The sequence below is a fragment of the Geobacillus thermodenitrificans subsp. thermodenitrificans DSM 465 genome, from assembly GCF_000496575.1.
Lineage (GTDB): Bacteria > Bacillota > Bacilli > Bacillales > Anoxybacillaceae > Geobacillus > Geobacillus thermodenitrificans.
On the sequence record NZ_AYKT01000011.1, the window covers coordinates 1 to 57671 of the forward strand.

At 50.1% G+C, this 57671-nt stretch carries 49 protein-coding genes, 1 pseudogene and 1 riboswitch (1 of these 51 running past the window's edge); of the genes and pseudogenes, 16 read left to right on the forward strand and 34 right to left on the reverse strand.

What is annotated here, in order from left to right:
• Both DSM465_RS0111545 and DSM465_RS0111550 read right to left on the reverse strand, forming a co-directional pair.
• Positions 1–300 (reverse strand): annotated as a pseudogene (locus DSM465_RS0111545) (ABC transporter permease); the annotation flags it as partial.
• A complete protein-coding gene (locus tag DSM465_RS0111550) occupies positions 270–1361 on the reverse strand; it encodes an ABC transporter ATP-binding protein (protein WP_051358533.1) in 1092 nt (363 codons plus the stop codon). The pseudogene DSM465_RS0111545 and the gene DSM465_RS0111550, both read right to left, overlap by 31 nt.
• Positions 1362–1980: 619 nt before the next feature.
• A riboswitch (SAM riboswitch) is annotated at positions 1981–2082 on the forward strand.
• A gap of 72 nt (positions 2083–2154) precedes the next feature.
• On the opposite strand from DSM465_RS0111550, the gene DSM465_RS0111560 reads away from it, so the two are divergent.
• From DSM465_RS0111560 to DSM465_RS0111575, 3 genes are all read left to right on the forward strand, one after another.
• Positions 2155–4005, forward strand: a complete 1851-nt coding sequence (locus tag DSM465_RS0111560; protein ID WP_029761418.1) for a bifunctional homocysteine S-methyltransferase/methylenetetrahydrofolate reductase — start codon at positions 2155–2157, stop codon at positions 4003–4005.
• A complete protein-coding gene (gene metH / locus DSM465_RS0111565) occupies positions 3998–7408 on the forward strand; it encodes a methionine synthase (RefSeq protein ID WP_029761419.1) in 3411 nt (1136 codons plus the stop codon). Before DSM465_RS0111560 ends, metH begins: the two co-directional genes overlap by 8 nt.
• Positions 7409–7751: 343 nt before the next feature.
• On the forward strand, positions 7752–8615 hold the full coding sequence (locus DSM465_RS0111575; RefSeq protein WP_029761420.1) for an SDR family oxidoreductase: 864 nt from the start codon (positions 7752–7754) through the stop codon (positions 8613–8615).
• 535 nt (positions 8616–9150) lie between these two features.
• Here DSM465_RS0111575 and DSM465_RS0111580 read toward each other — a convergent pair.
• The 8 genes from DSM465_RS0111580 to DSM465_RS0111615 form a co-directional block, all read right to left on the reverse strand.
• Positions 9151–9501: an antibiotic biosynthesis monooxygenase family protein gene (locus DSM465_RS0111580; protein ID WP_029761421.1), complete on the reverse strand. Its 351-nt coding sequence runs from the start codon at positions 9499–9501 to the stop codon at positions 9151–9153.
• 40 nt (positions 9502–9541) lie between these two features.
• Positions 9542–9826 carry a hypothetical protein gene (locus DSM465_RS0111585; RefSeq protein WP_230459261.1) on the reverse strand — a complete coding sequence of 95 codons (285 nt, stop codon included), beginning with the start codon at positions 9824–9826 and terminating at the stop codon, positions 9542–9544.
• Between the two features lie 103 nt (positions 9827–9929).
• Entirely contained in the window at positions 9930–10610 is a 681-nt protein-coding gene (locus DSM465_RS0111590; protein ID WP_051358534.1) for an O-methyltransferase, read from the reverse strand.
• 176 nt (positions 10611–10786) lie between these two features.
• Positions 10787–11806 (reverse strand): LacI family DNA-binding transcriptional regulator, encoded by a 1020-nt coding sequence (locus DSM465_RS0111595; RefSeq protein ID WP_008879063.1) that lies wholly within the window; start codon positions 11804–11806, stop codon positions 10787–10789.
• A 16-nt stretch (positions 11807–11822) separates the two neighbouring features.
• Positions 11823–13358: an alpha-amylase family glycosyl hydrolase gene (locus DSM465_RS0111600; RefSeq protein WP_008879064.1), complete on the reverse strand. Its 1536-nt coding sequence runs from the start codon at positions 13356–13358 to the stop codon at positions 11823–11825.
• A gap of 74 nt (positions 13359–13432) precedes the next feature.
• A complete protein-coding gene (locus DSM465_RS0111605) occupies positions 13433–14275 on the reverse strand; it encodes a sugar ABC transporter permease (RefSeq protein ID WP_008879065.1) in 843 nt (280 codons plus the stop codon).
• The gene (locus tag DSM465_RS0111610; RefSeq protein ID WP_008879066.1) at positions 14275–15555 is read right to left on the reverse strand and encodes a sugar ABC transporter permease; all 1281 of its coding nucleotides are present in this window, start codon (positions 15553–15555) and stop codon (positions 14275–14277) included. The genes DSM465_RS0111605 and DSM465_RS0111610 overlap by 1 nt, the downstream gene beginning before the upstream one ends.
• Before the next feature lie 69 nt (positions 15556–15624).
• A complete protein-coding gene (locus DSM465_RS0111615) occupies positions 15625–16899 on the reverse strand; it encodes a sugar ABC transporter substrate-binding protein (protein WP_029761424.1) in 1275 nt (424 codons plus the stop codon).
• Positions 16900–17145: 246 nt separating this feature from the next.
• On the opposite strand from DSM465_RS0111615, the gene DSM465_RS0111620 reads away from it, so the two are divergent.
• Positions 17146–18912, forward strand: a complete 1767-nt coding sequence (locus DSM465_RS0111620; protein ID WP_011886898.1) for an alpha-glycosidase — start codon at positions 17146–17148, stop codon at positions 18910–18912.
• A gap of 66 nt (positions 18913–18978) precedes the next feature.
• Here the strand turns inward: DSM465_RS0111620 and DSM465_RS0111625 are convergent, their stop codons facing one another.
• Positions 18979–19839, reverse strand: coding sequence for a helix-turn-helix transcriptional regulator (locus DSM465_RS0111625; protein ID WP_011886897.1), 861 nt, complete (start codon positions 19837–19839; stop codon positions 18979–18981).
• Positions 19840–19965: 126 nt separating this feature from the next.
• On the opposite strand from DSM465_RS0111625, the gene DSM465_RS0111630 reads away from it, so the two are divergent.
• Entirely contained in the window at positions 19966–21318 is a 1353-nt protein-coding gene (locus DSM465_RS0111630) for an MATE family efflux transporter (protein WP_029761425.1), read from the forward strand.
• A 52-nt stretch (positions 21319–21370) separates the two neighbouring features.
• On the opposite strand, the gene asnB is transcribed toward DSM465_RS0111630, so the two are convergent.
• Complete coding sequence (asnB, locus tag DSM465_RS0111635; protein ID WP_011886896.1) at positions 21371–23218, reverse strand: asparagine synthase (glutamine-hydrolyzing); 1848 nt, start codon at positions 23216–23218, stop codon at positions 21371–21373.
• A 269-nt stretch (positions 23219–23487) separates the two neighbouring features.
• Between asnB and DSM465_RS0111640 the strand changes: the two genes are divergently transcribed.
• Positions 23488–24036 (forward strand): DUF2777 domain-containing protein, encoded by a 549-nt coding sequence (locus DSM465_RS0111640; protein ID WP_029761426.1) that lies wholly within the window; start codon positions 23488–23490, stop codon positions 24034–24036.
• Between the two features lie 130 nt (positions 24037–24166).
• On the opposite strand, the gene DSM465_RS0111645 is transcribed toward DSM465_RS0111640, so the two are convergent.
• The 3 genes from DSM465_RS0111645 to DSM465_RS0111655 all read right to left on the reverse strand — a co-directional run bounded on the left by DSM465_RS0111645 (position 24167) and on the right by DSM465_RS0111655 (position 28532).
• A complete protein-coding gene (locus DSM465_RS0111645; protein WP_029761427.1) occupies positions 24167–27007 on the reverse strand; it encodes an EAL domain-containing protein in 2841 nt (946 codons plus the stop codon).
• Between the two features lie 122 nt (positions 27008–27129).
• Positions 27130–27483, reverse strand: coding sequence for a YisL family protein (locus tag DSM465_RS0111650; RefSeq protein ID WP_008879076.1), 354 nt, complete (start codon positions 27481–27483; stop codon positions 27130–27132).
• Between the two features lie 140 nt (positions 27484–27623).
• Positions 27624–28532, reverse strand: a complete 909-nt coding sequence (locus tag DSM465_RS0111655) for a fumarylacetoacetate hydrolase family protein (RefSeq protein ID WP_029761428.1) — start codon at positions 28530–28532, stop codon at positions 27624–27626.
• A gap of 321 nt (positions 28533–28853) precedes the next feature.
• On the opposite strand from DSM465_RS0111655, the gene DSM465_RS0111660 reads away from it, so the two are divergent.
• Positions 28854–29024, forward strand: a complete 171-nt coding sequence (locus DSM465_RS0111660) for an aspartyl-phosphate phosphatase Spo0E family protein (protein ID WP_011886893.1) — start codon at positions 28854–28856, stop codon at positions 29022–29024.
• Between the two features lie 12 nt (positions 29025–29036).
• On the opposite strand, the gene DSM465_RS0111665 is transcribed toward DSM465_RS0111660, so the two are convergent.
• The 3 genes from DSM465_RS0111665 to DSM465_RS0111675 all read right to left on the reverse strand — a co-directional run bounded on the left by DSM465_RS0111665 (position 29037) and on the right by DSM465_RS0111675 (position 31314).
• Positions 29037–30206 (reverse strand): DUF418 domain-containing protein, encoded by a 1170-nt coding sequence (locus tag DSM465_RS0111665; RefSeq protein ID WP_029761429.1) that lies wholly within the window; start codon positions 30204–30206, stop codon positions 29037–29039.
• A 422-nt stretch (positions 30207–30628) separates the two neighbouring features.
• Positions 30629–30775, reverse strand: coding sequence for a hypothetical protein (locus tag DSM465_RS19930; protein WP_230459243.1), 147 nt, complete (start codon positions 30773–30775; stop codon positions 30629–30631).
• 314 nt (positions 30776–31089) lie between these two features.
• A complete protein-coding gene (locus DSM465_RS0111675; RefSeq protein WP_008879079.1) occupies positions 31090–31314 on the reverse strand; it encodes a spore germination protein in 225 nt (74 codons plus the stop codon).
• Between the two features lie 146 nt (positions 31315–31460).
• On the opposite strand from DSM465_RS0111675, the gene DSM465_RS0111680 reads away from it, so the two are divergent.
• From DSM465_RS0111680 to DSM465_RS0111710, 7 genes are all read left to right on the forward strand, one after another.
• A complete protein-coding gene (locus DSM465_RS0111680) occupies positions 31461–31685 on the forward strand; it encodes a spore germination protein (protein WP_029761430.1) in 225 nt (74 codons plus the stop codon).
• A 68-nt stretch (positions 31686–31753) separates the two neighbouring features.
• The gene (locus tag DSM465_RS0111685) at positions 31754–31975 is read left to right on the forward strand and encodes a spore germination protein (protein ID WP_008879081.1); all 222 of its coding nucleotides are present in this window, start codon (positions 31754–31756) and stop codon (positions 31973–31975) included.
• Positions 31976–31990: 15 nt separating this feature from the next.
• Positions 31991–32215, forward strand: a complete 225-nt coding sequence (locus DSM465_RS0111690) for a spore germination protein GerPB (RefSeq protein WP_008879082.1) — start codon at positions 31991–31993, stop codon at positions 32213–32215.
• A gap of 83 nt (positions 32216–32298) precedes the next feature.
• Positions 32299–32895, forward strand: a complete 597-nt coding sequence (gene gerPC / locus DSM465_RS0111695; RefSeq protein ID WP_011886889.1) for a spore germination protein GerPC — start codon at positions 32299–32301, stop codon at positions 32893–32895.
• 2 nt (positions 32896–32897) lie between these two features.
• Positions 32898–33089, forward strand: a complete 192-nt coding sequence (locus DSM465_RS0111700) for a hypothetical protein (RefSeq protein WP_008879084.1) — start codon at positions 32898–32900, stop codon at positions 33087–33089.
• The gene (locus tag DSM465_RS0111705; RefSeq protein ID WP_029761431.1) at positions 33086–33475 is read left to right on the forward strand and encodes a spore germination protein GerPE; all 390 of its coding nucleotides are present in this window, start codon (positions 33086–33088) and stop codon (positions 33473–33475) included. The genes DSM465_RS0111700 and DSM465_RS0111705 overlap by 4 nt, the downstream gene beginning before the upstream one ends.
• Positions 33475–33696 (forward strand): spore germination protein, encoded by a 222-nt coding sequence (locus DSM465_RS0111710; RefSeq protein ID WP_008879086.1) that lies wholly within the window; start codon positions 33475–33477, stop codon positions 33694–33696. Before DSM465_RS0111705 ends, DSM465_RS0111710 begins: the two co-directional genes overlap by 1 nt.
• 89 nt (positions 33697–33785) lie before the next feature.
• On the opposite strand, the gene DSM465_RS0111715 is transcribed toward DSM465_RS0111710, so the two are convergent.
• From DSM465_RS0111715 to aceA, 9 genes are all read right to left on the reverse strand, one after another.
• Complete coding sequence (locus tag DSM465_RS0111715; protein WP_029761432.1) at positions 33786–37130, reverse strand: AAA family ATPase; 3345 nt, start codon at positions 37128–37130, stop codon at positions 33786–33788.
• Positions 37127–38305, reverse strand: coding sequence for an exonuclease SbcCD subunit D (locus DSM465_RS0111720; protein ID WP_011886887.1), 1179 nt, complete (start codon positions 38303–38305; stop codon positions 37127–37129). Before DSM465_RS0111720 ends, DSM465_RS0111715 begins: the two co-directional genes overlap by 4 nt.
• 17 nt (positions 38306–38322) lie before the next feature.
• Positions 38323–42051, reverse strand: a complete 3729-nt coding sequence (gene addA / locus DSM465_RS0111725; protein WP_029761433.1) for a helicase-exonuclease AddAB subunit AddA — start codon at positions 42049–42051, stop codon at positions 38323–38325.
• Positions 42048–45551 carry a helicase-exonuclease AddAB subunit AddB gene (gene addB / locus DSM465_RS0111730; RefSeq protein WP_301336406.1) on the reverse strand — a complete coding sequence of 1168 codons (3504 nt, stop codon included), beginning with the start codon at positions 45549–45551 and terminating at the stop codon, positions 42048–42050. The genes addA and addB overlap by 4 nt, the downstream gene beginning before the upstream one ends.
• Positions 45552–45813: 262 nt before the next feature.
• Positions 45814–46368 (reverse strand): signal peptidase I, encoded by a 555-nt coding sequence (lepB, locus tag DSM465_RS0111735; protein WP_011886885.1) that lies wholly within the window; start codon positions 46366–46368, stop codon positions 45814–45816.
• On the reverse strand, positions 46365–46988 hold the full coding sequence (locus tag DSM465_RS0111740) for a TVP38/TMEM64 family protein (RefSeq protein WP_008879092.1): 624 nt from the start codon (positions 46986–46988) through the stop codon (positions 46365–46367). The genes lepB and DSM465_RS0111740 overlap by 4 nt, the downstream gene beginning before the upstream one ends.
• Before the next feature lie 93 nt (positions 46989–47081).
• Positions 47082–47630, reverse strand: a complete 549-nt coding sequence (locus tag DSM465_RS0111745; RefSeq protein WP_008879093.1) for a competence protein ComK — start codon at positions 47628–47630, stop codon at positions 47082–47084.
• Positions 47631–47762: 132 nt separating this feature from the next.
• Positions 47763–47957, reverse strand: a complete 195-nt coding sequence (locus DSM465_RS0111750; RefSeq protein WP_008879094.1) for a hypothetical protein — start codon at positions 47955–47957, stop codon at positions 47763–47765.
• Positions 47958–48062: 105 nt separating this feature from the next.
• Positions 48063–49349 carry an isocitrate lyase gene (aceA, locus tag DSM465_RS0111755; protein ID WP_011886883.1) on the reverse strand — a complete coding sequence of 429 codons (1287 nt, stop codon included), beginning with the start codon at positions 49347–49349 and terminating at the stop codon, positions 48063–48065.
• Positions 49350–49542: 193 nt separating this feature from the next.
• Here aceA and DSM465_RS0111760 point away from each other — a divergent pair, with 193 nt between their 5' ends.
• Positions 49543–50133 carry an SCO family protein gene (locus tag DSM465_RS0111760; RefSeq protein WP_029761434.1) on the forward strand — a complete coding sequence of 197 codons (591 nt, stop codon included), beginning with the start codon at positions 49543–49545 and terminating at the stop codon, positions 50131–50133.
• 91 nt (positions 50134–50224) lie between these two features.
• On the opposite strand, the gene DSM465_RS0111765 is transcribed toward DSM465_RS0111760, so the two are convergent.
• Positions 50225–50530 carry an AzlD domain-containing protein gene (locus DSM465_RS0111765; RefSeq protein ID WP_008879099.1) on the reverse strand — a complete coding sequence of 102 codons (306 nt, stop codon included), beginning with the start codon at positions 50528–50530 and terminating at the stop codon, positions 50225–50227.
• Entirely contained in the window at positions 50523–51239 is a 717-nt protein-coding gene (locus DSM465_RS0111770; protein ID WP_008879100.1) for an AzlC family ABC transporter permease, read from the reverse strand. Before DSM465_RS0111770 ends, DSM465_RS0111765 begins: the two co-directional genes overlap by 8 nt.
• Positions 51240–51443: 204 nt before the next feature.
• Between DSM465_RS0111770 and dat the strand changes: the two genes are divergently transcribed.
• Complete coding sequence (dat, locus tag DSM465_RS0111775) at positions 51444–52307, forward strand: D-amino-acid transaminase (RefSeq protein ID WP_011886881.1); 864 nt, start codon at positions 51444–51446, stop codon at positions 52305–52307.
• Positions 52308–52366: 59 nt separating this feature from the next.
• Here the strand turns inward: dat and DSM465_RS0111780 are convergent, their stop codons facing one another.
• The 5 genes from DSM465_RS0111780 to DSM465_RS0111800 all read right to left on the reverse strand — a co-directional run.
• Complete coding sequence (locus tag DSM465_RS0111780) at positions 52367–53164, reverse strand: ABC transporter ATP-binding protein (protein ID WP_011886880.1); 798 nt, start codon at positions 53162–53164, stop codon at positions 52367–52369.
• The gene (locus tag DSM465_RS0111785; protein WP_035498507.1) at positions 53130–54122 is read right to left on the reverse strand and encodes an ABC transporter permease; all 993 of its coding nucleotides are present in this window, start codon (positions 54120–54122) and stop codon (positions 53130–53132) included. Before DSM465_RS0111785 ends, DSM465_RS0111780 begins: the two co-directional genes overlap by 35 nt.
• A gap of 69 nt (positions 54123–54191) precedes the next feature.
• Positions 54192–55202, reverse strand: coding sequence for an ABC transporter substrate-binding protein (locus DSM465_RS0111790; RefSeq protein WP_011886878.1), 1011 nt, complete (start codon positions 55200–55202; stop codon positions 54192–54194).
• A 136-nt stretch (positions 55203–55338) separates the two neighbouring features.
• The gene (locus tag DSM465_RS0111795; RefSeq protein ID WP_029761436.1) at positions 55339–56883 is read right to left on the reverse strand and encodes a fatty acid--CoA ligase family protein; all 1545 of its coding nucleotides are present in this window, start codon (positions 56881–56883) and stop codon (positions 55339–55341) included.
• A 132-nt stretch (positions 56884–57015) separates the two neighbouring features.
• Positions 57016–57671 carry the 3' portion of an MBL fold metallo-hydrolase gene (locus DSM465_RS0111800; protein ID WP_011886876.1) on the reverse strand. Its footprint extends 79 nt past the window's final position, so the window shows 656 of its 735 coding nt (coding positions 80–735); its start codon lies off the right edge, out of view — the gene reads right to left on this strand; its stop codon occupies positions 57016–57018.

Genomic DNA, 57671 nt, shown 5'->3' on the forward strand with positions numbered 1-57671 from the left:
CCACATCGGCAAAATGAGCAACAACAGCCATAGCTGTTTATGCTTTGTTTTTGTCAACCAATAGGCAGTTGGATAACCGATCAATAATGATACAATGGTAATTAAAAATGCGTACCAGAATGAATAAGCCATCATTTTCAAATAAATGGGCGTCAGCACTTTTTCATAATTGGCTATCGTCCACTGCCCATCAATATCCAAAAACGATTCATACACTAAAAACACGATCGGTGCGATAACAAACAAAACAAGCCATACGACGTAGGGGATCAAATACCAGTTCCGCCATGCCCGTTCCATTCTACGTCTCCTTTCTCCCTCTCGACTTGCATGACATGAATCGCCTCTGGTTCAAACCGGAGACCGACCGTTTCCCCCACTTCTGCTCTTCTTGTCGAATGAACAAGCCATTCGTTGCCGTTTTCATCGTAGCCGCAAATTTCATAATGAACACCGCGAAAGAGCAGCGAATCGACACGAATGACGATCTGACCATCTTTCGGCGCCACAAGTTCCAAATCTTCCGGTCGGATGACAACGTCGACCGGTTCATTAGGCGCAAAACCATGATCAACACAAACGAAACGCTGTCCGGCAAACTCGACAAGAAAATCTTCGATCATGCGCCCCGATAAAATGTTCGATTCCCCAATAAAATCGGCGACAAACCGATTGACTGGTTCATCGTAAATCTCTTTTGGTGTACCGAACTGCTGGATTTTCCCTTTATTCAAAACGAATATATAATCCGACATAGCCAACGCTTCCTCTTGGTCATGCGTGACGAACACGAACGTGATTCCCAATCGGCGCTGCAGCTCCCGCAACTCGTACTGCATTTCCGTGCGCAGCTTCAAATCCAAGGCCGATAGCGGCTCATCCAAAAGCAGCACTTCCGGCTCATTCACGATCGCCCGCGCAATCGCAACGCGCTGACGTTGGCCGCCGGACATTTCTTGAATGCGCCGGCGCTCATACCCTTCCAAGTTGACAAACCGGAGCGCTTCACTCACCTTTTGGCGAATGTCGGCTTCTTTCATCTTTTTTATGCGCAAGCCAAAGGCGACATTTTCAAATACGTCCAAATGCGGAAACAAAGCATAATCTTGAAACACTGTATTGACTTGCCGCTTGTTTGGTGGGACGTCATTCATCGGCTTCCCATGGAAATAAACGGTGCCATCAGTTGGCTCAATAAACCCGGCAATCAGCCGCAAAATCGTCGTCTTCCCGCATCCCGACGGCCCAAGTAATGTATAAAACTTTCCTCTCTCCATCTCAAAACTAACATCATCCAATACCGCTGTCCCATCATATTCTTTTGTCACATGGTCAAAGCGGATGATTTCTTGTCTGCTCACCTTTGCACCCCCTACCCTTTCCATTTCCATCATTCCTAATTAGAACATATGAATGACAAAAGGGCAATGGAAAAATCATGACGGGCATTAGTAAAAATCAATAAGGGAGAACAAAAGCAACAGAACCCCCCCTCAACTTGGAATGACGGGCTTCCCATGGTTCATATCGCCTTGAAAGCTTTGCGATTTCAACTAGCAAACTCCTCATCCCACTCTTCACCGATATTCCCGCCTTGCCAAGCAGAAAGAAGATTGATTCCGATGCCTGCACATCAATAAAGTCAAACATGATACCCCTCAACGCTAAGGCGACTGCGACAGCGAGCAACAGAAAATGAACAACCACTCCTAAGTGCTTTCGCCGAAGGAAGACAACTGTCAAAATAGCATTCAACATGACGAGCGAAAAAACAAAGATTCAGCGATCCTGCACTTCTTCCATAGACAGATGTTCATACATGTTAGCAACACCTTTCATTACGATGATCCTCCTCCAAACTCCCCTTCCCTTCGCCTCATTTTTTTCAATTTTCCCTCTTTACTGTATTGAACAATTTCAGAAAATGCGCTAAATTATAGAGTAATAGTCAGAACATTGCCCAACAACTGCATACAAACATTCTTATCAAGAGAGGGGGAGGGACTGGCCCGGTGAACCCTCAGCAACCTGGCCGCGGCCAAGGTGCTAAATCCAGACAGGCGGAAGCCTGGAAGATAAGAAGAAGCGAATGACAAGTCTTCTTCTTAGAAGGCTTTTTTCTTTTTATTTACGGAGAAACGGGGGGATCGGAACGTGGGATTGCTTGATGAGTTAAAACAACGCGTGTTGATCGCTGACGGGGCGATGGGGACGCTTCTATATTCCCATGGTATTGACCGTTGTTTTGAAGAATTGAATCTATCAAAACCAGAAGAAATCGTCCATATTCACGAGGCATATATCGCGGCGGGCGCTGATGTCATCCAGACGAATACATACGGCGCCAACTATGTAAAACTCGCCCGCTACGGCCTTGAGGACGAGGTGCCGTCCATCAACCGGGCGGCGGTGCGGCTCGCCAAGCAAGCGGCGAACGGGCGGACGCACGTACTCGGAACAATCGGCGGACTGCGCACATTGAACAAAAGCGCTGTGCCGCTTGAGGAAGTGAAGCGGACGTTCCGCGAGCAGCTGTTTGTCTTGCTTGCTGAGGGAGTGGACGGCGTGCTGCTTGAGACGTATTACGATTTAGAAGAGTTAGAGACGGTGCTCACCATCGCCCGCAAAGAGACAACCTTACCGATCATCGCCCACGTATCGCTTCATGAAGTTGGCGTCTTGCAAGACGGCACGCCGCTCGCTGATGCCCTCGCACGCTTAGAAGCGCTTGGCGCCGATGTTGTCGGGCTGAACTGTCGGCTCGGGCCTTACCATATGCTTCAGTCGCTGGAAGAAGTACCGCTGCCAACGCGCGCCTTTTTATCGGCGTACCCGAACGCGAGCCTCCCCGACTACCGCGACGGTCGGCTCGTCTATGAGACAAATGCCGAATATTTCGAGGAAACGGCTAAAGCGTTTCGTGACCAAGGGGTGCGCTTAATCGGCGGGTGCTGCGGCACGACGCCAAAACATATTGAAGCGATGGCTCGGGCGCTTCAAGATCGGAAACCCGTGACGAAAAAAACGGTAAAACGGCGTGCCGTGTCAGTATCAGTGCAAGCCGACAACCCGTCGGCAGTAACGCCGCTTCCAGAATTAGCCCGCACGCGCCGCTCGGTGATCGTTGAGCTCGACCCGCCAAAACAATTAGGTATTGACAAGTTTCTCGTCGGAGCCAAAGCGCTCCATGATGCCGGCATTGATGCACTAACGCTCGCTGACAACTCGCTCGCCACGCCGCGCATCAGCAACGTCGCGGTCGGCTCAATCGTGAAAGAACAACTCGGCGTCCGTCCACTCATCCATATTACGTGCCGTGACCGCAACTTGATCGGCTTGCAGTCGCATTTAATGGGGTTGCATACGCTCGGCATTACCGATGTGCTCGCTATTACCGGCGACCCATCGAAAATCGGTGACTTTCCTGGAGCAACATCGGTGTATGATTTATCATCGTTCGACTTAATCCGCTTAATCAGCCAGTTTAACGAAGGACTGTCGTACTCCGGCAAACCGCTCGGGCAAAAAACGAACTTCTCAATCGGCGCAGCGTTCAATCCGAACGTCCGCCATTTAGATAAAGCCGTTGAACGCATGGAGAAAAAAATTCAATACGGCGCTCATTATTTCTTGACCCAACCTGTTTATTCAGAAGAGAAAATCGTTGAGGTGTACGAAGCGACGAAGCATCTTCACACACCGATCTACATCGGCATTATGCCGCTTGTGAGCGCGCGCAACGCCGACTTTTTGCATCATGAAGTGCCGGGCATTACGCTTTCCGATGAGATTCGCGCCCGCATGGCGGCGTGCGGCAACGACCCAGTCGAGGCAACGCGCGAAGGAATTGCCATCGCCAAAGCGCTTATTGACGCTGCATTCGACTTGTTTAACGGCATTTATTTAATTACGCCGTTTTTGCGTTATGACATGACGGTTGAGCTCATCCGCTACATTCACGAAAAAGAAGCGGCCGCCAAAGAAAGGAAGGTTGTTCATGGCTAACATCACCTTAGAACAGCAACTACAGCGAAAAATTCTTGTCATCGACGGCGCCATGGGGACGATGATCCAAAGCGCCAACCTATCAGCATCTGATTTTGGCGGCGAGGCGTACGAAGGGTGCAACGAATATTTGACCCTCACCGCCCCGCATGTCATCCGCCATATTCATGAAGCGTACTTGGAAGCTGGCGCCGACATAATCGAAACGAACACGTTCGGGGCGACACGCATCGTGCTTGACGAATACGGCCTTGGGCATTTAGCGCTCGAACTGAACATCGAGGCCGCGAAACTGGCGAAACAAGCGGCCGAATTGTTCTCGACGCCGGACTGGCCGCGTTTTGTCGCCGGCTCGATGGGACCGACGACAAAGACGTTATCAGTGACGGGCGGAGCGACGTTTGACGAACTTGTTACCGCCTATGAAGAACAGGCACGCGGACTATTGTTAGGCGGTGTCGACCTTCTACTTTTGGAAACGTGCCAAGATACACTGAACGTCAAAGCGGGATTCATCGGCATTTCCAAAGCGTTTGAAGCCGTCGGCCGCCGCGTACCGCTTATGATTTCTGGAACGATTGAACCGATGGGCACGACGCTTGCCGGGCAGGCGATCGATTCGTTTTTCATCTCCATCCGCCATATGAATCCGATCGCTGTCGGCTTAAACTGCGCGACCGGTCCGGAATTTATGACCGACCATTTGCGCACGCTCGCCACGCTCGCCGACACAGCGGTCAGCTGCTATCCAAATGCTGGTCTGCCGGACGAAGAAGGGCATTACCATGAAACGCCGGACATGTTGGCAGAGAAAATTCGCCGTTTTGCTGAAAAAGGCTGGATCAACATTGTCGGCGGTTGTTGCGGCACGACACCGGACCATATTCGCGCCATTGCCGAAGCGGTGCGCGATCTTCCGCCGCGAGTCATCCCGTCTTCGTTTGACATACACGCTGTCTCCGGCATCGAGGCGCTCATGTACGATGAAACGATGCGCCCGCTCTTTGTCGGCGAACGGACGAACGTCATCGGCTCGCGCAAATTTAAGCGTCTCATCGCCGAAGGCAAGTACGAAGAGGCGGCAGAAATCGCCCGCGCCCAAGTAAAAAACGGTGCTCATGTCATCGACATTTGCCTTGCCGACCCAGACCGCGACGAACGGTACGATATGGAACAATTCGTCCGCCACGTGATCAAAAAAGTGAAAGTGCCGCTTGTCATCGACTCGACCGATGAGCGCGTCATCGAGTGCGCTCTCACCTATTCGCAAGGGAAAGCGATCATCAACTCGATCAACCTCGAAGACGGCGAAGAGCGGTTTGCGAAAATCGCACCGCTGCTTCACCAATACGGCGCTGCCGTTGTCGTCGGGACGATCGATGAACAAGGGATGGCCATCACCGCCGAACGAAAGCTTGAGATCGCCTTGCGCTCGTATGACTTGCTCGTGAACCGCTACGGCGTTCCGGCGCAAGACATCATTTTCGACCCGCTTGTTTTTCCAGTCGGCACCGGTGATGAGCAGTACATCGGTGCAGCAAAAGAAACGATCGAAGGCATCCGTCTCATTAAAGAGCGGCTGCCTGACTGTTTAACGATGCTCGGCATCAGCAACGTCTCGTTCGGCTTGCCGCCAGCCGGGCGCGAAGTGCTAAACTCTGTCTTTTTATACCATTGCACACAAGCTGGTTTGGATTATGCCATCGTCAACACCGAGAAGCTTGAGCGATTCGCCTCGATTCCAGAAAACGAAGTGCGGATGGCCGAGGCGCTCCTGTTTGACACAAGTGACGAAACGTTAAATGCATTTATCGAATTTTACCGAAGCAAAATCACAACCGCCAAACCGGTAGAGACGAACTTGAGCTTGGAAGAGCGACTCGCCCGCTACGTCATCGAGGGATCGAAAGACGGGCTTATTCCTGATTTGGAACAAGCACTTGAAACGTACTCCGACCCGCTGTCGATCATCAACGGCCCGCTCATGGCCGGCATGGACGAAGTCGGACGGTTGTTCAACAACAACCAGCTCATCGTCGCCGAAGTCCTACAAAGTGCGGAAGTGATGAAAGCGGCTGTCGCCTTTTTAGAACCATATATGGAAAAGAAAGAAGGAAGCACAAAAGGAAAAGTGCTGCTTGCCACTGTCAAAGGTGATGTGCATGACATCGGTAAAAACTTAGTCGACATTATTTTAAGCAACAATGGCTACGAGGTGGTCGATCTTGGCATTAAAGTCGCCCCGCAGCAACTGATCGAGGCGGCGCGCCAACACGAGCCAGACATTATCGGGCTATCAGGCTTGCTTGTCAAATCCGCCCAACAGATGGTCGTTACCGCCCAAGATTTGCGTCAAGCCGGCATTTCGACCCCGATTTTAGTCGGCGGCGCCGCTTTGACACGCAAGTTTACAGAAAACAAAATCGCGCCGGAATATGATGGAATCGTCTTGTACGCGAAAGACGCCATGGACGGGCTTGCCCTTGCCAACCAAATCCAACAAGGTACGATCGATTATATGAAAAAAGAAAGGGTAGAGAACGAACCGGCACGGGCGGTTGGTGCCGCCACAGCTGTCAAATCCAACGTCTCGACCGATGTCCCGGTCTATATCCCAGCCGACCTCGACCGCCACGTGCTGCGTGATGTACCGCTTGGGCACGTGTTGCCGTACGTCAACTGGCAAATGGTGCTCGGCCATCATCTCGGTTTGAAAGGAAAAGTGAAGCGGCTGTTAGAAGAAAAAGACGAAAAAGCGCTCGCCTTAAAAGCAGTTGTCGATGAATTGCTCGCTGAAGTGCAGGAGCGCGGCTGGATTCAGCCCGCAGGCGTCTATCGCTTTTTCCCGGCACAAAGCGACGGTAACCGCGTTTATATTTACGATCCTGTCGACCGGCAAACCGTGCTTGAGACGTTTGACTTCCCGCGCCAGCCGCGGGCGCCGTTCCTTTGTCTTGCCGATTATTTGAAATCAAAAGAAAGTGGGGAAATCGACTATGTCGGCTTCTTTGCTGTCACCGCCGGGGGCGGCATCCGTGAACTCGCCCAGCGCTGGAAAGACGAAGGCGAATTTTTGAAAAGCCATGCTATCCAAGCATTGGCGCTCGAGATCGCCGAAGGGTTCGCTGAACGCATCCACCAAATTATGCGCGACCGTTGGGGCTTCCCGGATGACCCGGACTTCACGATGGAAGAGCGCTTCGCCGCCAAATACCAAGGCCAGCGCTACTCGTTCGGCTATCCGGCCTGCCCGAACTTGGAAGATCAAGAAAAACTGTTCCGTCTCCTTCACCCGGAAGATATCGGTATCCGTCTAACTGACGGCTATATGATGGAGCCGGAAGCATCTGTCTCAGCAATTGTCTTCGCCCATCCGGAAGCAAGGTATTTCAATGTGTTATAAACAGAAAACGAGCTGGCTGAATCGGCCGGCTCGTTTTCCTATTTTTACGACAAACAGATCATCGGACAATGGGCTTAATCATCTTTATAATTGTTATAATCATGAATAAGTGTTTTGTCTATCACCAACTGCCATTCATCTCCCCCTGATTTCTGGCCTACGCCCTGTACGAAATTGAAGAGGGAGTCTTCTGTCGGAAAATGATAAACCATCGATTGAGGAAATCGCGATATGAAGTGAAACGTGGGTGGAAAACTACCGGCTCCTTCATCGTCTCTGTGCACATATTTCCCCTCCTCCGTTCCATACTAACGATGACAATACATGCCAAGGAGGAGAACATATGGTCACAAAGCAACAAACGACGCTGCCTCCGCAGCACCAGACACGCCAACCGGGTCTGCAAAGTGAAATGAACCCGCAGCCAGTCACCATCAAAGACACTTATCGAGGAAGCGGCAGGCTCGAAAATAAAGTCGCTATCATCAGTGGCGGTGACAGCGGCATCGGTCGGGCGGTCGCGGTTCATTTCGCTAAAGAAGGTGCCGATGTGGCGATCGTTTATTTAAACGAACATAAGGACGCCGAGGAAACGAAACGGCTCGTCGAACAGGAAGGAAGACGGTGTCTAGCCATTGCGGGAGACATCGGGGACGAAGCCTTTTGCAAAGAAGCGGTGAAACAGACCGTCGAGACATTCGGCAAGCTTGACATCGTCGTCAACAACGCGGCCGAACAGCACCCGCAGCCGAACTTGCTTAACATCACCGCCGCACAGTTAGAGAAAACGTTCCGCACGAACGTGTTCGGCTACTTTTTCTTAACGAAAGCGGCGCTCCCGCACTTGAAAAACGGGAGCACCATTATTAACACTGCTTCAGTTACCGCTTATGAAGGAAACGAGCAACTCATCGACTACTCGGCAACGAAAGGGGCAATCGTTGCTTTTACCCGTTCGCTCGCCAAAGCGCTCGTCGGCCAAGGCATCCGTGTCAACGGTGTCGCCCCAGGCCCCATTTGGACGCCGCTCATCCCATCGACATTCAAAAGCGAACAAGTCGCCACGTTCGGCGCCAACACCCCGATGAAACGGCCAGGCCAGCCGAGTGAAGTCGCCCCGTGCTACGTCTTTTTGGCGAGCGATGAATCGTCGTACATGATTGGGCAAATCCTTCACGTTGACGGAGGCAAATTCATTAGCGGCTGATGACAACGGCTTCCGTGAAATTGGCGGCCACTGTTCCAACACCTTTTCATAAAATTACGTTATCTTTTCTTACAAAAAAGTGGAATGATATGTAAAGAACCATTACGATAACATTATGATGTTCCTCTCCTTCGTTTCGAAGGTGCCCCTCTTCTCTTTGCCCGTCTCCATCACCAAAGAGACGGGCCGCTTTGTTTTCATATGGCTCAAAAAAATGATGTGGTCATTTGTTTTTAGGTAGGTATACAAAAAACATAAGAATGTCTTGAACATGATAAAGGAAGCGCTCTTGATGAATCGAGAAGACTGATGAAATGATTATTTTGTTCCTATTGATCGTTCTTGCATAAAGAAAAACAAGGTATCTGTTAGGTTTTTCGAATAGAAAAACTGCTTGATGGCGCTTTCTGACTTACTAAATCGACATATGGGCTGACAATGCTTTTTAGCATCAGTCCCACTTCTGTCAAATGGGTGTTAAAAAACCATCGGCCTATTGTTATGGGTTCAAAATTTATGAATGCATCAATTTAATTTAAAAAGCCCGCTCATCTCCTCGAACTGATGACGCCACAGCGCTTTTCACCGCTTTGACTTCATAATGACTCACTTCGACATTGAGAATGAACTCTGGCTTTGACTCATTACGTCTCGCTTTATGACTAGCGATATGGGCATCGCTTTTCTCCCATTTTTTCCAATGCTCTTCCGATTCCCATGTGACCAAAAGGATGACTTCGTCGTCACCACGGCGTCTTTTTTTGACTAAAATTTTCATATCGACAAATCCGTCTTGCTGTTCGACGATTCCCGGCTGGCTGAACCGTTCGACTACTTGATCTGCGTATCCTTCCGCTACCGTGATTTTGCGCATTTGAATAAACATCGGCATCTTCTCCCTTTCATTTTATGTGTAAATGTTCCGCTTACTTTTCCTCATTTTGGTCCTCTTTGCCTTGAGCTTCATCTGTGTTGCTAGACATCGGCATCATCTTTAATTCCTCTTCATGAATGTCAAACAGTTGAATGAACTCATTCATCACCATTTCAATCGCTTTCAGCTCTCCGGTCAACACCGGATGGATCGATTGCAGTTCCGGTGTTTGCAACTGCTGCTTCAACGTTGCACGCTTGACGTACAGACGTTCTAAAAATTCGAGCGCCCGCCTGCGACGGAACGTTTTAGCGCCGCGATGAGACCCTTGGCCCATTCGTTCTCGTTTCCACGAAGGACATCCATCAAGCGGCTTACCATGTTCGGGCCAAAAATGTCCCTCTCTTCCACGCATCATCGTTTTCTCCTTTCCACCCACTTTACTCTTTCACTCGCGCTACAGTCACACCATCGCCGATCGGGATGAACATAGCGTCAAGCTGAGGGTGAAGCGCTGCAGTTTCATTGAATTGCTTCATGATTTCTCCACGTCGTTCGAGGGCGCGCGGTGAACCGATGCCGCTGCCAGCCAATGTGTTGTCAGCAACGATGATCGCTCCCGGCTCCGCTAATTGGATGCAATAGTCGAGGTAATTAACGTAGTTATCTTTATCCGCATCAATAAAGAAAAAGTCAAAATGTTGGCGGTCCATAACGAGCGTCTTAAGACTCTCCAAAGCAGGACCGATGATGTACGTGACTTGACTGCCAAAACCGGCTTTTTCGAGATGGTGCTGCGCCAAACGCGCATAGTCTTCGACCAATTCAAGCGACGTTAACGTACCTTCAGGACCCATTCCTCGCGCTAAGCAAACACCGCTGTAGCCACCTAGCGCACCAATTTCAAGCACTCTTTTGGCGCCAGAGATGGCCACAAGCATCGTGAGCAACTTCCCGGTGGCCGGTGAGACGGAAATCGGCGGCAAACCACGGACCTCAATCGAACGAAGAATATTTGTCAGCACCTCATCTTGCGATCCAAACAGTTCATTCATGTAACGGTTCAGACGGCGAAAAACATCCAATCCATCTTGCGGATCAAACCGATGTTCCGGATGCATACAAGAGCTCCTCTCTTTTCAATACTCGTATACAATCGTATACAAACATTTCTTAATTGTCAAATTTTTTGTTTGCAACTATATTTATTTACAGAGAACGAGTCACTTTTCCTTCTTTATACAGGGGAAGAAAAAAGACGCCCATCCTTATGATGGACGTCTTTCCTTCAGTCATATCACCGCCTCGTACACGATCCCCGCTCAACGAGCCGGTGTGGGATGATGATGCGCTTGATCGGTTCATTTGGATTTTCGACTTTTTCGATTAAACTTTTCGCCGCTTCATAGCCGAGTTGGAAGATGCCAATATCGACGGAAGTCAACGGCGGGCGCGACATTTCGGCGAGCAAGGTGTTGTTGAAGCTGACGATCGACACATCTTCCGGAACGCGAAGACCAATTTCATCGAGCGTTTTGACCATCCCGAGCGCCATGAGGTCATCAGCAACGACAAGCCCGGTCGGCGGCTCGGCTAGAGAAAGCAGCTCCTTCATTGCCTCGCGGCCGCCTTCTTGCAAAAACTCTTCATGAACGACGTATTCCGGTCGGTACAACAGTCCAGCTTCACGCAGCGCCTCTTCATAGCCTTCTTGACGGTCGGCGGTCACAAAATATTGTGGATTGCCACCGACAAAAGCGATGCGCTCATGGCCATGGTCGATTAAATAGTTGGTGGCATCTTTTCCAGCTTGGACGTTGTCGTTATCGACATGGGTCACTTGTTCCGCTTTTTGGTGCGGTTTTCCAATGACAACGAACGGGAAGCCATGTTTTTGCAAGTATTTCATTAACTTGTCGTTCTGCCGCGAATAAAGCAAAATCACTCCGTCAACACGCCGCCCTTGCAACATCTCGATCACCCGTTCGTAAATGTCGCTTTCTTTTTCCCCGGTTGACATTTGCAAGGCGTACCGTTTTTCATGGGCAGCTTTGCTGATGCCGCGGATCACTTCCGGGAAAAACGGGTTTTGCAGCGCCTGATCAGCTGAGCTTGGCATGACGATGCCGATCACTTGCGTCGCTTGGCTTGCGAGGCTGCGGGCAATAAAATTTGGATGGTAGCCAAGCTCTTTCATTGCCTCGCGCACCCGTTGCTTTGTTTTCTCACTGATGCGCGGGCTATCGGCAATCACGCGCGAGACGGTCGACGGCGCGACATTGGCTCGTTTGGCGACGTCTTTAATCGTAACGGTCATATACTACCTCCTTTCTTTATTCATTTGTCCGTTTTGTTCGTTTTTTCACCATGTATAAAAACAAGATAAATAGTGCGTAAACCGCAACCATTGCAACGATAAACGGCACGTTAACTCCCGTTTTGTTCCGTAATTTGTACACTTCTGCTGTTTCACGATCCAAGACAATATCGTAGCCATCCTCATCGCCACGGACGAGGTCATCGAGCAAAAAGCCACGCAATTCCTTGTTTTTCGGCAGCTGTTCGTTCGTCAGATGAACGTGCTTCGTTTCACTCGTGTTGTTAATGGCAATGACCGTCGTTTCGTCTTTGTATTGGCGTTTAAACACCGCCATGCCGTCTTGTTCATACAACAACGTAAAATCGCCGCGCCGCAATGATGGCAACTGTTGGCGGAGCGGGCCCACTTTCTTTAAATAATCGATGATTTCTGGATCGGCACGGAAGTCCATCAGGCGGCGATTGTCCGGATCAGGACCTCCAGTCATCGCAATTTCTGTTCCGTAGTACATAATCGGAATGCCCGGCGCAGTGAACAAATACGTCATCGCTACTTTCATGCGTGAAATCGGATTGTTCCGATGATCAATGACGAGTTTCGTAAATCGGACGTTATCATGGTTGTCCAAAAATGATCCAAGCAAATACGGGCGGTCGTAAAATGTCTTGTTATACTCCCATACATCATAGAGCGGCCGAAGCGATGCATCACGTTTGGCAAGAGACTGCTTCACCGCACCGTACAGCGGGTAATCGACAAACCCGTCGATGCCATACTTTCCGTAATCAGCGATATAGCGCGGATCATCACTCCACACTTCGCCGAGGAGAAAAAAGTCTTTTTTTACCGCTTTCACTTCTTTCGCAAACTCTTGCCAGAACGATTTCGGCACATGGCGTACCGTGTCGAGTCGGTAACCGTCAATGTCGGTTTCTTTAATCCACCATTTGGCTGCGTCAATTAAATAGTTTTTTACTTCCGGATTTTCCTGCGCCAAATCGGGAAGTCCATACACCCAACCGTTTTCCACCTGCTCTTGGCTGTTCCAGTCGAAAATCTCTTTCTTCGGATGGAACCAATCTTTTTTCGCCGGGTCATGAAGCCACGGATGGTCGTAGCCGACATGGTTAGCCACGAAATCCAAAATCACTTTCATATCGCGCTTATGCGCCTCTTTGACGAGCGTCTTGAGGTCATCAAGCGTGCCAAAATGCGGGTCGACTTCGTAAAAGTCCTCGATCCAATAGCCATGATAGCCGCCCGGCCTGTTTTTAAAAATGGGAGTCAGCCAAATGGCAGTGAAGCCCATTTCTTTAATATAATCGAGCTTCGCTGTCACCCCTTTTAAGTCACCGCCAAAATACCCTTTTGGATCATTGACATTGACGTCTTGGTCGTTCGTTGAATCCATGTTGTTAAAACGATCGACCATAATAAAATAAATCGCTTCGTCTTGCCACGTCCGTTCTTCTTTTTCCGCCGCCGCAACCGGCATGGCATAAAAAAGAAGGAACGGAAGGATGAACAGCATAAAAAGCCGGTTCCCCATTTCCGTTTCCCTCCTTTACTGTCTGTTTTTTTCTGTTTGGAAACGGGTAAGCCCACTATTTATGATAGCGGTTCTTACCCTTTTGTGCCACCCGCTGTTAAGCCGGAAATCAAATACCGTTGCAGGAATAAAAAGACGATGGCAATCGGAGCGGCAATCAAAATGGAACCGGCAGCAAAGCGGGTAAAGTTGTTGGCAAATCGGTCACTGATAAAGTTAAACAACCCGACTGCCAACGTAAATTTCTCCGGATCGCGCAAGACAATGGACGGCAGTAAAAAGTCAGTAAACGGCGCCATGAAGTTAAATAAAGCGACAACGGCTAAAATCGGCTTAGCAAGCGGCAGCATAATGCGGAAAAAGACACCGAAATGGCCGGCTCCGTCTATGCGTGCTGCCTCGTCAAGCTCGCGCGGAATCGTGTCAAAATAACCTTTTACAAGCCAGGCGTTAAACGGGATTTGCCCGCCGACATAAATAAGAATGAGTCCCCAAAGTGAATCGAGCAAATGGAGCATATTAAGCAAAATATACAGTGCTACCATCGCCATGAGTGACGGAAACATTTGTAACACTAAAAACAAATACAGCCCCGTTTTTCTCCCGATAAACTTATAGCGTGAAAACGCATAGGCGATGAGCGCCGTAAACAAAACGGACAACGCCGCGTTGGCCGCCGCGACAAACAGGCTGTTTTTATACCAAAGTAAATAATTGCTATCCGGACTCGTAAACAGCCATTTGTAATGCTCAAGCGTCCATTTTTCCGGGATGATCGATGCTGAGTACAAACTTGTGCCCGGATTGAGTGACATGCTGATCGTCCACAGGAGCGGATAGGCGATGACGACAAACATAAACGCGATAAACAAGTAAATGAGCGCTACTTCTATGTGTGATTTCCATTTGCGGTTCATTAAATGTTCCCCTCCTCTTTAAAGGAACGGGTGCGCCGGAATTGATAGATGGCAAATCCGCTGACAATCAAACCGATGATGAGCGAGATCGCGGCCGCCATATTGTAGTTGTTCGTCGTAAACGTCAAATCGTACACCCACGAAATGAGAATGTCCGTCCCGCCAGCATTTTGCCCACGCACCGCCGGGCCGCCATCATTAAATAAATAGATGATATTAAAGTTATTAAAATTCCCAGCGTATTGCATGATTAATAGCGGTGCGGTCGCATACAGCACATGTGGCAAGGTAATCGATTTGAACTTTTGCCAGCGCGTCGCCCCGTCGATGTCGGCCGCTTCATACCAATCGCGGGAAATACTTTGCAAAACACCGGTAAATAACGCAAATACAAACGGGAACCCAAGCCACGTTTGAATTAAAATGAGCGCCACTTTCGTCCAAAACGGGTCGGTCATCCATGGGATGGACAATCCGAACAAGCTCAGCACTTCACGGTTAATCGCCCCGAATTTATCGTTAAACATCGCCGCAAACACTAAAATCGTGACAAACGCTGGCACGGCCCATGGCAAAATGAGCACCGTACGGATGAACCGTTTAAACTTAATGCGCGGATCGTTGACCAATAGGGCCAAGAACAACCCAAGAGCAATTTGCATCGTCGTCGCCACGACCGTCCACACAATCGTCCACGAGAGAACGCTGAAAAATGTGCTCTTCCAAATTGGGATCGACACTAAGTTTTTAAAGTTTTCAAATCCGACCCAATTCAACAAATGCCGCGGCGGCGAGTGGTACAAATTGTAGTCGGTGAACGCAAGCGACACCATAAACAACAGCGGCAGCACGACGATAAACAAAAGCATCACAAGTCCAGGCGTCACAAAGATGTACGGAAACCCTCGGTCCCACGCATTGCGGCATGATTCAATAAGCGAGGGGGCGGGCTCGCCACGCTGCCGCCGACGGGCGTCGTTGCGCGCATCAATGATGTTCGCAATGTGCAGCGCGACTGCAAAAGCGATGATGATGACCGAAACCAATCCTTGAATCAACAGAAAAATTGAGTGATCGAGCATCGGGATTTCCCCAAGCGTAACGAGTCCCCACAACCCGATGTTCAAAAAGTTATAAAATGTGATTAAAAAGGCTGCTTCAATGACAATAAATACAATCCCTTTGATATATCGACGGTTGTACAATTGACCAAGGCCAGCAAACAGCAATGACAACACCATCGCCACCGCCGGCCGATGACGAGCGCTTGCTTCCGACATCCGAACTCCCCCCTATTGATGGATAAGAATGGTGGATAGACATGAGCCTATCCACCACCGTATGACATGTTATTTTCCAGCGCCACTGGCCGCGATTTTATCTTGAATCGTTTTGACCGCCTCATTCAACACTGCTTTCGGGTCGTCGCCTTTGGCAATAAATTGCAGGGCGTTCCCCATCGGGTCCCACACTTGCGACATTTCTGGCACGTTCGGCATCGGCTCACCGTATTGGATTTGCTCAGCAAAGCCGGCGATCAATGGGTCATTCGTAATTTTCTCATTCGTCAACGCTTTTTCGTTCGCCGGCATTTCTCCGGCTACTTCATAGTAATGAAGCGAATTTTCCTCATTCGTCACAAACTTCATGAAATCAACGGCCCATTCTTTATGTTGCGAGTAAGCAGACAACATCCACGTTTTGACACCAACAAATGATTTCGGATGCTCACCGTTTTCGAGCACAGGCAGCGGCGCTGTCGCCAACTTGTCACCTAACGCTTCTTTATACGAGGCAATGTTCCACGGGCCGGTGATGGCTACCGCTACATTTCCTTTCGTAAACAGACCGTTCATAACGTCATTGGTGACTTCTTTTGGAATATAACCGTTTTGAAACCATGATTGAACGAGCTCCGCTCCTTTGACTGCTCCTTCATTCGCCAATCCGATGTCGCTCGTGTCGTATTTGCCGTTTTCATTTTTAAACACATAGCCGCCGTAGCCAGCAAAAAATGGGTAAACGAAATAGAAGTTCTCCGCTTCCATTAAAAATCCGTATTGATCTTTCGCCGCATTCGTTTTTTCCTTGGCAATCTTCATCAAATCATCTATCGTTTTCGGCGCTTCTGACACTAAATTTTTGTTATAGAAAACTCCATACGTTTCAACCACTGTTGGTACGCCATACGTTTGACCGTCATACGTTACCGCCTCAATCGCTGTCGGACTGTACTCGCCTTTCGCATCACCAAGATCAATCGGGTCGGCCAACCCTTGCAGCACGATGTCGCCGATGCGGTCATGCGGTTGATAGAACACGTCTGGACCTTTGCCAGCCGGGCCGTCAAGCGCTAGTTTTTTCGTTTGATCGAGCATGCTGACCGCAACCATTTCGATTTTGATCCCGGTTTTTTCTGTGTACTTTTGGAAAATATCTTTTAATGCTTGTTTTTGTTTTTCGTCGTCGTTTACCCAAACGACGAGCTTTTCCGGTTTTTGCGCATTTTCCGTCGTTCCTTGGTTCGCCTGCTTCGATTGCTCAACGTCTCGTTTCGGTCCGCAGGCAGCCAACATCCCAATCAACATTACAGCCATGAGAACTAAAGAGAATGCCTTCCTCATAATCCCCCTCCTATTTGTCATTACATAATCACTGCAGTCCAATCAACAGGAAATCGTTTGCACAGATAAACTAAAACTATTTCTGTGAAAACGATTGCACTGCTCATTTCTATTATATCGCCTATTTTTCATTTTACAAGCTTTTTTCTACTGAATTTGACTTTTTTTCTCTCTTTTCGTACTCTTTAATCAGAGGATGGCGATCATGCAAACGATTGCTTTTATATATGAAGGAGGAGAGGCCAAATGAGGAAAGAAGCCATCTACCACCGCCCGGCTGACAACTTCGCCTATGCCTATGATAGTGAGACACTTCATCTTCGGCTTCGAACAAAAAAAGACGATATCGATCGTGTTGAGCTGCTGCATGGTGACCCGTATGACTGGCAAAATGGAGCTTGGCAGTTTCAAATGATGCCGATGCGAAAAACAGGAAGTGACGAGTTGTTTGATTATTGGTTCGCCGAAGTCAAACCTCCCTATCGCCGGTTACGCTACGGGTTCGTGCTGTATTCAGGAGAGGAGAAGCTCGTTTATACAGAAAAAGGGTTTTACTTTGAGGTTCCAACCGATGATACGGCTTACTACTTTTGCTTTCCCTTTCTTCATCGAGTCGACTTGTTCGAGGCGCCGGATTGGGTAAAGGATACAGTCTGGTATCAAATTTTCCCTGAGCGGTTCGCCAACGGCAACCCATCAATCAGTCCAGAAGGATCGCGGCCGTGGGGGAGCGAGGATCCAACACCAACCAGCTTTTTTGGCGGCGACTTGCAAGGGATTATCGATCATCTCGATTACCTTGTTGACCTTGGTATTACCGGTATTTACTTAACGCCGATCTTCCGTTCTCCGTCAAACCATAAATACGATACCGCTGATTATTTTGAAGTCGATCCACACTTTGGGGATAAAGAAACGTTGAAAACGCTCATCGACCGTTGCCATGAAAAAGGTATCCGCGTTATGCTCGATGCCGTGTTTAACCATTGCGGCTATGAGTTCGCCCCGTTCCAAGATGTATGGAAAAATGGTGAGTCCTCAAAATATAAGGACTGGTTTCACATTCATGAATTTCCGCTGCAAACAGAGCCGCGGCCGAATTACGATACATTTGCATTCGTGCCACAAATGCCAAAGCTGAACACCGCCAATCCAGAAGTGAAGCGTTATTTGCTTGATGTTGCGACATATTGGATTCGTGAGTTTGACATTGACGGTTGGCGGCTTGATGTTGCCAATGAAATCGACCACGAATTTTGGCGCGAGTTCCGCCAGGAGGTAAAGGCACTGAAACCGGACGTATACATCCTCGGGGAAATTTGGCATGATGCGATGCCGTGGCTGCGCGGTGACCAGTTTGACGCAGTCATGAACTACCCGTTTACAGACGGGGTGCTCCGCTTTTTCGCCAAGGAAGAGATTAGTGCACGCCAGTTTGCTAATCAAATGATGCATGTACTTCATTCGTATCCGAACAATGTCAACGAGGCCGCATTCAATTTGCTCGGCAGTCATGATACATCAAGAATTCTCACCGTTTGCGGCGGGGATATCCGCAAGGTGAAGTTGTTATTTTTGTTTCAACTGACGTTCACGGGTTCACCATGCATTTACTATGGGGATGAAATCGGCATGACGGGCGGAAACGATCCCGAGTGCCGGAAGTGCATGGTGTGGGATCCGATGCAACAAAACAAAGAGCTGCACCAACACGTCAAGCAGCTGATAGCGCTACGCAAACAGTATCGGTCACTACGCCGCGGGGAAATCTCCTTTCTTCATGCCGATGATGAAATGAACTATCTTATTTACAAAAAAACAGATGGAGATGAAACGGTGTTAGTCATCATCAATCGGAGCGACCAAAAAGCCGACATCCCGATCCCGCTCGATGCAAGAGGAAAATGGCTCGTTAACCTCTTAACTGGGGAACGGTTTGCAGCCGAGGCAGAAACGCTTTGCACCTCCTTACCGCCCTATGGGTTTGTACTTTATGCAATAGAACATTGGTAGACCTGTTTCATAGACAATCATAATAGCAGCCAATATATGAACACCGGTGCAGCCGCTGCACCGGTGTTATACGCGTTGGGCTATACGCCGATACTCAGTCGGCGTCATCCCTTCCATTTTTTTAAATAAACGCGAGAAATAAGCGCTGTCATCAATGCCAACTCGTTTGGCGATGGCCTCGACCGTTTCATTTGTTTCAGCCAACCATTGTTTCGCCTTTGACAATCGGTAGTACGCCAAATAATGGCTAAAGCCCATCCCGAGCGTTCTTTGCATGCACCGAGTGACGTAATCCGGATGAAAGCGAAGCTCGCGAGCAACTCTCTCCAATGTCACTGGCTCGCAGAAATGGTTTTCGATATACGCCACCGCCGCAGCGCTGACCTGTTCTGAAGCGTTTGGAACAGAAAGCTCTTGCTTTTGCAAGTGCCAAAGGAATTCGACAAACAGAAGCAACTGCCGCAGCGGCCGCTCGATATCCCGATCGACGTTTGGCTCAACAATCTGGTTGAGCAGCTGTTCAGCCCTCTCTCGTTGTTTTAATTCCCCATATTGGCGAATGGCGAGCCGATATTGGATCGGTTCCGTGTACGTCGCCTCTTTTTCCATCACTGTTTGCCGACTGACTGGGTGATCGGCAACCACTTCATAATCCGTCAACAAAAAATGAAGCCAAACATACTCCGTCCGTTCACTGCACGGACGATGCCCGTAATGTTCCCTTCCCGGGATCAACAGTAAATATTGTCCACTGCCAACGGCAAATTCACGTCCGTCTTCCGTCATATATAAGCAGCCTTGTTTGACATAAAGCAAGTCGAAGACCGAAAACGTTCGGCGGAAATGACGTTTTCCTTCTGGAAATACACTTTCCGCCCCTTTTATGAACACAGGCAAAGGTGGCAACGAAAACGTGACATAGTCCATCGTCATCCCTCTTTTCTTGTCGGAAAAATGCAAGTGAAATCGTTTCTCTCTCTTTCCATTATGCAACAAACTGGCTAAACTTGATATATCGTTCTAGTCGGAATAAGAAAAAGGAGTTGTCACAACATGCGCCGTGAGGCCAAAACGTGGTCACTGTTTTCATTGACGTGGCCCATTTTTATTGAAACGATGCTGTATATGGTGATGGGCAATGCTGACACGCTCATGCTCAGCCAGTACTCAGATCATGCGGTCGCTGCCGTCGGAGTTGCAAATCAAATCATCGCCTTAACGATCGTGTTGTTCAACTTCGTTGCCTTGGCAACGGCAGTTCTCGTCGCGCAATATTTAGGCGCCAAGCGAGAACAAGAAGCGATCGAAGTATCACTTGTTTCCATCGCCGCTAACTTGTTGTTTGGACTGCTGTTGAGCGCCGGTTTGGCTGCGTTTAGCTCATCGATTTTGCGGATGATGGATTTGCCGGCAGAGCTGCTTGATGAAGGGAACCGTTATTTAACCATTGTCGGCGGATTTTCATTCATTCAGGCGCTCATGATGACGGTCGGTGCCATCTTGAAAAGCTACGGCTTTACGCGGGATACGATGTATGTAACGATTGGCATGAACGTCTTGAATATCATCGGCAACTATTTCCTTATTTTCGGATCGTTTGGCCTCCCTCCCCTCGGGGCGGAAGGAGCGGCCATTTCAACAGCAGTAAGCCGGCTGATCGGTTTTGCGGTGTTGGTTGCTTTATTGTCCAAACGAGCAGGCATTTCCCTTGCCCCGCGGGCGTTTCGTACGCTGCCGTTCCGCCATTTGCGCTCGTTGCTGAAAATTGGCGTTCCAGCAGCCGGGGAACATCTTTCTTACAATACAGCGCAAATGGTCATCACCTACTTCATCACATGGCTTGGCGCTGAAGCGCTAACCGTGAGGGTGTATACACAAAACATTATCATGTTCGTGTTTTTATTCGGCATTGCAGTCAGCCAAGGGACGCAAATTCTTGTCGGCCACTTCGTCGGCGCCGGACGGTACAAAGAAGCGTACGACCGCTGCTTAAAAAGCTTATACAGCGCAATCGCTATATCAGTGCTAATGGCCGCTGTCACCTATTGGTTCGCCGAACCGTTGCTCTCACTCTTTACTGATGACCGGTCAATGATTGACCTTGGCCGCAAACTATTGCTGTTGACCATCATCCTAGAACCAGGCCGCTCCTTCAATCTAGTCATCGTCAGCTCGCTCCGAGCGGCCGGGGATGTGCAATTCCCTGTCTATATGGGCATTTTGTCCATGTGGGGAGTCGGAGTGACGGTAGCGTATGTATTTGGCATTGCCCTCGGGTTTGGCCTTGTCGGCATTTGGCTATCGTTCATCGCTGATGAATGGTTGCGCGGACTATTGATGCTTTGGCGATGGCGGTCGCGCATCTGGATGAAAAAAGCGGTGGCGCCGCAAGCGAAAATGGCATAGTACTGCTCTCTTTGCTATTCAATAGAATAAGAGCTGCGTCCTCACGCAGCTCTTATTCTTTAATATGAATGCCGTAATGGTCAAACCAAACATGCACCTGGCCAAGATAAGCAAGCAGCTGTGGTCCGGTCATGAGTTGCCCAAACCATGGCACTTGGAACGACTTCCCTCCCGATTCGACAAGCGCCGTCAGTTTTTCTTGATCGAAAAACTCGTGCAAGATAGAAGAACGATCACGAAGCAGTTGCTTGAGCCATTGCTTCACCAACTTCGTATACAGCGGATGGTGTGTTTTCGGGTACGGACTTTTCTTTCGATAGAGCACGTCTTGCGGAAGCAGCCCTTCAAGTGCTTTGCGCAAAATACCTTTTTCTCGTCCTCCGTACATTTTCATTTCCCATGGGATATTCCAAACATATTCAACGAGCCGGTGATCAGCAAACGGCACACGTACCTCAAGGCTCGCCCCCATGCTCATTCGGTCTTTCCGGTCAAGCAGTGTCGTCATAAACCAAATCATATTTAAGTAAAACAGTTCACGCCGCTTCGCCGCCTCGGCACTTTCCCCTTCAAGACGCGGCACTTCAACAAGCGTTTCTTCATAACGCATTTGCACGTAGTCGTCAAGGCGAAGTTTTTTCCGCCATTCTTCTTTTAACAAGCCAATGCGAGCTTCAATCGAGCGCATCCACGGAAACCCTTTTCTTGCTAAGTCATCTGGACGATGAAACCACGGATAGCCGCCGAAAATTTCATCCGCACATTCTCCAGATAAACTCACGACAAACTGCTCACGAATTTGTTTACAAAACCAAAGGAGCGAAGAATCGACATCAGCCATGCCTGGAACGTCACGGACGATCACTGCATCACGCAAATGTTGGAACAGCTCTTCTTGAGTGATCACGCAGCGATGGTGGATCGTTTGAAACTTGTTTGACACTTGTTCAATAAACGGCGCATCTGTATTTGGCTGAAAATCGTTCGCCTGAAAATATTGATCGTTTCCTTCATAATCGATCGAGTACGTATGGAGCGGTCCTTTCCCGTTAGCGGCGAAAGCGTTGGCGGCAATCGCTGTAATGGCGCTTGAATCAACGCCGCCCGACAAAAAGGTGCATACCGGCACATCGGAAACGAGCTGGCGTGTGACAGCATCGGTCAATAAAAAACGCAGCTTCTCGATCGTTTCCCCGAGCGAATCACGATGGACATCGCTTTCGACGTTCCAGTACCGCCAGACGCGAAGCCCGGTACGGGAGAAGGTTAACGCGTGCGCCGGGCGCAGTTCCTGGACACCATAAAATACTCCATGTCCCGGTGTGCGCGACGGACCGAGCCCAAATACCTCCGCTAACCCTTCATAACTGACTTCTGCTTTTACATCAGGGTGAGCTAAAATTGCCTTCACTTCGGAGCCGAACAGCAACTCTTCAGCCTGTTGACGGTAAAACAATGGTTTGACTCCAAGACGGTCACGCGCCATAAATAACAGTTCCCGCTCCTCATCCCAAACAGCAAAGGCAAAAATACCGTTTAACCGATCGACACATTGTTCTTTCCACTCTATATAAGCGGCGAGCAGCACTTCTGTATCAGAATGGCCGTCAAACCGGTAGCCTTTGTGCAACAGTTCTTTACGGATGTCTTCCGTATTGTATAGCTCACCGTTGTAAACGATCGTGTAGCGGTGTCCGTTTTTGTTCCGGATCATCGGCTGTTTGCCGCCGGCCGGGTCAATAACGACGAGCCGCTTATGACCGAACGCAGCATGAGTGTCGAGCCATGTATTCGTATCGTCCGGTCCACGTTTAGCGAGCGTCTCCGTCATCCTGGTAATCACCTCTTGCTTACGGCGCAAATCACGCCCGAAATGCACCCAGCCAGTGATGCCACACATACGAACCAATCCTTTCTTTATCAAAAATGGCAAATAAATATTTGTTCGCCCGAACCGTTCACATTGTTCTTTCGATCGCCCGTTCCCCTTTTTCCTCGCGGCTATCCTCGACTATCGTTCCTCCTAGCAGAGCGATAGTCATTGCCGCTTCGGCATGATTCCATTTTATGCACTATCGTTGATTTCGATGAATTGTCCGAAGACAACAACCAAACGAATAAACAAACAAAAAAGTGGAAAAAAAGAGGGATACAAGGAGGATGAAAAAATTGGATATTGAAGAGCGCTTGCAGTGTATTGCTGAACAGCCCCGTGCTTACGTGCAAGGAACTGTAGAGTTTGTGAACGATGAATGGATATTTTTTGATGAAGAGGCGGAGGAAGCGTCTCTAGTCGAAGAAATGGCGGAACAAGGCATCGAGCTGTTCCGCTATGGTCACTGGCTATCCGGACAGTGTCAAGAAACCGGCATGATCGCTACTGATCTCGGCATTTTTCCCCTGACAAACGGCGACCGTATCCGTTTCCGCAAACGGCTGACATATGCGTATCGGCAATGGCTGGCCTCGCTCCCCGATCCATCTTTTTTTCAGTTCGTTCAATGGCTGAACAGCCTCGGTTTTTCTCTTTACGATTGCCTGTATTGCTACAACGGCCTATTGTTTGCCAAATCAACCGGCGTCAATTTCATCATTTATGACAACACCGAACAGATCGGTAGTGTCCACCATTACTATGAGCGCGGCCAAGCATCCAGCGACCGATTTGAGATCACGTTGAACAACGGTGAACGGGCCATTTGCACCCAAATCGGCTGAAGACGAAAGCGGTCGGCAGCTGCGTTGTTTCGCTGCTGACCGGGTATCCCGCCTTCACCTGAAAAGTAAACAGCCACTTTATCGGATACGGTGGCGACGTTATCCTTATTGATCAACTAGATAAAAATACTTATTGCTGCCCTGCCACATACGGAGTCACCTCTTCAGCCATAAGCGGCGGACAAAGCGCATACCCTTGAGCATAGCTACATTGTAAGTCGCGGAGACGTTCAAGCTGTTCTAGCGTCTCGACCCCTTCAGCAACCGTTTCGAGCCCTAACCCACGCCCCATTGTAATCATCGCGCTAACGATAGCCGCATCGGACGCATTAGCATGCAAATGCTCGATAAACGCCCGGTCAATTTTCAAAATAGTCGCCGGCAGCTGCTTTAAATAATGGAACGAAGAATACCCGCTCCCGAAATCATCAACGGCGATGCCAACGCCAAGCCGCCTTAATTCGTCTAGCGTTCGCATCGTGCTCGATAGATGACGAAGCATCGAATGTTCCGTCAGTTCAAGATGTAGGCATGACGGCGACAAATTCGACTGCTTGAGCGCTCGTTTCACATCATCTACAAATCGTTCATGCTGAAACTGTACGGCAGAAACGTTGACAAAAATAGCTAGTTTGTCATTGCCCGTCATCTCTTGCCATCGCTTCGTCTGTTGGCAAGCAGTTTGCAGCACCCAACGCCCGATTTCATGAATCCATCCGGTTTCTTCAGCCAGTGGAATAAACTCATCCGGCCGCACCAGTCCAAGCTGCGGGTTCCGCCAACGAATAAGTGCCTCTGTAGCGATGACCGCACCAGTCCGTACGTTGACAATGGGCTGATAGCAAAGGAACAATTCATTTTTTTCGACTGCCTTACGTAAATAGCTGTCCATTTCCAGCCGGTGCACCGCTTCTTCATTCATTTGAGCACAGTAGCGCTCCACCCGGTTGCCGCCGCTTTTTTTCGCGCTGTTCATTGCCATGTCGGCATGGCGCAACAACGTGTGTTCGTCCGCTCCGTCATCGGGAAACACGGCTAATCCGATACTGGCCGTAATAAAAAACTCTTTTTGGCTATACACTGTCGGTTTCGATACTTCGCGTACAAGTTGAAGCGCGGTTTCGGTCGCCGCCCCGGCGCTCGTTTTTAACGGAAAAAGCAAACAAAACTTATCGCCATGAAATCGTCCAAGTTGCGCTCCGGCCGGCAGCACGCGCTTCATACGCTCAACAAGTTGACGCAAAATATCGTCGCCAGCGTAATGACCAACACTGTCGTTAATCCATTTAAATCGGTCGAGATCAATTAAGGCGATTACTACTTTCTGCTGTTTCTGTTTCGCTCTTTTCAGTTGTTTAGAAAACAATTCCATCCATTTCGTCCGATTCGGCAAGTTTGTATCCGGGTCGTAGTACGCCAAATAAGAAATTTTCTCCTCTGCTTTCTTTTGCTCTGTAATGTTGTGCCCGATCCCGTAAATGCCGACCTTTTTCCCGTCAACAATAATCGGGATGTTTTTCATTTGAAAAAAGAGCCGTTCTCCTGACTTCGTCGGAATTTCCAAATCATACGTTTGCACATTTCCGCGCAGTGCCCGGTAAAAATAGCGGGTGACGCGGGGGATGTCGCTTGGATGAACATACTTGAGGGAATTGGTATATAAAATTTCTTCTTTCCTATAGCCAAGCACTTGTTCAAAGGCAGGGTTGACGCTTGTAAAATGACCGTGCAAATCGGTGGAATACACAATATCGGTATTATGTTCAAACAGTGATTTATATCGCTGTTCAGACATCTGCAGGCGGGCATGAAGCCGTTCCATATCGCGTGATGATGTCGACATCAACTGAGCTAACGTCGTTATCCCTTCCGGCGGCTGCGGTATATCCAAAGTTGGCCTGTCTTGTGTCGACACTGCCCCTTCCATTAATGAAACAGCAGCAAACGCTCCTAACCGCCCAGTTGTATACGCGTCTTTTACCATAACCTCCATAGCCGGAAATGAAGTAGCTTTCCCGAACGCTGAAACCATCCCCTCAAGCATTGGACGCGTATACCCTTCTAATGCCGTACTATAGTAAAATATCATGCCCCCAACTGGTTGCTTAGCCGTTTGTATCGTCAAATCGTGCATGCTTGAGTAAAATGAGGGAGCATGCATGTAAGCAAATCTCACTTTTTCCCCTTCACTAACATGGCCGTTGACCGTGATCGTTCCGTTTTCACCCATCCCTATGATCGGCAAGCAATCATGATGTCCGTTCCGCTCCACAACAAAAGGAAACTCTATTCCAGAAAACGGTAAACGCTCAATAAATTCTTTCCCTAAATAGCGTTCTAAATAAAGTGATGCTTTTTGCCCGTCGAGCTCGCCGATCTGTTGACCGGAGCTTTTCGTTACTAAGAACGCCAAACCAACAGGTTCCCATAAAAACGGGGAGAAACAGCGGACCCGAAGTGACGCGCCGCTGAATGAGACAGCGACCACCCCCTTATCAAGACGGCCGTCGCGCGAAAATAAAGCGCAACCGTCCGGAAGGGTGCAGCCGATGATGGTCATCCGTTCGTTGGCAAGCGGCAAATGACGGAGAAGAGGCAGCAAAGCAGCGCGGCAATCGGTAAATAATAAGAGCAATGCCGTTTCTTCGTGAATGACCGCCTCTGCGATCTGCGCGGCCAGCTCGGCCGGATGGGCAGAGTCAACCGCCGACAACGCCAGCGACGAAACACTGGATTGCGCCATTGACATCACGCTGGCTAAAAACGTTGTTTCGCCGATGATCGGCAATGATCCCGCCACTCCGACAAGATGGGCGCTCGGCCAACGGCGTGCCGCTAACTCGACCGTATGGCGAACCTGCTCTTCATCGTCAGCGGCAACTTGGATGAACAATGACCCAGGCAGCGCAGAAAAATCATCCTCGACTAGCCGGTACAGTTCCTCGGCATGGCGGCAACGCAACGAACGCATGAACAATAACGCCTCCCCCATCAACAAAACAATCAGAATACTAAAAAATAATTATTGATTTTAACATACTACATTTTTCTCGAAGGAAAAAGCGGCAACCCGCTGTTGGGCTACCGCTTTGTTTAGAACAAATCAAAGCCGAGCGGCAACAGCAAACCGAGGAATAACGTCACAACAAGCGCAATCACCCATTGCGTCCATCCTGCCGCCATGCTTTTTCCTTTTTTTCCCGCCACAAGAACCATTTCCATCGCTCCAATTACCCATAATCCGGCGAGCGCTTTCAGCCAGTAAAGTCCAGAAATCGAGGCGATGCTATGCAACAAAAGCAAACCGGTAATGATAGTTATAATATAAAACAGCCGTAAAACCATTTTTATAATGTTGGCTTTGGCCGCCCCTGAACGCTGCATCGATACAGCGATCAAGAATAAGATAATCATAATGAACCAGCTCGTAATATGGGCGTGTGTCAATGTGTATCCCTCCAACTTTCCCAAGTCCATTCTCATCATAGCATGGGCGGCAAGCTGTTGACAAACATTACGAAAGATGAAAAACTCCTCTATTTTTGATAACCCTTTTCAGCGGCATGCTATCTCTGTTTGTGCTTAGCTCATTCCCCGACTTTGTTGCGCAGCGTGCCGATTCCCTCGATGGTCACTTCGACGACATCACCTGCTTGCAAAAAGCGCGGCGGATTCATTCCTTTGCCGACCCCAGCCGGCGTTCCTGTAGCAATAATATCACCCGGTTCAAGCGTCATACCTTTTGAGATCGTCTCAATGATCGATTCAATCGGAAAAATAAACTGTTTTGTGCTCGCCTGCTGCCGTACTTCGCCGTTCACTCGCGTTTCAATGCGTAAATCGTTCGGATTTGTTACAAATTTGCTTGGCACGATCCATGGCCCCATCGGACAGAACGTGTCCAAGCTTTTGCCGAGCAAATATTGTTGGTGTCGCTCCTGCAAATCACGGGCGGTCACATCATTGATAATCGTGTATCCAAATACGTAATCGAGCGCTTCTTCGCGGCGAATCGCCCGCCCTTTTTTACCGATGATCAATGCGAGCTCTCCTTCATAGTCCACTTCGTCGGTGACATCCGCATGGCGCAAAATCGTTTCCTCATGGCCAATGACCGTCGTCGGCGTTTTCGAGAAGACGATTAAATGCTTCGGTACATCAGCGGCATCTCCCAGCTCAAGCGCATGGTCAACATAGTTTTTGCCAATGCAAAAAACGTTTTTCGCCGGCCGCGGAATCGGGGCAAGGAGGCGAATATCGCCAAGGCGATAGACGTAGTCCGCTCCCGAGTGGCGAAGAGCCCAATCGGCAACTTCCCGAGCTCGAGCCAAAAAAGCATCCCCTTGGGCGATGGCCTCTAGCATGGATGACGGAATGGTCTCCTTCCCGTCCATCGCCCGTTCAGCACGGCGCAAATGAATAGCCGTCTCCTCCCCTTCCGGCACCACTCCGATTGCTAGTTCTCCTCCATTGAAAATAGCCGTAATTAGTTTCACTGTCTTCCTCTCCTTCTCTACCTAAGTGTTCAAATGCGCGGGAGCAGGCATACAGACTGCATCCCCCCATCGCAGCGCATTGACTATTCTATTCGCTATTCACGAGACAAAGTCCTGTTTTTTGTAGAATTTTGTCTAAATTAGGAAATTTACCACTTATTTTCCCGAATCGCTTCCTTTTTCCGTCGTTATATGTATAATAATGTTTAGTTTCCACTATAGCTGTCAGTTATGACCTTAGTCATACAACAAAGGTCTCACCTCGGTCGCTGGTAGCGACAAGCCTTAACCAACATTTCAATAGAATTGATGGTGAAGGAAATGGTTCTCCTACTAATCGAAGAAAAACGACAACAAATGATCGAATTGGCTCTCACCTATGGATTTACAGCGAAAGAAACGATCCAATGCAGCCAAGAGCTTGACCGATTGATCAACCAATATTTGCAGCAAACCACGGTTTTTGAACCGCCTGTTCCATCCGTCCAATGAGGGACGGATTTTTTATTGACCCGGCTGTCGTCGAAAAGGTGGGCGCATCCCGTACGTTCCCCATCTCCACAGCCACTCTGCCGGGCCAAAACGAAATCGGGTGAACCAACAGTGGCTTGCCCATAAACTAGCGACATATATCCCGATCGCCAATAGCGCTCCTTGCCATTCGTTCAATTGTCCGTACCATCCAAGACCATAGCTGTAAAAAAGGGAGGTGCAAATGAGCGACTGAGTGAGATAGTGAGTAAGCGACATTCTTCCGGCATCTTGCAGCCATCGCCACACTGGCTGCCAGTTCGTTTTCCTGCAAACCAACATGGCAGCAATGGCGTAGAACACTGCCAAAACAGCACCTCCAAAGTTGTCTTGAATATACATCGTCAACGTGTTGGACCCAGCCCAATACGGAATCGTTTTTAACACCAGGCCAAGACATAGCGCTCCACTCATCAAGCGTCGCAGCGCAGCGGTTGGATAGCGTCCGGCCTCGAGCCAACGCTCTTTAGCGGCATATCCGCCGAGGAAACAAAACGGCAATACAGCCAACAATGTAAATAAAAGTCCGCCATCACCATTGAGATACGACCAATCGTGCCATCGCTGCCAAAATACCTCGCGAAACGTTCCGCTTTGATAATGGTGAAGGGCGGCAGCTGCCTCTGCCGCTTGGCCCTCAGCTGTCTCCGTTCCCCCGGCCAGCATACTCATGACTAGCAACAATATTACGAGGATGTGAAAAAAGAAAAAACCGGTCAACGCCGCCATCCGCCACCAATATGACGGGGCGTTCATGAACAAAAGCAAAATAAGCCCGGCAAGCGCGTACGGAATTAAAATATCGCCAAACCAAAGGCCGAACGCATGGATGATGCCGATCACAAGCAAAAGGAGGAACCGGCGCAGCAAAATTGGAAACGGCCGCTCCCCACGCTGGTGCAATCGGTGGCAAAGTACGATCGTACCGAATCCGAATAAAAAGGCAAACAGCGGATAGGCGCTTGCTTCAAACAAAAGATCGATCGCTGCGGCAACCACACGGTTGAAGGTGTTGCCGTCAACGTCTTCCACATATAACGCCGGTGACGAAAAATAACGCATATTAACAAGCAAAATACCAAACAAGGCAAACCCGCGCAAAACATCAACTGCCGCAATTCGATCTGCCGATAAAGGCGTCACATGATCCCTTCTTTCTATCTCTCCGTTATGTCGAGGAGGCCAGCTCACCTATTCAGCAACATCATCGCATCGCCCAACGCCTCATCAGCTCACTTTACAGCTAGCGGTCATGTCCCCGCCGAACCGCGCCCTTCCGTCATGGGAGGCGATTCGTCCGCCTGTCGTTTTCATTTCGTGTCTCTGGTTAGCGCAGTGGTGCATCCGTCACGTCATCCGTTTACGTAACACCCCGCTTTTTCGAGCGAATCCCACTATTGACGGTGTAAATACACTTTTTGAATTTTTCCAAAGGCGGTCTTTGGCAGTTCATCCACAAATGCTACGCCTTAAAGTGAGCCAATTTTTCCCGCGAAAAGGTGATCAGTTCCTCTTCGTATGCCCGGGTTGAACAACGACGAATGTATGTGGCGTTTCCCCATTTTTCATGCGACACGGCGATAACGAATGACCGTTTCGAGCATAGCTGGATGAGCATAAAGCGTTCCTTCGACTTCAACCGAGGAAATGTTTTCTTCTCCACTAATAATATCCTTTTTTCGGCTGACGATATCATTATGTCCTGTCGTCATATCTCCTGCATGCAGCCAACTGTCGCTTCGTCATTTTTCCAATCCCCTTTGGCTGCGGGCAATCACCTCACCGATTACCCGTCCACTCTGCAGCACTTCCTCTCCGTGATCGTTGACGACTTTCACTTCGCATCCGATCATCGGATAGCCGGTTTTTGCTTTCTTCCGCTGCTTTTATTCAGCAGGCATTCCGATGGGTATGCACAAAGCGGTACGTTCATCTCCCCGACCATATATTTTAGAAAATTCCCAATAACATTATATAGTGAAGATAGAAAAAAAAGAAAAAGACGGTCTTTTTCATTGTCGACCGTCTAGTTGTTTCCTTTTACACCAGAATCAAACACATCTGAATCAATCGTATTCGTGACGCTGCAAAACGTGTTCGTTTGCAAAAACTCAGCAGTATTGCCACCGCCGGCACCGGAGTTCGCTTTTAATGTACTTTTGGGAGCGATTTGTAACACATCCCCCATGTTTACGGTGCCGTTGCCGTCCACGCTCGTAACCTTAATCCCGCCAATGACAATTGCTGGCATCGCCTTCTCCTTCCTTTCTCTCCATTCCCCTTTTTTTATCGTATGCAGCCAAGCTGGCGGCCACCTAGACCTCTGTCCTCCACTGAACCGATTTTTCTCCCCTTTCATACAATATAATTAAAGATACGGGGGGAGGAGGAAGTCTTATGCCTTCATTTATTAGTGGCCCGATTAAAATTACCCATGTGAGCGGGGATGGCACCGTCAATTTTGGCGATGTATTACAAATCGCGCCAAAGAGCACAGGTAAGTCGCATGCCGGCGCAGGTGGCAGCAACTGCGGAGATTTCTTGCAGACGAATACGTTTGTTAGCTTTACGAACACAGGAGATCCGGACTTTTCCGACTTGAATAATACAGCCAACAATTAGAGCGAACGTTTTCCGACTTGTGCCCATACACTAGTATTACCTACGAAGTGATGAAAGGAGCATGCCCCATGCCGGCTTTTGTCGGAATCGTGAAACTGAACAGCGTCGGGAGCAGCGGCGTGTTCCATATTGGAGATGTGTTTGCGATTTCCCCGCAAAGTGTGTCAAAAACGTTCGCTGGAGCCGGTTCGTTTAACACTGGCGACGGGCTTTATATCTATAACTATTACAGCAATACCAACACGAATGACGCTGATGTTGCCGACGAAAATGTCGTTGGCAACGTATAGAGGAGGGGAAGGAGGTTGAATTTTTATATCAGCCAAAGCATTTGCATTCATCAATTGCGGATCGGTTCGGTGACAAACTCATCCGTTTTGCAAATTGGCAGTGCTGGCAGCATTCAGGCACTGTCGACGCTCGCCAACACCGGTGGATTCACCGGTCCAGCCCCGCAAGCGACTGTACCGCTCGGTCCGCAAGCGCAACCGGTCGGCCCTCTCGTTCCTCTCCATTCGGCCAATCTCTAAACTCAACAGAAAAGAGTGATGAGAACCAGGGGACGTCCATATACTGAAGTAAGAGGGCTCTTAGGAGAGGATGGGAGTGCACGATGAGTTTATACGAGTATTTCGTCAAGCTACACCGCTATTTATCATGGCAAACAAAAAAAATACGGGTGCTTGAACGACGCCTTCGTATTCTCGAAGCCCAGCTTCAGGAAATCGAGGCCCAGCCGCGCACATCGATCGAACGGATTGAATATAAATTTGATCAACTCAAAATCGAGACGCTTGAAGGGACGCTAAACATCGGAATCACCCCTCCAGGAACCGGGGAAACGATTGAAGACTTTGCCGTTGACCCAGAAAAAACAGTGATTTCGAAGCCGGAACCCGTGCTGATGCGCCCCATTCAAGAAAAAGTGGCCTCCTACCTCAACAAGGAAGCACCGGAAACGCTAAAACAGCTTGAACGCCAATACGGCCGCAGCCTTGACGATACGTACCGGCAATTTATTTTGCAAGACATTGCCCGGCAAACGGACGAACGCATTCGTTTTTATTTGCAGGAGAAAGCGAACAATGGTTATGTTCCGCCAGGTGACCGCGATGAGACGGTCGAAAATGAAATTTTTCAAAAAGTGAAAGCTGACATCGAACAATCGCTTGATGCGTTTCTCAAACATTTGCCTTCTGGGGGGGGATAAACGTGAATTACACCGTCATCAACCGCGATGTGCACGTCAGCGATATCCATCTTGTGGCGGTCGCCAGCGCCTCACTGTTTTTAATCGGCGACGCCGATGTGATCAACTTATCATCTGCGTTTGACACACCGCCGGAATCGCTTATTATCGGTCCGTTCGTTCCGCTCGTGCAGGTTCGAGGGGAAGAATCGTGAAGCGAACGTCAGTTGTGCAAGCATTTCATTCGGAAACAGTAGTCATTAGCTCTGTATTGCAAATCGGCGATTCAGAACGGATTTCTGCCCGTACATGCGATTTAGCCGTTCAGCGGCAACACGAGTTGTTTTTCGGTTCAGAAGGAGAACAAACATTCCCCGTCTTTACAAAACCGATCCCACGCTGGTCTTTTCCGTCGCCGATCACTTCAAAGCAGACGCTCCATCAATCTCCGGTCATTTCAGCTCGGTCAGTCCGCGTGCTCGGGATTTCTTCTTCGTCTATCGTTCATATCGGGTCAACCTCCACCGTAGAGGCGGAGTCACGAATTAAACATATCCGCCATCTAGACGGTCCTGCGCCAACAAGAGGGAGGGATTTGTAATGCCTTCATTCGTTGGACCGATTAAAATCAATTCCGTCGAAGGCGGCGCCGTCGTCCAAATGGGTGATTGCCTGTATATTGCACCGAAAGTCGCTACAAAAGCACTAGGCGGATCCGGCGGCTTTAATACTGGTGACCTCATCATGACGAACAACGTCATTAGCTTTACGAACACGATTGACTCAGATGTGTTTGACCAAAACGTTACCGCTAACAACTGAACATGACCAAAAGCCAACAAACAGAGGGGGCAGACTGCCCCCTTTTTTACTTTACCAAAAACTCGTTCCGTTCATTGAATGAACGCTCTCTACATCGTTTCCAGCCGGACGCGCGTGCCGCGGCCCGATGGCTCCGCCGGCTCAACGATGAGCCTCCGCGGCAGACGCGTGCGAATTTCTTGGACATGGCTAATAACGCCGACCGCCAACTGCTGTGTATGCAACTTCTCCAAAGCGGAAATCACCATATCGAGCAGCTCGGCGTCAAGCGTACCAAAGCCCTCGTCCAGAAAGAAAAACCGGAGCGGATATTCGCCGCGCAGCTGAATTTGCGCCGACAACGCCAGCGCCAGTGACAATGAGGTCAAAAACGTTTCCCCACCGGAGAGCGTGGCTACTGGCCTTCTGACGCCGCCGTTGGCGTCATCGCGAATGAGAAATCCGCCTTGTGAATCAAGTTCAAGCGAGTAACGGTGCCTTGTCAACCGTTGCAACCGCTCAGCCGCTATGGCCGTCACTTGTTCGAGTTGCTCTTCCGCCATAAACTCGACAAAACTATTGCCACGAAGCAATGTCTGCAGTTGCTTGTACCGCTCGATTTGCCGGCTGAGCTGCGTTTGCTTTGCCTCGAGTTCAACAAAACGAGCATGTTTTTTTCTCAGCTCCGCCACTTTTCCTTGAACCGCCCCAAGTTGTTGCGTCATCGTTTCCATTTCCGCTTTTAGCTCGGCGTATACACGCTGCAACATCTCCCATTGTTCAGCGCTCACTGCCTCCTCGCCAAGGGCCGCCGAAAGTTGAGCCCGACGGTGCTCCGCCTGTTCAACTTGGCGCCAATAGCGGCGGATGGCTTCATCCCACTCGCTGCATTGCTCCTTCGTCGCTTTCGCCCGTTCAGCTTCTTCAGCATCGGCAAACGTAGTATCGGCAAGGACGAGGCGCCAACGGGCGAGCGCTTCTTCTTCACGACGTGCGCCTTCTTCGACCGCCTGCTTGGCCACTTTTGTCTCGCTTTCTAGCGTTTGATACACTTTTTGGACACGTTGCCATTCATCATACGCCTGCTGCTCATCGTTTTGCAGCCGGCGCCATTCCGATTCCGCTTCCCGAAGTTGCTGAGCCGCCGGGTTAGGACCAGCTTTCTCGCGTCGCTGTCGTTCATACTCTTCCCATAGCTGCTGTTTGGTGCTAATGAGTGAGTCAAGGCGAACCCGCTCCGTCTCGATCCGACGTTGTTCTTCAGCCGCTTTCTCTTTTGCCCGCTGTTTTTCTTCTAAAAACGGCACACTATCCTCAAGCCGTTTTTGCACATCTCGCCACTTTTTCTCTTGTTCACGAAGCTGCTCGTATACGATGTCGATCGTCTCGAGCGAAAAAGAAGGGTAGGTCTGCCGCCAGTGCTGTTCAAGCCGCTGCCGTTCTTCTTCTAGACGCCGCCTCTCAGCTTGCAACGCTTCCATATCAGCTGCTGCCCATCGGCATGCGTTTTCCGCTTCACGCCTTGCTGCTTCCGCTTCGTTCCATTGTGCAAGCGCCCGATAAACGGATTCTTTTTGCTCAATGATATCCTGCTGAAGCGCTCGTACTTCAACGAAGACATCGCTCACTTCTTCTGTCGGGCGGCCCTCAGTAAAGACAGGAGGTACCCCATGACCAGCAGCAAGCCCCGCAAGCTGTTCGAACTGCGCCTTTAATGAAAACAAAGTTTGTAAATCTTGCTCGCATTGTCGCCGCTCCTGCTCAAGATCAGGCAGTCGCCCCTGGCCGGTGGAATACGGCTTGGTGGACGGATGTGGGTGTTCGCGCGACCCGCACACCGGGCACGGCTCCCCGGGGCGGAGTCGTTCTGCCAGTACAGCCGCCAGTTCTGCCGTTCGCGCTTCCTCAATCCGCTCCCGCTCCGCCTCGATGTCCTGCTGCAACGCATACAGCCGTTTTTCGATGTCTTGCTGCCGCTCACAGACGGAATGATACGTTTTCTCCACAAGTCGAAACAGCTGATGAAGCCGAGCGCCGGCAACGGCCGCCTGACGTTCCCTCTTGATCCGTTCCTCTTCCGCTTGGCGCCAAACCTCTTCCTTTTGCCGAAGCTGTGCATCAACACGGGCGACGGCTGATGCCGCTTGCTCGATCTGCCGCTTCTCCCCATGCGCCCGCTCTACTTCGTCTTTTCTAGCTAGTGCCTCCGTATATCGTTGCAGCTCTTCTTTTAGCTCCTGCTGCCGCTTCATGCCGCGTTCATACCAAGCAGACGCCTCTTCGAACTGACGTTGCGCCGCTTTCTCCCGCACCGCCAAACGGTTGTGCTCCTCATCGAGAGCAGCAAGCTCGCGCTTGATTGTCTCCATTTGCCGCTCGAGTTGTTCCGCCTGGCGCAGCCGCTCTGTTTGCGCCAGCAGCTCTGGTTCTCGCCTCGCTTTTTCCAGCCGTGCCTGCTCATAGCGGCGTACTGCTTCCTCGTGGCTAGCCTTGGCCGTCTCCAGCTTTCGCGCCAGCTCTTCGTACCGTTTGAGGGCCGCTATTTGTGAACGTCGCGCCTGTTCGTACTGTTCCCAGTATGGCCAAATGCGCTCAGCCTGCTCAGCGCGCTCTTTTTTTACTTCGAGTGCACGGATATCCGGCTCATGCCGACGCAGCTCAGCCAGCTCTCTTTCGATCGTTTCTTTTTCTTGCTGCCACACCCAAAGCTGTTTCATCCGTTCAACATTTGCTTCGACTTCCTCAAGCTCTTTTTTTCGCTTCGCCAGCAGCGCTGCCAGCTCCCGCTCCTCTGTCTCCGCTTGCTCGAGTGCTGCTTTCGACGCGTCACCAAGCCCGGCCTTCTCCGCTTCGATTTTTTCCTCTTCTTGTTCAGCGGCGATAAGCCGATCTTTCAGCTTTTTGTTTAGTTGGTCCCCATACCGTTCAAGATGGAACAGGCGCTGCAGCATTTGCCGCCGCTCTGCCCCTTTAAGCGATAAAAATTCGGCAAATTTGCCTTGTGGCAAGACGACCGCCCGGGTGAAATCTTCCATCGTCAGACCAAGCAATTGTCCAATCGCCTTGTCCACATCGGACAGTTTGTCAGCGAGCACGACCGGCTCCGGTTGATGTTCGATCAACCGGCAGACGGCGCTTCGCGTCCGCCACTCGTCCACCTTTTTCAAGCTGCGCTCCACTGTATACCGTTTGGCTCCCGCCGCATTTTCGAGCTCAAACGTAAATGAGACGAACAATTCTTGTTCAGCATGATTGATGATCGCTTGAGTGCGGTTAGCGGCCCGCTCAACACTGCCGAACAGCGCTAGCGTAATGGCGTCTAAAATCGTTGATTTGCCGCTTCCGGTCGGCCCGAAAATACCAAACACGCCACCATCGCACAGCACAGTGAAATCGATCGTCTGTTTTTCGCGGAAACTATGAAGCCCGGCAATCGTCAGTGAAATCGGCTTCACTCCTCTCCCCCCTCCTGCTCTTCTTCCGCCGCCAGCTCTAAAAAAAGGCGGACGAGCTCTTCATCCGGCGTCTGTCCCCCTGTTTGCCGTTTGTAAAAACGGCAGAACATCTCTTCAAGCGAGAGCGCCTCGCGGCTCACTTCAGCCTCTTCTTCCACCCGTTGGGGAAACACCGGACGAATATAAACAAAACCTGGATGAAGCTTGCGCAACCGGTAAATTTCTTCCATTGTTAACGGCTCAGTCACATGGAGCTCCAAATCAACCCAGCACGACTGGTCTTTTCCTTCCTCGCACCAACGGTACACTTGGGCGAGCCCTTCTGTCGCCTTCCAACGGACGAGCGGCTTGCCGGCGGCAAGCGGAATTTCCGTCACGCTAGCCGCCCCGCCCGGGTGCACATCAACGACCGTGACCGATTTGGCATGCCCAGCTTCGGAAAAGCTATAAGCGAGCGGTGAACCGGAATAGCGTGCTGCCGTCTCCGCCCGTTTGACGTCCTGCGGCCGGTGTAGATGACCGAGCGCCACATATTGGGCGGCTTTCGGCAAACTCGTCGCCGCCACTGTATAGGCGCCACCTACTTCAATCGGCCGCTCAGAATCGGACGTACGGCCGCCGGCGACATAAAGATGGCTCATCACTATATTGACCGTCTTTTCAGTGAATGAAGCGGCCATCATCTCTAACAGTGCACGGATGCGGTCATCATAACGGTCACGAAGCACCGCTTCCCGATGATCAGACGACAGCAGCTCAGCAAGGCGCGATTCGGACGGATAGGCCAACGGAGCAAGCATCATCGTCTCCCCGCATGAGGGGACATCAATTCGGCAAACGGAAGCTTCCGGACGGCCGAACAGAAAAATATGATAATCGGAAAGCAACGTCCGGGCGGCGCTGATGCGGTCCGGATGGTCATGATTTCCACTGATGACGGCGACTGGCCGCCGTCCCTTGTCGGACAGGCGGGCTAAACTTTCGTAAAACAATTGTTCCGCCGCCGCCGGCGGATTGACGGAATCAAATACATCACCGGCCATTAAAATGGCGTCAATTTGTTCTTTCTCGACAATTTCGATGAGCTCATCGATAAACGCCTCCTGCTCAGCCAACCGGCTTCGACCCTCGAGTGTTCGCCCAAGATGCCAGTCCGCCGTATGCAAAATGCGCATGTCTCTCCCCCTCCGCTTCACTCCACTGCAAGAAAATATTCACCGTCAAACGAATATAAGTAACATTCCGCCACCGGCACGCGCCAAATTTGTTCAATGGCCCGCCGGTAGAGGCGCATTTGTCCCCCGTAACGACCAAGCAAAAAGCGGGTCGCCTCCTCTTTTTGGCCGGCAAAACGGCCCGTCACCTCATCCGTCTTATAGTCGATCACCACATAACCGCGTTCATCGGCAAACACGCAATCGACCACCCCTTGCACGAGCAGGCGGCGGCCGCTCTCCATCCCTTCGCTGCCGTATAGCTCGTCAGCCGGAAGCCCTAAGCTGAACGGCACTTCTCGGTATACTTCGCGGGCGGCGCAAAGACGGCGGCCGATGTCCGTGGCGAAAAAGGCGACGATCGCGGCGGCATCGACCGTTTCCGCTTGCTCAGCCGACAGCAATTCTTTTTCCACAAGCCGAATGATTTGGCTGCGGATTGACGATTCGTCCATCGGTGCGTGCAAGTCGAGATGGCGCATGACCACATGAAGCGCAGTTCCTTTTTCGGCCGGTGTCAACGTTTTTTCCTGCATAAAACGCGGCCGGGAGAACAGCGGTGCCGTCCCTTTGCGCGGCAGCCATTCGTCCGCCTGTTCGCCAAATAACGCCTGCTGTTCTTTCAGTTCTGAGACTGACTGCTTAGCGCGCACGACCGTCTCCTTGCCGTAGCGATACCGCCACAATAAGCGCCGCCTTGCTTCCTCTTCCCATTCCCCTTGAGTTGGAACAGGGCGGCCTTGTTCGAGCGCAACAAGCGCGCCGCCATCCTCCCGATCGGTTGATACCTCAGCGTTGCGAAGTTTGGCCGCCGACACGATCTCAAAACGCCACACCGACGGATGGAAAGCAATTTCGTCCGGCCGATTCACCTCGACTAAAGAACGCCCGTCTCGATGGCGGATGAGCGCTCGACCGATCCAATCTAAGTACGAGCGGGCTGATGCACGCACATCGTCAGGAAGGAGCCAACCGCTTTCAGCAGCTACCCCTTTCCATTTTTCAATCTCCTTATCCGCATCGTTGACGGAAGCAAGCAAGTACAGCTTCTCTTTCGCCCTTGTGAGCGCGACGTACAAAATGCGCATTTCCTCGGCAAGCAGCTCAAGCCGCTTTTTCACTTGAATGGCCAACAGCGGCAGCGTCGGATAGCTGATGCGCAGCCGCGGATGGACAAACCGGGCGGCAAAACCGAGCTCTTTATCAAGCAAATACGGGGAATGCAAGTCGCGCGTATAAAACGGGCGGGCAAGTCCAACAAGAAAAACGATCGGAAATTCGAGTCCTTTGCTGCTATGGATCGTCATGACGCGCACGACATCTTCCTGATCGCCAAGCGGACGGGCCGCCCCCAAGTCATCGCCGCGCTCTTGCAGCCGTTCAATGAAGCGGAGAAAGCGGAACAGCCCTCGAAATGACGTCGATTCATATTGCCGGGCGCGATCATACAAGGCGCGCAAATTGGCTTGCCGCTGCTTTCCGCCCGGCAAAGCGCCAACAAAATCATAAAATTGTGTGTCGCGATACAGCTGCCAAATCAGATCCGCTAATGAACGGCGGCGCGCCATCGTACGCCATTCTTCCAACTTGTTGAGAAAGGAAATCGCTTTTTCCTTAGCGTTCTCTTCCTCATCCGTTTCTGCTGTTTTTTGACAAAACGCTTGCAACGCCTCGAAAAACGTGCCTTTTGGGTCGCTGAGGCGGATCATAGCAAGCTCATTTTCATCAAACCGGAATAGTGGTGAGCGAAGCACAGCCGCTAGCGGAATATCTTGATACGGGTTGTCGATCACTTTCAACAGTGACAACATAACCGAAATTTCCGTCGCCTGAAAATAACCAGATGATAAATCAGCGGCGGCCGGAATGCCCTGCGCCTGCAGCTGTTCAATCATTTGCGGCGCATTTGTCATCGAACGGACGAGCACAACGATATCGCGATACATGGCGCGCCGCTGTTGTCCACTTGAGCGGTCATACACATAAAACGGGCGGGAAACGATCTCTTTAATTTTTTCCGCCATCAAACGCGACTCAAGCTCGGCCGCCTCAAGTTCGGCTGTTTCCTCTTCGTCCTCTTCCGACGTACGCTGCCGATCGATGATCATCACTTCCGGAACGGCATCCGTTCCCTCCGGATAATCGGCGCCGTACTTGAGCTGCGCCGCCTCATCGTAAACCATTTCCCCGACCGCTTCCCCCATGATTTGTGCGAATAAAAAATTCGTTCCATCAAGCACCTCAGCACGGCTACGGAAGTTGCTCGCCAAGTCGATTTTCATTCCTCCTGCTTCTCCATCAGCGGTAAACCGTTTGTACTTATCAAGAAACAGCATCGGCTCAGCGAGGCGGAATCGGTAAATCGACTGCTTGACATCGCCAACCATAAACAAGTTGCCCGTTCGCTCGCTTCCTTTTTTGACGAGCTGCAAAATCGTTTCTTGGACAAGGTTCGTATCTTGATATTCATCAACGAGTACTTCATCAAACTGTGCCTGGTATTCCAAAGCCGCGGATGACGGCTGCCATTCGCCAGTTTCCGGATCGTACTGCCGCAAAATGCGCAAACAGTAATGCTCTAAGTCGGAAAAATCGACGATCCCTTTCTCCCGTTTCGCTGCTTCAAACATGGCGGAAAAACGGCGGACAAGAGCGGCGATCGTTTCGACGACCGGCTTCATCTCACGCATGTGGCGAAGCCAGGCGGATGGATGGAGCGAAAACACGTTGTCGCGCAGTGCTTCGATTTTCTTCTTCGCCTGATCACGCAACGATTTCGCTTCATCGATGAGTTCTGCGTCAAATCCGTCGCCGCGGCAAGGAGGAAGACGACCAAACGACAGCGATTGCAACGCATGATATAGCTCATCCCACGACCCGGACAGCCGTCTTTCCAAATCAGCGATTAAGTCCATATCTTCGCGCAGCCGCTTCTCGTACGGCTTTGGCCCGCTTTCTTTCTCGGCAAGCGCCAAAGCCAAGCCGATAAACCGCTTAGCCGCCGCCAACTCCATCGCTGCGTGTTGGGCGATATAGCGTGCCGGTGGCAGCGTCTCGACATTCGTTTGTTCATCGACATCATACATCGATACTAAATCGGCCAACCATTCGTCCGGTGCCGGATGGGAACGGGAGAATTCGTAAAGCGCCAAAATCATCTCCTGCAGCTCCGCGTCACTGCGGTCACCGGTATAGGCATCGACAACAGCGAAAAAGCGCTCATTGTCCGCCTTCCCGTATTCCTCCTCAAGCAGTTCCTCAAGGACATCTTCTTTCAACAGCTCGATTTCCGTCTCATCGGCAATGCGGAACGACGGGTCCAAATCGAGCAAATAATAATACTTGCGGATCACATCCAAACAAAACGAATGGAGCGTCGAAATCGAAGCGCGGTTGAGCAAACTGAGTTGACGCCGCAAATGGAGCGAATGCGGCCGATTGGCAAGCTCCCGTTCAAGCGCTTCGCCAATCCTCGCTTTCATTTCGGCCGCTGCCGCATTCGTAAACGTGACGACGAGCAGGCGATCGATATCGACCGCCCCTTCTTCCGCCGTCACCTTTTGAATAATTCGCTCGACGAGAACAGCCGTTTTTCCCGATCCGGCCGCCGCAGCGACGAGAATATCCCGGCCGCCGGCTGCAATCGCCTTCCATTGTTCATCCGTCCACCGACTTCCAGCGGGCTTCGGGCGAAACGTGGCGTTCATGACTCTTCCTCCCTTTTCCCTAATGTTTCGATCACCGCATCCTTCGTCTGTGGCGTGAGTTTCCGATATCCATTGCCGGACAGTGCCTCATCAAATTGGCATACCGGTTTAAAGGCGCAAAACTCACACGCCGTTTTGTTTTTCAGCTTGTACGGGGCGATCGAGACGACCCCGTCGGCAATTTGCCCACCAATATCCACAAACAAGCGGCGGACGTGTTGGCGCAACGCGGCAAAATCAGAGGCGCTCGCCACTGAAGAACGCGAGTGGATCGCTCCGGTTCTCGTCAGCTGGGCAGGCACAATGAGCGACCATTGCCCGTTTTCTGTTTGGCTGTCCATCAGCCGAATTGTCTCGGCATCGGCGAGCAACAGCCCGCGCATCCGGAACGGCTCAAGCAACTTTCTCGCCACTTCCATTTCATTGTCAAGCCATTGCTTGGCTTGAATAATCGGATTGTGGATATGGAAATAAAGAACCCCTGCCGGCAACGCTGGCTCTCCAACAAGCTGTTCAGCGTACGTCAGCACAATATCCAAATACGTGAACATTTGCAGCGCTAAGCCGTAATATACTTCCGTCAAATCGAGCGTTTTGGCGCTCGATTTGTAATCGATGATACGAAGGAGCACGCCCTGGCTGCTTTCCGCCTTATCAACGCGGTCGATTCGTCCGACGAGCTCCATCACTGTTCCGTCGCGAAGCTGGAAACGAAGCGGGGGCAAGTCGCCGCCCGGTCCGAACGACAACTCGAACCCGACCGGAGCAAAGCCGCTTGCCCGCGCATGTTCACTCAATACGTGCGTCGTGCGGGCAACAACATTTTTTAATTTTCGTTTCATATATTCATAGCGGTTAGAACTTGATAACACTTGTTGCTGGATGAGCGGGGCAATCCGCTCGACCGCTTCGGCCGACAGCCGCTCGCATTCTGATCTTGATAGCTGTTTCCAATCAAGGTGCTGTTCACGCACTCGGTCAGCAATTTGCTTAATGGCAGCATGGAACAATTGTCCAACATCCGGCGCCTCAAGGCGAAAGACGTTCCGCTCTTTCAGGCGCAGCCCATGCGAGGCGAAATGGGCATACGGACATTTTTGAAACTGCTCCATGCGCGAGACGCTCGCCTGAATTTTTTTTCCGTACAGCCGTCGGCTCCATTCTCTTTTGAGCACCGCCTGATTCGTATAAAACAGCCCTGACACAGCCTGCTCTACTCGCGCCCTCCACTCCGGATGACTGATTAACACGTTATATACATCCCACCAAAGCGGATCGATACCATAATTTCTCTTCCACGCCCGCAGCTGGCTGATGAGGTACGTCTGTGTCGCCCGCGGCACGGTGACAAACGTCTCCGGCTTCTCTTCGGGAGCATCGAACGGATCATTGCCGCATAAATGAACAGATACACGCGGAAACAATTGAACTAACTGCTTAATGAGCGGGGACGGCATGAGCGCTTTCCCCTCACCATCAGCAAGCGGATACGTAACGTATAGCCGTCGGCTCGGGCAGGCAAGAGCCAAGTAAACAAAAAATGGGTCGTAAAATAGCTGTTCCCGCCCTCCTGGTGCAAGCGCCACCCCGAGTTCGCGCAATTGCTCTCGCTCGACCTCGGCCACTAATCCCTCATCTTTCACTTTGGCTGGGATGACGCCGTCATTGACGCCGATGATAAATGCATACTTGACATCAATCAGGCGCGAACGGTCGAGCTGAGCGACGATCACCTGATCGATCGCTGGCGGAACGAGAGCGAATTCGAGCCGGTCGAGCCCAGCTTCGATAATTTTGGCAAACTCGGCAAGCGGCAACGGTTCCGCTCCGAGCATTTCGACATATTGGTCGAGCAAATCAACAACCGCATTCCACGCTTGTTCGTGTTGGCGCGCTTCGACGAGGCGTCCATCCGCTTCCGCCTGAGCGCTCATTTGCTCTAGTTTTTTTGGAATTTGCAACTCTTCTAAAAAGAGATATAAAGCCGTGCAAAGACCGCGCCCATCGGCAGCTCTCCGCAGACGGCGCTCAAGCCGACGAAGCGGCGCGGCCAACGCCTCACGCCATTCGTTGAGCTTGTCTTCAAACTGCCGCTCTTCATCCGTCTGCGGCACATTCAGCCCGTCAAGCGCCTGGTAGCGGCGATATGTCCAACGTTCGTCGCTCGTCCACTTTTCGCCTTTCACCCCATGGGCAAGTACGTAGTTTTCGAGCTTATCAGCCGCCTCACGCCACATGGCCAAATCGCCGTCAACCGGAAAGAGCAAATCCGTTTTTACAGCGCGAAAAACCGCCTCATAGCGCCAACGCGTCACCACCGTCTCCAAAGCCGCACGCACAAGTTCAATGAGCGGATGATAATGCATCGGCTCCTTTTCATCCATAAAATAGGGGATGTCAAAGTCAAAAAACACTGTTTTCACAAGGTCACGATATGCCTCCGTCTGGCGGATGATGAGCGCAATGTCGCGGTAGCGTGCCCCTTCGTCACGAACGAGACGGATGATTTCCCGGGCGACCGCCTCAATTTCTGCGCGGCGGTTGGCCGCCTCGTAAAGGCAGATCGCGTCGGTCTCCGCTTCGTACGGAAGCAGCGGGCGGCGATGAAACTGCTCTTCAAGATGGGCAAGCGCCTTGTCTTGGTGGCGACGGTTTACGGAAAGCACGACCGGCGATTCAATCATAATATCGTTGGCCAAAGCGAGCTCACGCAACTGACGGTATGTCTGTGCGGGCAAGTAAAAGAGATCGAGCTCGTCCGGCATCCCGACATCGTACGGGCGATCGGCCGTCAAGCAAACGGTGACGCGCCGACAGCGGTGAAGAAGCTGTTCTATGACCATATATTCTTGAGGGGAAAAATGATGAAAGCCGTCGATATAAATGTCAGCACCATGCAAATAGCTGGAGCGGGGGATGTGCTCAACAAGCAAGCGCAAATAATCTTCCGAATCAAGATAATGGCCAAGAAGGCTTCGTTCCAATTCTTCATAAACGAGTGCCACATCGCTTAACTTATCCGCTAGCAGTCGACGGCCTGGTTGGCCTGATCCACTTTCAAGCACTCCGGCATGGCGGCGGAGTTCATCCGGCGTCAAGCAATACCGCTTGCACTCTGCGATCATCTCATGCAGCTGTTCGACAAAACCACTTTTGTCTGCCGCGCGTCCAAACAGCTTCAGCTCTTGTTTGCGCTGTTCAATAATTTTGCGAATCATCATTTGCACGCCAACGTCGTGAACATGGTAACGGTTCATGCCGCCTGTTTCTTGCAGCACGCGCCAAGCGAGGCGGGGAAAACTGAACACTTGGGCGCGGATCATCCCTTCCGTTCCCTCCGTATGTATTAACGCGTATTCGCATTGAAACGTCATTTGTTCCGGGACAAGATAGACGATTGTCCTTCCCTTTGGATCTTCTTGTAACTGGCGGCGAATTTCTTCAAGGCAGGCAGTCGTTTTTCCGCTTCCTGACCGGCCAAGCAAAAACCGCAGCGACATAGCAATCACCACCATTCATTTCCTTTATCCTTCATTTTAGCACACATGTTCGTATTTGACGAGCTGTATCAGCTCTATTCATCTACTACAGCAACGAAACATCAAAACATCGTTACCCCAAGCAATCCCATAAAAAGATTTCAAAGCAACGCCGCCCGAAGCTCACGTTTCCAATCATGGGCTTCGGACGGCAAATTTCGGCAAAGAAATAAAGTTTTTCTCTAGCTGGCGCTCCGACAACCGAGTTTTGCAAGTCGCTGTCCTAAAAACGGAAAGCAAACTGTTCAAACGGCCAATAACGGAGATCGACCTTGCCGACGACCTGATCGATTTTGACAAAACCGAAATGGCGGCTGTCCCAACTGCCAAGCCGATTATCGCCAAGCACGAAAATGCAACCGGCCGGCACTCGTCTTTCTCCGGTCACCTCTTCAAGGGTAAAATCGCCCGTCAGCTTGCCGCTAATCAATTTTTTCTTATACGGTCGTAAATATGGTTCGTCAACTTTTTTTCCATTGACATACAATATATCGTTTTTATATTCAATCCGGTCCCCCGGCAGCCCAATAACCCGCTTTACATAATCCTCCTTTTGGTTGGCATGAAAAACGACAATGTCAAATCGGCGGATCGATCCGATTTCGTAGGACAGTTTATTGACAATCAGCAAATTGCCGCTTTGCAGCGTCGGCATCATCGATTTTCCCTCTACCATGTAGCTGCTGAAAACAAAAAAACGGAGCGCCACGATGAAGCAAACGACGGTCAGCCATGGCCAATGATATCTCCGTTTTTCCTTTTTCTTTTCTTTCGTCATTCCCCACCCCCCTCGCCACGTTGTTTTTCTGTCAGCGAAAATCTTGCTTCTACCCGTTTTCCTGCATACCAAAGCAACAAAACAACCAAAGCAATTCCAGCCGTGCGCAATGGCTGACGAACAAGCGCCACGATGTCATAACCGATAAAACTAATCATAAAAATCATGACCATCTTTCCAAGCAATACCGCAAGCACAAACTGTTGGCGGCTGATGCCCGACAGCCCAGCGACAATATTAATGAGCGCTGACGGAGTGAAAGGAAAACAATAAAGCAAAAACAGTGGGCCAAATCCGTGTCGTTCGATCCAGTGCATGAACCGACGCACTTTTTGATGGCGGCGGACAAAATGAAAGAAACGCTGCCGGCCGATTCTCCGCGTTAACCAAAACACGATGAGCGATCCAAGCGAAGCACCGAGCCAAGAAATGAAAAATCCTTTCCACAATCCAAACGCAGCGGCGTTCGCCATGACAAAAACGACCATCGGCAAAATCGGAAAAAACGACTCGAGCAGCGTCGCGGCAATGCCGGGAAACACGCCAAATGAGCGGTAATGTTCGAGCAAGGAAAGCACGTAATCGAGCGTGAACCATTGTTCGAATGTTTCCATATTCATGCATCTTTCTCCATTCAAATGCCGTTTATATTTTTATTTTACACGCTCGGTCGTGCAATTTGAACTCATCTTTGTGAAAGCCCATTTTTACCATCAATGCTCTGGCACATCTTTTTCTTTTTTCTGCTGCATGCGGAATATGTATTGTAGCTTGCGCTCTCTTGCTTCCATTCGGTCTGACAGTTTCGTCCGCAATTGAGCCGTTCGATATAATTGATTGATAAAGGATTTGTAGGATACATCGAGGAATACGCTTTTTCCGTTGCGGAAATAGACGACGGTTCGCTCATATTTAGCAGGTTCATACCTATAGACATGCATATGGGACAACCAAACGCAGCCGGAATCTCTCGGGGAAGAAGTCGGGAAGACATAAATTCCATTGGACGGTTCGACGGCAATCGGTGCCTTATGAGTGATGCCGATCAACGCCTTTGTCCCTTCTTTTCTACCTTGGAAGCTGCATCCATAATAATCACAGCTCTGTTTAATGATGTCGGTTGGCGTTTTTTTGACAATATATTCGCCATCTTCCTCAATGACTTTTGCATAGATGTCGCTGTTCAACAAGTACGGAAGAATTGCCATTGTATAACGGCTTACGACAAAATGTTCTAGCACGATAAATTCATTCACTTTCATCGATTCATCCCCTTTCCTAATCAACTGATAACTACTTCTATCATACCATCAAAAGTTATATTTTTCTATATTTTGAAAAAAATTATTAGTCTTTTTATCATAAAAAAACCCATGACGATCGTCATGGGTATGCTATGAATTTTCAAATATTTGGCCGATCTCTTTGGCTGCTAAGTATTCATTAGCCTGCTCAAGCGCAGTATGTTCACCGACTGAATCTCCCGCGTACGTTTCCTCATTCATCGTCCATTGTTCAAAATGGAGATCTGTACTAACGCGAAATTCAGCGGGCATCAATTCCGGCAGATCATTTGTTCTCTTTTCCATCCCATCGCCTCCCTATGCCTATAGGGTGCGCCATCTTTTTCCTTTTATGCACTAAAAAAAGCCCGGAGAGACCGGGCCTTCATCTACATCCATTGTTGATTTACATTAAGCAGTTGTAAACTGTTCCTCCTCAGTTGACCCTTTTAAGGCGACTGTGGACGACTGGCCGCCGGAGATGACTTGAGCGACTTCATCGAAATAGCCAGTACCAACTTCACGCTGATGGCGCGTTGCCGTGTAGCCGTACTTTTCAGCGGCAAATTCGGCTTGCTGCAGTTCGGCGTATGCTGCCATGCCGCGATCTTTGTAGCCGCGTGCCAACTCAAACATGCTGTAGTTGAGCGCATGGAAGCCGGCGAGAGTGACGAATTGGAACTTGTATCCCATTTTACCGAGCTCTTGCTGGAATTTGGCGATCGTTTCGTCGTCCAATTTTTTCTTCCAGTTAAATGACGGCGAGCAGTTGTACGCGAGCAGCTTACCTGGAAATTGCTCGTGAATCGCTTCCGCGAATCGGCGTGCTTCATCCAAATTTGGTTCGCTCGTTTCACACCAAATAAGGTCGGCATACGGCGCGTAAGCAAGTCCGCGAGCGATCGCTTGGTCGAGGCCTGCCCGTGTGCGATAAAACCCTTCCGTCGTCCGTTCGCCGGTAATAAACTGTTGATCGCGCGGGTCAATGTCGCTTGTGATCAAGTCAGCAGCATTCGCATCGGTGCGAGCGATGAGCACAGTCGGGACACCCATGACGTCAGCAGCAAGCCGCGCTGCGATCAAGTTGCGCACCGCCGTTTGCGTCGGCAAGAGCACTTTCCCACCTAAATGGCCGCATTTTTTCTCCGACGACAGCTGATCTTCGAAATGGACGCCGGCCGCCCCGGCTTCGATCATCGCTTTCATGAGCTCAAACACGTTCAGCTGGCCGCCGAATCCAGCTTCCGCGTCAGCAACGATCGGCACAAAATAGTCAACATCGCCACTACCTTCTAAATATTGGATTTGATCTGCACGTTGCAACGCTTGGTTAATACGTTTGACTACATGCGGAACGCTGTTGGACGGATACAAGCTTTGATCCGGATACATATGTCCTGCGAGGTTGGCATCGGCCGCTACCTGCCAGCCGCTTAAGTAAATGGCCTTCAATCCAGCTTTCACTTGTTGCACGGCTTGATTTCCGGTCAACGCACCGAGCGCATGAACGTAATCTTCCGTATTTAACAGCTTCCATAACTTTTCAGCTCCGCGTCGAGCGAGCGTATGCTCAATATCAAGCGAGCCGCGCAGTTTAATAACATCTTCGGCGCTGTACGGACGGACGACCCCTTTCCAGCGCTCTTCATTTTTCCAACTTTCCTCCAATTGTCGGACACGTTCAGCAAATGACGCCATTTTTCCTTCCCCCATCCCTATTGTTATATTACATTGTTATGTTTACGGTTTTTATTATATAACAGTTAGAAAAAAATGCAAGTGTTTTTTTTGAAACTTTTTTTAATTAAGAAAATAGACGCATAACGTTCATAAAAACGATATTTTTTCTGTCCATCATTTTGGTATGATCAATAGTAGAGGAGTGATGATCATGAAAAAATGGTATATGATTGTCGCAGCCCTTGTGCTTGTTGGCATTAGCATCGGCATCTTTTACTTTGCTGTTTATAAACCGTCTGCTATGCGTCTGCCCGATGATGTGACGATGGAAACAGCATGGGGAGCCCCTTATTCCTTTGACGACTTGCCTCCAAAAGTTCGACTCGTCGAATTCATCTATACGAACTGCCCGGATATTTGCCCAAATACGACGATGCAGATGGCGAAACTGCGCGACCGGCTGCAAAAAGCTGGAGTGTTCGGGCGTGACGTGGAATTCGTTACGATCACCATTGACCCCGTACGCGACACGAAGGAAAAACTGCAAACATATGCGAATACGTTTGGAGTGACTGCTGATGGACAAGGGTGGGTGTTTTTGCGTGGCAGTGAAGCAGAGACAAAAAAGACGGCAGACGCCTTCAACTTCCAATACCGTGACCCCGGAAACGGCATGATGGTGCATACGTCACTCGCTTACTTGCTCAATCGGGACGGACGGGTCATTGAACAGATCGGCATGGGGGAATCACGATTTCGTGTTGATGAAGTGTACGAAGTGATTATGGATGAATTATCATGACGGTTCGATATACGGGCAACCTATGGAAATGAAAAAGGGAGCATTGTCTGCTCCCTTTTTTATTGACCATTCGCATTGAACGATTGACACTTTAAATAAGCATAGAATAACAACTAAGAACTGCGACCGAAGCAAGCACGACAATAATGACATTCGCTCCTAGCCAGGCCGCAATCACAGCCGCCGCAAAACCGATGATCCCAAAAAGAATATCGTCTTGAATGAAAAAAATATCAGGAATAACGAGTGCACCAAGTGCAGCGTACGGCACATTTTTCAGCACCCCTTGCCAAAATGGCGACAGCTCGACGCGTCCGAACAGCACAAGCGGTAACATTCGCGGCAAGTAAGTGACGAGTCCCATGCCAATAATCATCCAAATGATCGCGTTATTCATCCTTATTCCCTCCCTCTTTCGCCAACCATTGAACAACGACTGCCGAAAGAAGCGTCGCCAGTACGATCGACCATCCTTTAGATAGATGAAAGACAAAGGTACCGAGCGAGTTGAATACGGCGGCCAATCCTGCCAACCATACCGTTTTCCGCTGCTTTTTTAGCGCCGGGACGAGCAAGCCGATAAACATGGCGTACAAAGCGACTGACATGCTGTCTTGCAAGCTTTCCGGCAAACTCTTCCCGACAGCATAACCGATGCCGGAATTGACAACCCAACTACCGTACGCCATCATAATCAATCCAAACATATACGAGGCGTTGACCGTTCCCTCTTTCATAGCCGCAACAGAAAACGTTTCATCCGTAATGCCAAATGCATACAGCGCCTTTTTCCAAAGCTCATCCGGCTCCGCTTTTTCGCTGAGGGAAGCGGACATTAAAAAATGGCGAATGTTTAAAATGAATGTCGTTAAAATGATTTCAAATATACCGGTACCGACCGAAAGCAAGCTGAGCGCAATATATTGCGAGGCGCCAGCAAAGACGATGACGCTCATAAGCACTGTTTCCGCGAGCGTCAGCCCGGTCGTCTTGGCAAGCAGCCCAAACGTCAGGGCAATCGGCATATAGCCGATGGCGATCGCCACTCCGGCCTGCATCCCTTGACGAAACGGCGCCATTTTACTAGCCGTCCATGTCGTTTCCATCCATCCATTCCCCCGTTTCACTAGTTTGATATGTTTATTGTCTAAAAATTGCTGTCATTTCGCAACCCGAACATATGTCAATTCTTTTATTTCTATTAATCAGGAAACCCTCGCTTAGAGCAAAGCGGGAGTAGGGGAGGAAATCAATTTATGATATAATCGAATTGATTTATTATTCGCGCAATTGAAAAGGAGTGCACTTTTATGTCAGTGAAACCGTATGTATTGACCGAACGTGGCGTTCTCCGCTGCGAGCAAGTAACATATCCCATGGAAGAACGCGGCTTGCAGTTTGGCGATGGCGTCTATGAGGTAGTGAGCCTATACAACGGAGCATATATTTGGCTTCAAGAACATCTCGACCGCCTGTACCGTTCGGCAGCGGCTATTCGCTTGTCTGTCCCATTTGCTCCCGAAGAGCTGTCCGAGCGGCTTGAACAGCTTCGCCGTATGAATGATGTGCACGAAGATGCGATTTTGTATTTGCAAGTGACAAGAGGCAGCTTTCCGCGCAACCATGCGTTCCCGACAGAAAATCGTCCCAATTTGTATGCCTACATCCAACCGATGGCAAGAAAAACAGATGAAATGACACACGGCGTACGCGCCATTTTAACGAAAGACGTTCGTTGGGAGTACTGCTATATTAAAAGCTTGAATTTGTTGCCGAACGTGCTAGCGAAACAAGAAGCGGTCGAGCGTGGAGCGTTTGAAGCCATTCTCCACCGTGACGGCGTCGTGACCGAAGGCAGTTCGTCCAATATGTTTCTTGTCAAAGGTGAAACGGTGTACACCCATCCGGCGACAGAACGGATTTTAAACGGCATCGTCCGCACGAAAGTGAAGCAGTTTTGCGCCGATCTTGGCATCCCACTGATTGAAAAAGCGTTTTCGGTTCATGATATTGCCGAAGCAGACGAACTATTTTTAACAAGCACAACCTCAGCTATTATTCCGATCATTCAAGTCGATGACACAACAATCGGCAACGGCCAGCCAGGAACGGTAACAAAATCGTTGCAAGCCGCTTACCAAAAGGCGACACAACCGGCCACAAGCAACGCTTGACTGGCTTAGTTGAACAAACGAGGTGTCCCCACGCTCTTCCTTGGGACACCTCGTTTTGTTTATGAGCTGAGCACAGCGCGGTCGCTGGCGAATTGGCTGCCTCGGATGCGCTGAAACTCCTCAAGTAGCCGCTCGACCGTCAATTCCTCTTTTTCCTTTCCTTCGGCGGAAAAAATGACTTGTCCGCCATCCATCATGATGAGCCGATTACCAAGGCGAATCGCCTGCTCCATATTGTGCGTCACCATCAGTGTCGTCAAATTGTGTTGGGCGACGATTTGCTTCGTCAGTTCGGTCACAAGCTCGGCCCGCGCCGGATCGAGGGCAGCAGTATGCTCGTCAAGCAAAAGCACATCCGGCTTCGTAAACGTCGCCATCAATAACGAGAGCGCCTGCCGCTCTCCACCGGAAAGAAGGCCCACTTTGGCGGTAAGCCGATTTTCCAGCCCTAAATGGAGCGATTGCAGCGTTTCCCGAAACCATTCACGCTTTTGCCTCGTGACGCCGAGGCGAAGCGTGCGCCGCTTCGTCCGATTGTAGGCGAGCACTAAATTTTCTTCAATCGTCATATGCGGTGCAGTGCCAGCCATTGGATCTTGAAAGACGCGTCCGATATAGCGGGCGCGCACGTGCTCCTTGAGCGTCGTCACGTTGCGGCCGTTGATCCATACTTCACCCGTGTCAGGAGACAGCCGCCCAGCGATGATGTTCATCAACGTCGACTTTCCAGCACCGTTGCTGCCGATGACGGTGACGAAATCGCCGGGGGAAAGCGTTAAATCAATGCCGCGCAACGCAATTTTCTCATCAGCCGTGCCTTCATTAAATACTTTTGTAATTCGTTTTAGCTCCAGCAACGGGCTCCCCCCTTTCCAATTGCTGCGCTTTCCGCTTTTTCCGCCGCTTTTCTTTTTGTGCCGCCCACACGTTTGGCACGATGAGCGCCGATATGACAATGAGTGCGGTAATCAATTTCACATCGCCCGTCTCCAAAAACTCGACACGTAAAGCGAGCGCCAAAATAAGACGATAAACGATAGCGCCGCCGATGACCGCCCACGTCGCGCGTACAACCGAATGGGCGCCGAACAACGCCTCGCCGATAATCACCGAAGCTAAACCGATGACAATCATCCCGACCCCCATGTTGACATCGCTGAATCCCCCATACTGGGCGATAAGCGCTCCAGAAAAGGCGACAAGCGCATTTGACAGCCCGAGTCCAAAGACGATGAGCCAATCTGTGTTGGCGGAAAAGCTCGCTACCATCGGTTTGTTGTCTCCGGCCGCCCGCAGCGCGATCCCAACCTCTGTTTTCATTAACCAATCAAGAACCCCTTTGACCACCAACGTCAGCACCGCCATCGAACATAAGATAGCCCATGTCCGCGGTGCAAATCCCGTAAAGGAAAGCAGTTGATTGAGCACCGCATCGAATCCAGTTTGTTGCCAAGCAGCTGTGATCTTCGTAATGACCGTCTCCTGCTGCAACAGCGGTACATTCGATTTTCCCATAATACGCAGATTAATTGAATACAAAGCGATCATCATTAAAATGCCGGATAAAAGCGGGTTAATTTTCCCTTTCGTATGCAGCAGCCCGGTCAACGTTCCTGCAGCAAAACCTGCTAAAAGCGCTGCGGCCGAAGCAGCAAACGGATTCGCTCCACCGACAATCATCACGGCAGCGACCGATGCGCCGGTAACAAAGCTGCCGTCAACCGTTAAATCAGGAAAATCCAGAATGCGAAATGACAAGTAGACGCCAAGCGCCATGATGGCATAAATCAAGCCCACTTCCACAGAACCAAACATCGCTGTCCACACAATTCTCACCTACTTTTTGGCAATAAATCCCCCCTTCACGGAAGGAGGGATAACCGTTTATTCGATATATTCAGCGATCGAATCCCATTCTGGGTTGAGTTCAATTCCCATTTCTTGCGCCGCTTTTTTGTTAATGACAAGCTTTAATTTTTGTGGGTATTGAACCGGCAGATCGGCCGGCTTCTTGCCGTCTTGCAAAATTTGCGCCGCCATTTCCCCAGCTTCGTAACCGATGTCATAATAGTCAAACCCATATGCTGCAAACCCGCCGCGCTTCACCGAGTCGAGCTCGCCGACGAAAAGAGGAATGTCATGTTCATTGGCGACTTGAATGACCGACTCAAGTGCTGACACGACCGTATTGTCGGTAATGATGTACAGACAGTCAACTTTGCCAACGAGCGATTCAGTCGCCTGTTTCACTTCGGCCGACGTAGATACTGATGCAGAAACGATTTTCAAATCGGTGCCTTCCATTGCTTTTTTCACTTGATCGACTTGGGCGACTGAATTTTGTTCACCGGCGTTATACACCATACCGACACGGTTACCTTTAATATACTTAGTAATAAACTCCACTGTTTTCGGAATCGCCTCCGGATGTGTGTCGGTCGTACCTGTCACATTGCCGCCTGGCTGTTCCATCGATTGAACCAGTTGGGCGCCAACCGGGTCGGTCACTGACGTAAAAATAATTGGAATGTCTTTTGTTGCATTAAGCGCCGCCTGTGCGCTTGGCGTCGAGTTGGCGAAAATCAAGTCAACGCCATCGGAGGCAAAGTTTGTAGCAATCGTTTGGTTATTGCTTTGGTCGCCTTGGGCGATTTGTACATCATACTTGACGGACAGCCCCTTGTCCTTTAGCGCCTGCTCAAATCCTTCGCGCGCCGCATCAAGTGACGGATGCTCGACGATTTGTGTCACCCCAATTTTATATGTTTTTTCCTTCGCTTCCTGCCCGTCGTCGTTTCCTTGGCTGTTTCCCGTTTCTTTCGCTCCAGTGCAGCCGCTAAGCGCCAAAATACTTGCTGCGCATAACGCCACAAGCCGCTGCATATGTTTGCCCATCATCCGATCCCCCCTATGTAGATAAATTTAGTCCTTTTGAACGTTTATGCTTTTATGTGTCAAATTATATAAGTTTATCTCTTTAATTTCAATATACTATTCAAAAAAAAGAAAAAGTGCTGAACATTCAGCACTATTAAGTGTGAGAAGCAGTCAACCGTTCTTTCAATGCTCTCCGTAAAATTTTTCCTGTTGCATTTTTCGGAAGTTCCTCTAAAAAGTCGATTTCACCCGGCACTTTATACTTCGCTAACCGCTCGCGGCAGTAGGCGAGCAATTGCTCCTCCGTTAGTTCTGGATTTTTCGTGACGACAAACGCCCGTACCATCTCGCCGTAATCCGGATCTGGCACACCGATCACAGCGGCTTCAACGACATCCGGATGGCTATACAACACTTCCTCGACTTCGCGCGGGTACACGTTGTATCCACCGACGATAATCATCTCTTTCTTTCGGTCGACGATATAGAAATAACCATCTTCGTCCATGCGCGCCAAATCACCGGTGTGCAGCCAACCGTCTCGCAAGGCAGCGGCTGTTTCTTCCGGCATTTTGTAATACCCTTTCATGACATTGGGACCGCGGACGACAAGCTCGCCTACTTCTCCGATCGGCACTTCTTCACCATATTCATTGACGACTTTGTTTTCAACGTTTTTAATGCTCGTTCCAATTGAACCGGGCTTGCGCGGCCGGTCGAGCGGATTGAAACACGTAACCGGCGACGCTTCCGACAGTCCATACCCTTCTGAAACGATCACATTGAATTTTTTCTCAAAGTTTTCAAGCAACGCGACCGGCATAGAAGCACCACCCGAGATGCAAAGACGAAGCGTCCGCAAATCGTCTGCACTTCCTTCTTCATGTTGATAAAGGAAGTTGTACATTGTCGGCACACCGGCAAAAATCGTTGCCTTTTCTTCGCGGGCTAGCGCAAACAATTGTGATGGGCTGAACTTTGGCATGATAAGTACTGTTCCTCCATTCATCAGCGGAGCGTTGAGCGCCACTGTCAGACAAAAGACATGGAACATCGGCAAGGCAGCAATCACGCGGTCATTTTCATTAATGCCTAAATAATCCGCCGTGTCTTGAGCATTGCTGTACAAGTTTTTATGGGTAAGCATCGCTCCTTTTGGCTTACCGGTCGTTCCGGACGTATACAATATAACAGCGACATCATCATCCTTCAGCTCCGGCCCTGTAAAATCTGGGCTGCCGGCAGCCAACACTTCTGCAAACGATTTCATCTCTCCCGACAATGAAATACCTTTTTCTTTCCCTTGTGGCGTTTCACAAACGATCGCATACTTCAATAGTGGCAGCCGCTTCTTCGCTTCGGCAAACAGCGGGGCGAGCAAATCGAGTCCGATCGCCGCCTTGACATCGCCATTATGTAAAATGTAGGAAATCTCCTCCGGCGTATAAATCGGATTAATCGGAATCACTGTCGCCCCAAGCCGAAGCGCTCCATACAGACTGACGACAAACTGAGGAGAATTGCCAAGCAACAGGGCGACATGGTCTCCTTGGCGAATGCCAAGTTGCGCCAGTCCATCAGCAAATTGTGATATGGCAGCATTCAATTGCCGATACGTGTATCGTTCCCCCATAAACACATATGCATCCTTGTCTGGTAGTTGTTTCGCCATTTGCGCTAGCCGCGCTGTTAAATTCATCATCATCCCCCCAAAATGAATGAATACCCATTCATTTTATAAGTAAAAAAATTCGAACTATACCAATTATAAAAAAAAGAACAGCAAAGAGCAAGAGAAAGCGTTTCCTTTGCTGTTCTTTCGTTGCTCAACTTATCGCTCCCAGACAAGACCGGTTCGGGCAAGGCGAATGACACCGCGAAACGTCCGTCCCGCCTCCTCGATGAGCTGTTCATGACGGCCAATGTGCGGCAAATGCGTCAACCATAGTTCACCAACGCCCGCTCCTTCAGCGATGGTTGCCGCTTCTTCACTCGTCATATGTCCGGCAGGCGCTGCGTTTTGTCCAGCGTAAAAGTTGCATTCACAAATGAGCAAATCAGCTCCTTTAGCAAACGGCACAAACTCCGGTATATAGCTAGAATCAGCCGTATACACGATCGTGTTGTCGCCGGCGGTAATACGCATCGCGTAGCAAGGCACCGGATGAACCGTTTTTAGAAATGTAATTGAAAACGGCCCAACAGCAAGCTCCCCTTTCGGATCATAGGCGATCCCTTCCGTAATGCCGTTATGCGTTAAGCGCTCAAATGCTTCCTCGTCTTCCGTGTGACCATAAATCGGCAGCACCGGCAAGTCAGCTCCTAATGTTTTATGGATGAGGCGCGCGTATTGAAGCGGACCAATATCAGCGATATGGTCGTAATGGTAATGAGAAAGGATGACCGCATCTAAATCTTCTACGGTCGTATAATTTTGCAGCTTAGCAAGTGCTCCGCTCCCACAATCGACAAGTAGGCGAAAACCGT

Excerpts from the sequence above, each read along its gene's own strand:
- metH (WP_029761419.1), top strand. The coding sequence starts at position 3,998 with ATGGCTAACATCACCTTAGAACAGCAACTACAGCGAAAAATTCTTGTC.
- DSM465_RS0111575 (WP_029761420.1), top strand. The coding sequence starts at position 7,752 with ATGGTCACAAAGCAACAAACGACGCTGCCTCCGCAGCACCAGACACGC.
- DSM465_RS0111580 (WP_029761421.1), bottom strand. The coding sequence starts at position 9,501 with ATGTTTATTCAAATGCGCAAAATCACGGTAGCGGAAGGATACGCAGAT.
- DSM465_RS0111585 (WP_230459261.1), bottom strand. The coding sequence starts at position 9,826 with ATGGGCCAAGGGTCTCATCGCGGCGCTAAAACGTTCCGTCGCAGGCGG.
- DSM465_RS0111590 (WP_051358534.1), bottom strand. The coding sequence starts at position 10,610 with ATGCATCCGGAACATCGGTTTGATCCGCAAGATGGATTGGATGTTTTT.
- DSM465_RS0111595 (WP_008879063.1), bottom strand. The coding sequence starts at position 11,806 with ATGACCGTTACGATTAAAGACGTCGCCAAACGAGCCAATGTCGCGCCG.
- DSM465_RS0111600 (WP_008879064.1), bottom strand. The coding sequence starts at position 13,358 with ATGGGGAACCGGCTTTTTATGCTGTTCATCCTTCCGTTCCTTCTTTTT.
- DSM465_RS0111605 (WP_008879065.1), bottom strand. The coding sequence starts at position 14,275 with ATGAACCGCAAATGGAAATCACACATAGAAGTAGCGCTCATTTACTTG.
- DSM465_RS0111610 (WP_008879066.1), bottom strand. The coding sequence starts at position 15,555 with ATGTCGGAAGCAAGCGCTCGTCATCGGCCGGCGGTGGCGATGGTGTTG.
- DSM465_RS0111615 (WP_029761424.1), bottom strand. The coding sequence starts at position 16,899 with ATGAGGAAGGCATTCTCTTTAGTTCTCATGGCTGTAATGTTGATTGGG.
- DSM465_RS0111620 (WP_011886898.1), top strand. The coding sequence starts at position 17,146 with ATGAGGAAAGAAGCCATCTACCACCGCCCGGCTGACAACTTCGCCTAT.
- DSM465_RS0111625 (WP_011886897.1), bottom strand. The coding sequence starts at position 19,839 with ATGGACTATGTCACGTTTTCGTTGCCACCTTTGCCTGTGTTCATAAAA.
- DSM465_RS0111630 (WP_029761425.1), top strand. The coding sequence starts at position 19,966 with ATGCGCCGTGAGGCCAAAACGTGGTCACTGTTTTCATTGACGTGGCCC.
- asnB (WP_011886896.1), bottom strand. The coding sequence starts at position 23,218 with ATGTGTGGCATCACTGGCTGGGTGCATTTCGGGCGTGATTTGCGCCGT.
- DSM465_RS0111645 (WP_029761427.1), bottom strand. The coding sequence starts at position 27,007 with ATGCGTTCGTTGCGTTGCCGCCATGCCGAGGAACTGTACCGGCTAGTC.
- DSM465_RS0111660 (WP_011886893.1), top strand. The coding sequence starts at position 28,854 with ATGGTTCTCCTACTAATCGAAGAAAAACGACAACAAATGATCGAATTG.
- DSM465_RS19930 (WP_230459243.1), bottom strand. The coding sequence starts at position 30,775 with ATGACGACAGGACATAATGATATCGTCAGCCGAAAAAAGGATATTATT.
- DSM465_RS0111675 (WP_008879079.1), bottom strand. The coding sequence starts at position 31,314 with ATGCCAGCAATTGTCATTGGCGGGATTAAGGTTACGAGCGTGGACGGC.
- DSM465_RS0111680 (WP_029761430.1), top strand. The coding sequence starts at position 31,461 with ATGCCTTCATTTATTAGTGGCCCGATTAAAATTACCCATGTGAGCGGG.
- DSM465_RS0111685 (WP_008879081.1), top strand. The coding sequence starts at position 31,754 with ATGCCGGCTTTTGTCGGAATCGTGAAACTGAACAGCGTCGGGAGCAGC.
- gerPC (WP_011886889.1), top strand. The coding sequence starts at position 32,299 with ATGAGTTTATACGAGTATTTCGTCAAGCTACACCGCTATTTATCATGG.
- DSM465_RS0111710 (WP_008879086.1), top strand. The coding sequence starts at position 33,475 with ATGCCTTCATTCGTTGGACCGATTAAAATCAATTCCGTCGAAGGCGGC.
- DSM465_RS0111720 (WP_011886887.1), bottom strand. The coding sequence starts at position 38,305 with ATGCGCATTTTGCATACGGCGGACTGGCATCTTGGGCGAACACTCGAG.
- addA (WP_029761433.1), bottom strand. The coding sequence starts at position 42,051 with ATGAACGCCACGTTTCGCCCGAAGCCCGCTGGAAGTCGGTGGACGGAT.
- addB (WP_301336406.1), bottom strand. The coding sequence starts at position 45,551 with ATGTCGCTGCGGTTTTTGCTTGGCCGGTCAGGAAGCGGAAAAACGACT.
- lepB (WP_011886885.1), bottom strand. The coding sequence starts at position 46,368 with ATGACGAAAGAAAAGAAAAAGGAAAAACGGAGATATCATTGGCCATGG.
- DSM465_RS0111740 (WP_008879092.1), bottom strand. The coding sequence starts at position 46,988 with ATGAATATGGAAACATTCGAACAATGGTTCACGCTCGATTACGTGCTT.
- DSM465_RS0111745 (WP_008879093.1), bottom strand. The coding sequence starts at position 47,630 with ATGAAAGTGAATGAATTTATCGTGCTAGAACATTTTGTCGTAAGCCGT.
- DSM465_RS0111750 (WP_008879094.1), bottom strand. The coding sequence starts at position 47,957 with ATGGAAAAGAGAACAAATGATCTGCCGGAATTGATGCCCGCTGAATTT.
- aceA (WP_011886883.1), bottom strand. The coding sequence starts at position 49,349 with ATGGCGTCATTTGCTGAACGTGTCCGACAATTGGAGGAAAGTTGGAAA.
- DSM465_RS0111760 (WP_029761434.1), top strand. The coding sequence starts at position 49,543 with ATGAAAAAATGGTATATGATTGTCGCAGCCCTTGTGCTTGTTGGCATT.
- DSM465_RS0111765 (WP_008879099.1), bottom strand. The coding sequence starts at position 50,530 with ATGAATAACGCGATCATTTGGATGATTATTGGCATGGGACTCGTCACT.
- DSM465_RS0111770 (WP_008879100.1), bottom strand. The coding sequence starts at position 51,239 with ATGGAAACGACATGGACGGCTAGTAAAATGGCGCCGTTTCGTCAAGGG.
- dat (WP_011886881.1), top strand. The coding sequence starts at position 51,444 with ATGTCAGTGAAACCGTATGTATTGACCGAACGTGGCGTTCTCCGCTGC.
- DSM465_RS0111785 (WP_035498507.1), bottom strand. The coding sequence starts at position 54,122 with ATGTTTGGTTCTGTGGAAGTGGGCTTGATTTATGCCATCATGGCGCTT.
- DSM465_RS0111790 (WP_011886878.1), bottom strand. The coding sequence starts at position 55,202 with ATGGGCAAACATATGCAGCGGCTTGTGGCGTTATGCGCAGCAAGTATT.
- DSM465_RS0111795 (WP_029761436.1), bottom strand. The coding sequence starts at position 56,883 with ATGAATTTAACAGCGCGGCTAGCGCAAATGGCGAAACAACTACCAGAC.